A 57,671-nucleotide genomic window follows, 5' to 3' on the forward strand; every position below is an offset into this window, starting at 1 on the left:
TGGAAATAGCTTAATCATTTTACTGAGTTACTGGCAGGTGTATTTTGCTAGACGCTTACACCAATTCTCATAATAAATCCTTTTGTAAAATATTCGGATAAGACGGGACACATAACACCCCAAATAAGGGGCTGATAATAGCTTGCTAAAATGTGTAGCGAAGCGGAACCGAGCAAGCTGTTAGCAGTCCCGTCTTAATTGGCTTGTTATATGCCGATTACTCCATACCTATATATTTAGGATCGGATTGAATCCGGTCTATCCATTGTTGAATCGATGGATATTCTGACAAATCAAATCCACCCTCATGTGCAACATGTGTATACCCATACAATGATATATCAGCAATACTTATTTCAGAGCCAACAAGATAAGGCGTTAATTTCAGCTGCTCTTCCATAACTTTTAAAGCTTTATGACCACCTAATTGTTTAGCCTCATACTCAGATATACGATCTTCGGGTAACCCGAGGTATTTAGAAATAAACCGTGCAACAGCAATATAGGGTTCATGGCTATATTGTTCAAAGAATTGCCACTCTAGTATTTTAGAAGTAGTAAAACGTGTTTTACCAGCTAACGGTGTTTCAAAGGCAAGGTAATTTAGAATAGCATTAGATTCTGAAATATAAGTCCCATCATCTAACTCAAGTAATGGAATTTTTCCATTTGGATTCATTTTTAAAAAGGAATCAGTTTGTGTTTCTTTTGCTAAAATATCAACATCAACCCACTCATGTTTGATGTCTAAAAGCGATGTTAAAAGTTTTACCTTATAACAATTACCTGATTGAATATCTCCATAGATCTTCACTGAACTCTCCTTCGGCATATAGACATAATGACTCCCACACGGTGTTAGCCTCCGCTTTTCGTGGGTTAGCTTAATTCAAAGCCAGAGCCATAATTAGTTTGTCAAATAACTAAATAGCAGAGGCTAACATGAACAAACATAGCATACTTTTTATCGGACTTGATACACATAAAGAATTCAATGAAGTCGCCTATATTGAAGAACATAGAGGCGCGCAACCCGTTCATCTTGGCCGAATTTCTTCTTCCAAAGTGGCCGTTCAAAAGCTTGTTCGTCAGTTTGAATCCAAATACCCTGGCGCAACGCTACACTTTGTCTATGAAGCAGGCCCTTGTGGTTATTGGATTTACCGATTAATTACCAGCCTTGGCCATTGCTGTTATGTGGTTGCACCCTCTCTTATTCCTAAAAAGCCAGGTGAGAAGATTAAAACCGATAAACGTGATGCCCTTAAGCTTGCTAAATTACTCAAATCTGAAGATTTAACACCTATTTATGTTCCTGAGCCTGAAGATGAGAGTAAAAAAGGACAGACACATATTTTTTCAGAACATTTTGCGCTTCTCCCATCGTGGGTAACCGTATCATTATTTTTTGCGCACTGTTAGTGTTAGTTACAGCACTTAGAATTCAGTTGCTTGGCAGGAATTTTAGGTATAAAAGGCAAATCGAAGTCGACACTTTGTTTAATAACGTGTTTTTTAAACAAACCAATGAAGATGCAACTGTTCAACCTGCGCCTTTGTACCATTTTACATCGTTGCTGGCGGCTTGCTGCTTTAACCGTTGTTTGCTGCCTGCAAAATTTGAGTACTGCTGCCTGAAACGTTGAATTGATTCAAGCCATTGCGCTTCTTCTATATTCAACCTCAGGAGTACTTTTGGTATGCTTTTGTTGATATGCCCTTTTTTCTTTGGATCTATGTGGCGGCCACTCCAGTCGACTAATTCAATATAATCCAGTAAGGCAAAGGGGATCGTGCCTTTAATATGATTACCACCAAATGGCTTTAGCTGTGCTGGTTGACTTTCATGCTGAACAGTATCTTTTTGTTTGAAGGGTTTATTCGCTTTAACCGTGTCTGTGGTAAAGGCTTTGAAATGCGCTATACGTTCTTGAATTGAGGTGAAATCACTGTCTTCAAGCGTATCGGCTATATTTGCTCTGATGGGGTTCAAATCAACGTAGGCCATGCAACTGAGTACTGCGGTTTCATCTAATAATGCTTGTGATTTATAGCGCCCTTCCCAGTACTTTCCGGTGCAGTTATCTTCTTTATTGGCCTCGCGGGCTATATATTCATTGAGATTTTTCATGTACCAGCTAATGTCATACAACCTTTCTCGCCATTTAGCGATAATCTCATTGAAGAAAAGTAAACTATGTTTATCTAACTGCTCACCATTTAAGTAGCGATCAACCAACATGTGACCATTATAGAGTTGATACCAGCGTTCAATTACTTCATCATCAGACCAATCTAGTGCTTGACGTCTATTGACGTTCACAACAAGGTGGTAGTGATTGCTCATTATCGCGTAAGCAGCAATTTCTATGGCGAACACGCTACTTAATAACTTAATTCGCTCTACTAACCACGCCCTACGGTGATCAAAGTTTTTACCTGTGTATTTATCATCACCACACAAGAATGCGCGTCTCACGCATCGTGAGATTAAGTGATAATAAGATGTGGACGCTAAATCAATCAGCTTTTTTCTTGCGCGAGTCATAAAATAACAACCTTAGCTATACTGTATGTAATAACAGTAGTTGATACTATGATTTTTGCAAAAAGAATTATGCCTGTCCTTTTTTATTTGCCGTCCTTTTTTATTATTGATTCGGTCGAGAAAGTCATTAGCCTGCTGTTTAAAGCCCTCAATCTTTCCTCGTTTTTTTATTAAATCAGAGGTGATCTGTTGCATTAAAGCTGTTTGAGCGTCTTCAAGCCCTTGAAATAACCAACTGTTAAACCGTATACATACTGTAGTTTCATCATCTTGGTAGGAATTTTCAAGCATGGCTAATATGCTAGATTTTCCAGCTCCCCAATCCCCATGAACACCTACAGAAACAGGTAAACGACTTGTGTCTGACAATAACTTTATGATCGCAGAACTAATCGCTTGGTAATTGAGTAGATCAATCTTTGATTCATTATCTGGCCAAAGCATCCTTTGCTCCTTTAATTATTATATTTATTTATAGTTGGTGCGTTTGTACAAAAGTTAAACTCCACAACAGTGCCAATCCCCTGTTGCCAACTTGACACGGCTGATTAATGGATGACCCTTTTCCCCACGCTGGGCAAACTGATCACCTCGGGCAAAGAATAGACCGGCGCTTGGCCGGTCTATTCATCATGACTAATAATTATGTTTACTTTTTACGAGCCACTTTTAAACAAAGCATCTTAAAATCAGCTCTATATTTACTAATTTTTGCTTCCTTAGTCTTTAGGGAACAGCCATACATCATGTTGTTTAATTTAAATAAATATTGATGTAATAGAACCTTTTCTTTGCTTTGATAAGCATCCCCCTCAAACACAACTTCAGTAATAGCTTCATATTCTAGAATAGCTCCGTCGTGAGAAAGTAAAGGAGCAATAGTCGCCTCCTTCCCCAGCTTTTCTAACAACATCTCCCGGACTTGTACCAAAGAGCTGCTATCTAAGGTAACTAGCCTTTGAATTAGTATTTCAGAGTCAGCATCATTTTCATCTGGAGAGAATATCACCAGGTTAACATCTGAACTGATAGGCTTCTTTATCCAGCCAGGTAAAGTTAGTTTTTCTATATCTAGACTATCCATACCATTTCCTTCATTGCTTGGTGGGCAAGCTAAAGAAAAAAGTGAGACTGTTAAAAGAAATGCCCAAGTACAACATCTAATCATATTTACCGCCCCCTATTAAAAGCTTTGACAATAGCCCGCCGATTGACAGTTCTGCAACCCAAGCATATTTGATCGCCTATGGGCCACCGAGTTATTACCATTCTCTATACCTCGAGAATGAGAAATCTCATGACCTAAGTTAATAAGGCCCCTCTCAATTGGGGAAAAGGTTCCAGAGATTTTGCCACCGTTGTAATCTTTTGGCACATAAAATGTGCCTTTAAAGCCAAGCAAGCTACTTCGATATAACGTGATTGTATCGAACAAGAAGTAATTCGTGCGTTCCGCATTCAATGATGTTCTCCTTATATCAGACCCGACATCAGCTCTCAGCCATTTTTGATAAACTTCGGCATCTGTAAATTCATACCTTTGGCTTTTCCCACCTTTGACTTCAGTCCCAATATATACATCCTCAAAGCTCAAGTTTTTATATTCCTTCCCTAAAGGAGAGTCTTTGAGTGCTTGAAAACGCCTTTGACGCTCTTCCGCTGTTCCTTCAGTGGAGTAATCTGTGACACCAGTCCCTGAAGACCTCGGTTCGACCTCTTCATCTACACCAGTCTGAGAATAATTTGAATTCGATGGCTCTTGCTGTTTGGCTATATTCTGCTGCCCTCCCAAATCAGATATAGCTTGCCCGATTTGTCCGGCACCTTTAGCCATAGCACCACTAACTTCTGCACCATTTCTGAAATTAACATCTTTCACAACGGTACTACCTACAGTCTTACCATCTACCTTAACTTCAACCTTCATATCACCACAGGACTTGATCCTAGTGCCTGTTGCTGCTGCGCAGTAACCTGTTGGATCAGTTCCAGCAAGTGGATTGTTCATGATGTAGGAGTATGGATTGATACTCTGGCTATCACCGGGGCTTTGGATCACAGGGTCTACAGACATAAACCGACCAAGGTTATAATCGTACACCCGACCGTTCATATGAATGAGCTCTACATTATCTAAATGTTCGTGGTCAGTAAAGCCTCTTCGTGTTTTGGCATCCGCCATATCACCGAGTTTTGAATCTCCAAATGCTTTTAAGCCGCCACTGGCTAGCCGTGGTTTACCAAATGGGTCAAAATTTCGCTCTGCTTCTACTTGTCCGTTATGGTCGGTAAATACCCGTGCACTGCCTAAGCGGTCTCGATGGGTATAACGAATACTTGCACTGGCCCCTGTCGTTTGGCTTATAACGGCTATGTCGTCTATGTAAGCTCGCCATGTGGTTTTAGTGCCGTCGATTTCTTCTTCATACAACTTATCGCTATAAAAAGTGGTTACGCTGCCATTCACTTGCTTAAAGCGCATGTGTTGTGGGCCATAGGTAAAGGTGAGGGTTTTACCGTTTTTTATAATTTGTGTGGGTTTATCCATCGCATTGTACGTTGCACTTGTAAGCCCATCACCTCGCGTCATATTTCCACGTGCATCATAACTAAATACTTTCCAACTGCCGCTGCGTAGCACACGCTTTACTGCATTCGGGCCACCTGTTGCACCGTTAGTGTAATCGTATTGTGAGGCGTAATCCGATTTAGATAACAGATTGCCCACCGCATCATAGCTGTAGTCAATCGTGGTAATGCCATTAACAGCGTTACTTTCTAAACGGTGCAGTGCATCGTAGCTGTAACTTTCACTAAAATTGTGCTGGTTGCCAATACTCCCCGAGGTGATATCAACAGCTTTTAAATTACCAAACCCATCATACGCTGAGTAATTAATACTCATGATATTGCTGTTATTTTTTGCAATGGTTTTAAGGGTCATCTGACCATTCTTAAGGCTGTAAGCGGTATTTTCACTTAACCCATTACCTAATGTCCCCTGTGATATATTACCAAACACATCATGTTCAGTGATAGTTTTAAACACATAGCCACTGGCGGCATTTTTTACCTGCGTTTGATAGCCTGCATCGTTATAAATGTACTCTAAGGTAAGGTTATTCGGGTAACGTAGCCCTTTTACACGGCCATAGTTACTGTCGTAAAATGTGGTTGTTGTGTAGCTTTTACCACTACCAATAATAGTTTGGCTACTAGGACGGCCTCGACTATCGTATGCGTAATTTTTTGTTACGCCATTACCTGCCGCTTGATTTAACTGCCCTAGGCCATAGGTAGCGCCATCATAGCTATACGCTAACGTATTTTCACCTGTCGCGGTGCGTCGTGTAACGCGCCCAAGTACATCGGTTACATAACTGATGGTTTTATTATCCGCTCGGGATTCATGTTGTAATTCACCAAAACCATTATATTGAAAATTAGTGATACCTTGATTTGGATCGTTTACCTGCACTTTTTGACCAAGTGCATTGTACATTGCCACAATGTTATTGCCGTTAGCATCTTGAATAACGATTGGTAACCCTTGCCCATTATAGCTATAACGTGTAATTCCATTGTTTGCATCAGTTGTTTGCATTAGCTGCTTAAGGCTATTGTAAGTACGCGACATATCTAGCGTGATGCCATAACAACTATCATAAACTGTTATGCCTGTGGCAAGTTCGCTGTATTCGTAGTTTGTAGTCATATCACCGCAATGTTGATTGGTTACTTTTTCAGTTACGCGACCGAGTGTATCGTGTGCGGTATAAAATGTACCAAATACTGAGGCATGCTCTTTATGTGGTACAGATTCAAATGTTTTATAACCTACACTGTTATAAACAACATCACTGAATATCCAATCGCTATCAAAACCTTGTACGGCAGTGCGTAGTGTACGACCTAACTTATCTATATAGATTTTTTGGGCTGGTTGCCCGGCTGCCACCTTTAAGACTTGTAAAGCTGCGTGTTCGGGAGCTTGTGTATCCGGTGTTTGTACTGCACTGTACTGAATGGGCATACCCGCAGTTTGAACGCTGTACGGACGGTTGTAATCATCATAGCCATAGTTGGTTACTTGATAATTACTGCCACTGAGTTGTTGGCGCGTTTGTGTTACTTGCCCCGTAGCGGGGTTCACATTGGTATAACTTATATGCCCTTTAGCATTGATTTGCTTGTGGGGGAAATAGCCGTCGCTTGCCTCGCTGATGCCATTTTTACTGTACGTAGTTGATGTCGTCCGCGTTTGGTCAACCCAACTGCCGCTACTGTTGCGTACTTTAGTTGTTTGACTTACAAGGTGCGGTAAGCCGTAATCATTAAAAGCAGTCGTAACTGTACTGCCATTACCCGAAATAGCTGAGCCTATTTTACCACTAATTTCGACTACACCAGCCTGACGACTGCTATGATATTGAGAATAAACAGTTGTATTAGATGTTTTTTGATCGAGTGTTACATTCGTTATTGGGTCATTACTATTACGCTCTTTAATTGCGTTTTTTATCACTGTTTTATTAGTGAGTTTATTTAACCACCAACTGCTTTTATCGTTCTGATAAGTACTAGTTTGGGATGTTGTATATACTCCCCAGTCGTCATTAATCTCTACCGAGTTGGCTGTTACATTTGCATATTCATCAATTCCAATTATGGTTTTATTGGTAGATGTAACAACACTTTTAGAATCAAGATCTCGCGTTAGCTGCGTTGTAGAACGAGGATATACATTATAAACACCTGATATAGTATGGTTCAGGTTATCCTGCCAGTCAGTACTTGAATAACTTAATGCATTAGCTTCCAGGCTTGCTGATTGTAATAAATTATAACTTCGCACGTTATAGTCATTTACCGCAAAAGTAGCTTGGCGTTCTAACTTACCCTGATACGGAAAGACTTGTTTAAAGTCTGATTGTGTCACGAGCCCTCGACTTACATCTTTTTCTATAATGCTTTTAAAGCCCATAAAACCACGGCCGAACTGGTTATACACAGCGCCTGCATAGCTATACGCTGTTTCTGTCGTGTCGTTCAAACCATTACTTTGCAGGAATGAATTCACAACGTACATGCTAGATGCAAAATTAATATACCCTGGCTCTGATATAATGCTGTTTCTCAGTAAATCATATTCAACTTTGCTACTCGATAATGGTCGTTGCTGCCATTTGGCTTCTTTACCTAGGCCATCTTTAGCTGCTAACATAAGATCTACAGGGGCATAATCACGACCGCTCACTCCTGAACCAGTACCGTAATTACGATTTATAAACACACCGTATTGTTCAGTATATGCAGAAAAAGTCCCCTCAGCATTTCCTTGATTAGAAAAGCCAGGCTCTGATGTATGATTAAATACTAAGCTTCTTAAGCCTGTTCCGTATGCATCAACAAATGCTGAATCATATGGGTTCCCCACCAGATTTGTTTCGCTTTTTGTTACACTCAACTCCCCGGCACTATTTTGACTAAAATGTAATGCATCAAATTGATAAATACTTTTATCGAGTGAACTACTATCAATTGGGGTTAAAGAGCTTCGATCTCCTGGTCGTGTTTCCCATTCACCATATAACTGATCACCACAAAAACGATTTCTACCTAAAGAAGTGCAGCGGGTCAGTAACCGCTTACCTGGCATCAATAGTTCAGATATTCCGTCATAGTTAATATCTTCAATAAGAAAGCCTCTTCCATATTTAGGTACTCTGCGCGTTACCCACTCCCCAGCGTTATAAAGTACCTTCTGCTCTACCGTTTCGATAAGATTGTTACTAAGGGTATGTTTTGGCGTAAATACTAATTCCCCTTTATTTAACCTATAAGTAAGAGAAATAATATTTTCGTTATATTCCCACCCAAGCCAATCAGTTAATCCATCACCATTTAAGTCAATAAACATACTCAACTGGGGCTTTAGCGTTCCTAAGGTAACACTAAATGGCAAGGCATGATCGTTTTGATAATTATCATCACCTAAAAGTAGTGTTTTTGGGCGGGCCTGTAATGGCGGAATAATATCTTTAGCCCCCGTACTAACATGCATTATATCTATTGTGCCATCGCCGCTAATATCACCTAATACTGTATAGTCATCTAAAAGAACAGTGGTATACAAATCGCTAGCTGTACCTTTTGTAAGACTAAAGCTAAATTCAGGACGAACGTAAGGTCTGCTTACATTTTTTTGATGCAAGTAAAGTTCAATTTTAGGTATATCACTTGCAATATAAAGTAATATGTCTGGCCAACCATCATTATTAAAATCTGCAATTTGCCGTATATGGCTTTCTCTTAATTCAGGTTTTAAAGAAGGAGGCATTTCGATATTTGTCGAAATTAATCCTTCACTAGACAAATCGAACATTAACTCTTGATTTTTAATTGACCATTCATCAGTTATTCCATCTAAGTCAATATCCCCTTGGCTGCATTCATGTCTAAGTGTAAATCGGTTAAACTGGCATGAATCTAACGCTATATTGTTGTGGCTAAAGTCCCCCTCAGCATTAACAAAATAACCTGACCAATCTCTTACGCCATCACCATTTACATCGCCTCTTGGTAAAACCTTGCTTATTGATTTTTCGTTAGGATAAAGTATGTTACTTTCCCCGCCTAAAGGCTCCAGTATTAATACTTCTTGAGTATTATTCCAAGTAAATAAAGTTGAAGGTAAGCAATAATTATTGCTAAAACATTGAGAAACCTCATCTAATAGTTCTTTACCCGATGCAGTACTCTTTTGGTAATTTAGCTCATAACTCCAAACATTTTGATTAACGTTAAAAATATCAACCTTGTGGAGTCGTTGTGTAACAACTGAGCGACCTCCAAACGAAAAGCGTTCGTGTATTTTATTTCTCGGCTCATAAATAAATTGTACTTTTTGCTCTCCTTTATTATTAACCGAGCTACCGGTATAAGAAATCTGATCTAGCAACAACTCTGCAGTTCCATATAAGGCATAGTCATAATGAATATAATTATTCTCGGTTGCATCATGTTGATATTCAACCAACCACGAATAAGTAGCGGTCCTACCTTCATGTATTACTTTTGAGTCAATTGTTTTACCAAAATATGACACTCGACCGTTTTTATACTCAGCTTTAAACCACGTAGATGTGCCATTTAGTGAGCCACTTTGCGTTACACGCACAAAACTATCAATTTCAGTGCGGTATTGTGTGCCTGAATTACCATAACTACCCGATGTAGCAATTAAACGCTGGCCGTCTAAACAAAGCCGATCGTTACTATTATATTGTGGACTTTGTGTAAACCCATCTTGTGCATAAGTTGCAGCGCAGCGTGTAATACTAGAACCAACTGAAAGAGCCCACCCAACACCCGCAATACCATTACCACTACGAGATGAATAATTTAATGATATTTCTGGCTGCATTCCAGAACGCCCAGGGGTAAGCTGAATCGGAAGTTGATATGTAGCCGCACCACCACTTACACTAGCCTGCCCCTTAATTGCACCAATTGCTGAAAAGTCTGGTGCTACAATATCAGTAGACTCTTTATCTAAAGGAATAATAACCGAGGTCTCTGTTGCTAATTCTATTGGTGATTGAATTAATACACTTATAGACTCAGTGGTAACGAGTTCATTCTCATCTGTTACCCTTAGAACTATATTAGTACTTCCACTTTGGCTTGAGGCTTCAACTACAAGGTGGGCTTTTCCATTTATAAAAGTAACTTTTAGCTCTTTAAATAATGATGGATTCATAGCATCAACATCCAATCTTAAAGAACCCAAAGGTGTTTCTTCATCACTAACACTAAAATCAATACCGATACTTTCATTAGTCAACAGCTTAATCGAATTAGTTCCAGTAATACGTGGCCGATCATTCACACTATTTACAGTGAGCCTAAATGTATCGTCTCTCGTCGCACCGTGACTGTCTTTAACACGGATACGAATGTCTGAATACCCATACCTATTCGCCACCGGAGACATACTCATTGTCCGCGAAGCGCCACTCCCTCCAAAAACAATGCGATTCGTCGGCAATAGTGAAGTGTTTGAGCTGCTTACAATAGAAAGGGCAAGGCTTGAAGTGCTTGTTTCAACATCACCCACTGTAAAGCTTATCGCTTTTGTGGTGTCTTCGTTTGTTGACTGGTTCGCTATGTTTGTGATCGTTGGTGCGTCGTTCACACTATTTACAGTGAGCCTAAATGTATCGTCTCTCGTCGCACCGTTACTGTCTTTAACACGAATACGAATGTCTGAATACCCATACCTATTCGCCACCGGAGACATGCTCATTGTCCGTAAAGCGCCACTCCCTCCAAAAACAATGCGATTCGTCGGCAATAGTGAAGTGTTTGAGCTGCTTACAACAGAAAGACCAAGGCTTGAAGTGCTTGTTTCAACATCACCCACTGTAAAGCTTATCGCTTTTGTGGTGTCTTCGTTTGTTGACTGATTCGTTATGTTTGTGATCGTTGGTGAATCGTTCACACATGCAACATTAAAAGTAAGCTTAACAGGATAACGAGTCACATTTTGGCTTACAGTTTGATAATTAGCTGAATAGGTTCTATAGGATGCGTATTGTATTCGAGGCTTATCTACATTATCTTTTGTTGCAAAGGCAAAAAAGCTTTGGATAATATTTAAAATAGGACTTGTTGAGTACTCAACAAGCTCATCGGATTCTAGAGATATAGACCTAATTGGGTTATTGCCAGAATCTATCAATGAGACATTTATCGTTGTTGTATCTACACCACAAAAATTAGCCTTTGGTTTATAAACAAATGAATCTGTATTAAAACTTAAAGTCCCGTTTTTTGGTTTTATAATGGCGGCTCCAAAAAAGGCTTCCCGTGCACCTATAACACGCCAAACCTCCCAAATTCTAACTGTTTTACTTCCATCTTCAGTTAAATTAAATTTATCAGTAACAGCCGAAGACATTAAAGGAAAAACGAATAGAAAAAAGCACAACATATATTTCACAAAACAATCCTTGTTGGTTGTTATTATTATTTTATTTAATATTTACATAATTACATTTCCGTAACAATTTCATGTAATCGAACTAATGGAGCGACACCTCTGAATACTAAATTCGATTGTTAATATAAAAAAGCCCCGCTTGGTTTTAAACAAACGAGGCTCCACACTAATTTTTTAATCATGAATAAAAGCGCCGATACTGCGGGCGCTTAGCATCATTGAATTTTATTGATTAACTACACTTTTAAGTGGGTTAACTGGCTGTGCGTTGTCATCTAGTAAGTTCATATCAAAATCGAACTCATCTACACGAATCGCTTTTTCACGCTTTTTGTTGTAATCAACTAATTGCGCGTGCTCAGCCGCGGTAATTACGTTTGCCGCTAGTGCGTTATCAAGTGTAATAGCAAATCGTGTACCTGGCTTAATTGTTTTAGCGCGCAGTGCTTTTTTAACTTTAGCTAGCTCACCAAGTGATGCCATTTTAGCTTTGTAGGCTTGTTCATTAATGTAATGACCATCACCCTCTACTGGTTTAACTAAATGCGTAATTTGCGCTTTAAATGCAGTATCAAGCTGCGCTTGCTTAGCTAATTCGCGAATTAAATCATCGCTAATTTTTGGCATTTTAGTTGAGTAGTTCATAGTTACAAAACGTATAAACTTACGAGTACCACTTGCAGGGAAGTTATCTAAAAACTTATGCAATGCTTCTTCAGCGCTTTGCAGTGCAAAACGAGTTGCGTAATGGAAGTAAGGTGCTGCTTGCTCACGCTCGCTGCTCGCTACTTTTTGCTCGTAATACTTGATTGATGCCATTGCCGCATATAAAAAGCTCATTACATCGCCTAAACGTGCTGAAAGCATTTCGGCTTGTTTTAATTTACCACCAAGTACAAGTAACGAGAAGTCTGCGTACACCGCTAATTTAGCTGATAATTTATGCACGGCTTTTTCGTATTCACGTACTTCTGGTAGCGCTGAGTTTGCACTTGCAGTAAATGGTAAAACACCTAAACGGAACGCACGTAAGCTGTTTGCGGTGCTGTAACCAATTGTTTTACGTAAAATGCCGTTAAATTCTGCATCAGCGCCTTTATCTTCACTATGAATAGATTCAACCATAGATTGTAAATATGGGTGACAACGCATAACACCTTGACCAAAAATCATCAGGTTACGAGTAAGAATGTTCGCGCCTTCTACCGTTATTGCAATTGGTTGTGCAACATAACCGCTTGCAAGGGTATTTTGCGGACCATTTTGAATTGCTTTACCTGCTTGAATATCCATTGCTGAATCTAGCACGTCGCGGCCAAGCTCTGTCATGTGGTATTTAGCGATTGCTGTAACAACTGATGGTTTTAAGCCCATGCCTAAGCCTTCAGTTGTAAGTACGCGCATTGCTTCTTGAAGGTACGTTTTACCTGCAATGTCTGCTAGCTTTTCTTGAATGCCTTCAAACTGGCCAATTGCTAAACCAAACTGCTCGCGTACTGCTGCGTATTCAGATGCTGATTTAAACGCCACTTGTGATGTACTTACACCCAATGCAGGTAGTGAAATACCACGGCCAGCACCTAAACAGCTAACCAGCATTTGCCAGCCGCGGCCGATGTTTTTCTGGCCGCCAATAATAAAGTCCATTGGTACAAATACTTTGTTTCCGCGTGTAGTACCATTATAAAAACGAATACCCATAGGATCGTGACGGTTACCGAGCTCTACACCTGGGTGATCTTTAGGAATAAGCGCACAGGTAATACCTAAATTTTCTTTGCCGCCTAGTAAACCCTCAGGGTCCACTACTTTAAACGCTAAACCAAGTACCGTTGCAATGGGTGCCAATGTGATGTAGCGCTTGTCCCATGTGATTTCAAGGCCAAGTACTTCTTCGCCGTTGTACATGCCTTTGGTTACAGTACCAATATCTGGAATACCGCCTGCATCAGAACCCGCCTCTGGGCTTGTTAGTGCAAAACAGGGAATGTCTCTGCCGTTTGCCAGGCGCGGTAAGTAATGTGCTTGTTGCTCTTGCGTACCAAAGTGAAGTAGTAGTTCACCTGGGCCTAGAGAGTTAGGAACCATAACGGTTACTGCTACTGCAGAGCTTTTAGTTGCAATGGTTGCCACAATAGTTGAGTTTGCATAAGGGCTAAACTCTAAACCACCAAACGATTTAGGAATGATAAGCGAGAAAAAACGCTCTTTTTTCAAAAATTCTAATATGTCATCTGGTAAGTGAATACCATTTTGAATAACTGAATCGTCAATCATGCCAAGTAACTCTTGTACTGGGCCATCTAAGAATGCTTGCTCATCTGCGCTTAATGTGGCGGCAGGAACATCGCGCAGCGCGCTAAAATCTGGCTTACCTTGATAGATAGACCCTTCTAGCCACACATCGCCCGCGTCTAGCGCTTCTTGTTCAGTGATTGAAATACTTGGTAATACTTTTTTTAATTTTGTACGTAAACTCATGATTGAACTCATCCGACCAGATAAATAATACCTACATTACGTCATAAAAATGAGTTTAGATCAATTACTCTATTCAATTAATTAACAGTTTTTTCAATTTATTTTCTTTACGGTGACGTAAACTGTTGAATCTAAAAGGCTTACACTTGTGCGCTGAAAAACACTTTTTAGCCGCAATCATGCCTAAAACATCAAATTTTATTTAGCCATAAAAAAACGCAGCCACTTGGGCTGCGTTTTTAAATTAAAGTAGGAAGAGTTAACTGCTTATTTGCACAATGTGTTTTCCTGTAAATCCACCCGCTATTTGATTGTTTAAAGCAGCACTTACGGACTCTGCAGTAAAATCAACGGCAGTAATGACCGGTGTTTTAATATCGCCCGAAAGCGCGCCCTCAAGTAACAAATTGCCCATAAAACTTAAACGTTGTTGCGCACATAAACTGTTTGCAAGCCACGCACCACCAATTGAAACCACACTAATATTAGGTGCTCGGCGGTACATTAAATTTTGATCAAAATGAGGCAACGGGTTTAAACACGCGATACGGCCGCAAAAGCGCATTAATTCTATATTTCGCAGAGTTGATGTACCGCCCATTGTATCAATTACAGCATCAAAACCTTGTGGGCCAAGCTCACGGCGAATTTTGTCACACAACTTTTTATCGTTGTAGTCAAAAACAGTATCGGCACCTAGCTTCTTGACCAATTTGTGGTTACGTTTTGATGCAGTAGCAAATACATCAGCGCCACGCTGCTTAGCATATTGAATGGCAAACTGACCTACCGCACCAGAGCCACCTTCAATTAAAACTGTATCACCTTCGGCAATTGCAATTTTATCTAAGCTGATAAGTGCTGCCATACCCGCGCAAGGTAATGTTGCCGCTTGCGCAGGACTGAGCTCATCGGGCACAACGGATACAGCAAAATTAGGTACTTTAGTGTACTCACTCAATACCCCTTGCTCGCCAATATTGGCGTGCCACATTACTCGCTCACCCACATTAGGGAACACACCTTTATTAGCTTTAACCACCACACCTACAGCATCAAGGCCTAGTATGTGTGGGTATTGCCATTTACAAAAACCTGTTTTAGCAAAATGCGCATCCGCAGGGTTGAGGCCCACGTACTCCACTTTTACCAACAGTTCGTTGTTGGCGCACTCGGGCACATCCACTTCAACATCGTGTAGGCAAATTTGCTCATCGGGTTGTGGAAGTACAATTGCCCGCATTGTTTGCGGAATATCGTATCTATCTGACAGTTCAGTATTGCTCATTCAATTAACTCTACTTATTTTGCGCTGTTAAGTGCATAGCTCCATTGACCATTAAACGCTTGATAAGCGTTAACTTTTGCAAGCAATGAGGCAATCGTTGTGTCAACAGCATTTTCTTGGGCTATTAAAACATCCTGACGCGCATCTAACAACTCTAAGTACGGTATTTGTCCTTCTTCGTACATTGCTTGTGCTTGTAAAAACGCTTTATTAGCAAAACCAAAACGCTCATCTGCAAACGTTTTTTGTTGCTGTTGGTTGACCAACATTTGCAGTGAAAGTTCACTTTCAGTCACCGCACTTAATACTATTTGCTGATAGTCGCTGTAAGCAGCTTCACTTAAAAACTGCTGTGCGTCGCGCTGAGCAAGCAGTGCTGGATAACTTAATATTGACCACTGCAACTGTGGCGCAACTTGCCATTGTTGGTCAGTATTTTTTAATCCTGTGCTGTCTATGCTCACCACACCGGCAAATGCCGACAGGCTAATATCTGGCAGTAGCGCTTTGCTTGCAGCTACGCTCAAGCTATTAGCTTGACTAAAATCATAAAGTGCACGGCTAATATCAGGGCGCAGTGCAATGGCTTCATTGGCATTTTTAAGCGCTACGCTAAAGTCGTGTTCAAGTATGTTTTGCTCATCGTTTATAGCTATGTCTTTGGTTAATTTACCACTAAGCACGGCCAGTGCCGATAAATCACTGTATTTAGCATACTCTATAGCTGGCATTAGAGCTTCTTGCTGCCTAAGCTGTGCCATAGTGCGGTTTAAATCAAGTTCGTTAGCAACGCCTTCGTCTACACGTGCTTGCAATACTTCAATACTTTGCTCAAGTGCTTCAATTTGCATTGCAATAATCTGCTGTTTTTCAACATTGCCTTGGTAGCTTACAAAGCCTTTCACCACCGACGATACAACTTCAATTTGCAGTAAACGCACCTGCTCGGCTTGGCTCATGGCCGATGCATTTGCTGCATCAACCAAGGCTGTAATTCGACCAAACAAGTCAAGTTGCCAATCAAGCGCGGCATTTGCACTTGATTGGCGCTCAAACACACTGGGGGCATCGCTTCGAGCTGCACCTACTTCAACACCACCTTGTGGTAAGTATTGCGCTTTTTGCTCGCCTAATCTTGCTAGTGCACTTTTCAGCGTTAATTGACTCGTTTGTAAGTCGTAGTTATTTGCAAGCGCGCTATTTACAAGAGCATTTAGCTGCTCTGACTCTAGCTTTTGCCACCAGTTAGTTTCATCAGCTGTAGCCACATTGCTTGCAATATTTGCCTGTGCTACAAAATCGTTAATGGCATTTTGCTCACTGTGTGTATCTATTTTGCTTGCGCAACCAGATAAAACAGCAGCCACTAACACAGCACTTAGCGTTAAGCGCGTTTTTACACGTTTAGTCATTAACTTAGTCATGTGATAACTCCTGCTCTTTTTGCTGCTTTTTAACAACTAACATGTAAAACACTGGGGTAAATAGTAAACCAAATACGGTTACCCCTATCATGCCTGCAAACACGGCGTTACCCATAGCGTGGCGCATTTCGGCGCCGGCACCCGTTGCAAGTACTAGTGGTACAACCCCTGCTGTAAAGGCAATTGATGTCATTAATATAGGGCGCAAACGCATACGACATGCTTCAAGTATTGCCTCTAGGTGCGTTAATCCTGAGTCGTGTCTGTCTTTTGCAAACTCAACCATTAATATCGCGTTTTTAGAAGCTAAGGCCACCAGTACTATTAACGCTATTTGGGTGAATATGTTGTTATCTGAGCCTACAAGCCATACACCTAATAGCGCAGAGAAAATAGTCATAGGTACAATTAATATTATTGCCAGTGGTAAACGTAAGCTTTCGTACTGCGCTGCAAGTACCATAAATACAAGCAATACAACTAACGGGAATACATAAACCATAGTATTACCGGCAAGTACTTGCTGGTAGGTTACTTCTGTCCACTCGTATTCAATACCCGCCGGTAGATTATCTGCCAGTATTGCTTCGATTGCTGTTTGTGCTTGATCAGAGCTGTAACCTGGTGCTGGGCTGCCGTTCAATTCTGCACTAGGGTAACCGTTATAGTGCATTACGCGATCTGGACCTATGGTCGGTGTCACAGTTAGTACAGAACCAAGTGGCACCATGTTCCCTACGCTATTACGTACTTTTAGGTTAAGAATTTGCTCAGGATCAAGGCGGTAATCAGCATCAGCTTGCGCATTTACTTGGTAAGTACGACCAAACATATTAAAGTCGTTTACATATACTGAGCCTAAGTAAACTTGCAGTGCGTCAAATACTTCATCAAGTGGAATACCTTGAATAAGTGCTTGTTCACGGTCAATGTCTATGTCCATTTGTGGAACTTGAATTCTAAAGCTTGAGTAAAGGCCCATTAATGCAGGGTCTTGTTGCGCCTTACCAATAACCGTTTGTAGGCTATTAAATAATGCTTCAAACCCTTTATTTGCTCTGTCTTCAAGTTGCAGTTTAAAGCCACCGGTTGTACCTAAGCCTTGAATTGGCGGTGGCGGAAATACTGCAACAAATGCTTCATCAATGGCTGCAAAACGTTGATTTAGCTGCGCAGCGATGGCCATTGCCGATTGGCTAGGGTCTGTGCGTTTATCAAAGCTTTCAAGTGGTGTAAATACAATGCCGCTGTTCGGGCTATTAGTAAACCCATTAACCGATAAACCAGGAAACGCAACAGTGTGAGCAACGCCAGGTACTTCTAACGCAATTTTTTGCATTTGCGAAATTACATCTGCAGTGCGGTCTAAACTTGCTGCATCGGGTAATTGTGCAATAGCCACTAAATATTGCTTATCTTGCTGTGGAATAAAGCCACCTGGTACGGTATCAAATAATTTAATTGTGCTGCCAACCAGTGCAACATAGGCAACCATCACAATAACAGTCATACGAATAAGTTTTTGTACTAGTTTTTCGTACCCTTTAGCACCACGATTAAATACACGGTTAAATGGTTCAAACAACCAACGGCCAAATAATTTATTCAGTAAACGCGTAAACGCATCAGGTTTTGCATCGTGCGATTTAAGTAATAATGCCGATAACGCTGGTGACAGTGTTAGTGAATTAAATGCAGAGATAACAGTAGAAATAGTAATAGTTAGTGCAAATTGCTTGTAAAACTGACCCGATAAACCGGTAATAAATGCAGTTGGAATAAATACCGCACACAACACTAAAGCAATCGCAATAATCGGGCCTGTAACTTCAGTCATAGCAACACGTGTTGCTTCTAATGGCGATAGCCCTTGCTCAATATTACGCTCTACGTTTTCAACAACAACGATAGCATCATCTACAACAATACCAATTGCTAGCACCAAGCCAAACAACGACAGCGTATTAATAGATACGCCTAGCCATTGCATAACCGCAAAAGTACCAATTAGAGATACAGGCACCGCAATTAAAGGAATAATAGATGCGCGCCATGTTTGTAAAAATACAATTACAACAATAACAACTAATGCGATGGCTTCAAGTAAAGTAGCAATTACCGCATCAATTGAACCACGTACAAATACCGTAGGGTCATATACAATGTCGTACTCTACACCCGCAGGGAAATCTTTTGATAAGCGCGCCATGGTTTCGCGTACTTGATCAGAAAGCTCAATTGCATTTGAACCAGGGCGTTGAAAAATAGGCATTGCAAGTGCAGGCTGGTTATCCATCTCAGCACGAAGTGCGTACGTATCAAGGCCTAAGTCTACACGTGCTACATCAGACAAACGTGTTAATTGCCCCTGTTCACCTACTTTTATGATAACGTTTTCAAATTCTTCAACACTACTTAAACGCCCTTTAACGTTTAAGAGTATTTGAAATTGGCTATCGTTTGAAATTGGCTGCGCACCTAAGCTACCCGCTGCCACTTGTTGGTTTTGCGAGCGAAGCGCTGCAACTACATCTGTTGCTGTGAGTTCACGTGCAGCAAGCGCATCAGGGTTTAGCCATACGCGCATTGAGTATTTGCCACCACCAAATAAACGAATATCACCTACGCCTGGTAAGCGTGCAATTTCATCTTTAATGTTCAAATCGGCATAGTTAGATAAATACGCTGTATCGTGAGTTTTTTCAGGCGAATATAAGTGCACCACCATGGTTAAATCGGGTGATGATTTTTCGGCTACTACGCCTAAACGCTGTACTTCTTCTGGCAAACGTGGCAATGCACTGTTTACACGGTTTTGTACTTGAACCTGCGCACGATCTAAATCGGTACCTAAAGCAAAAGTTACCGTTAAAGTCATGCGTCCATCACTAGTACCTTGTGAAAACATATAAAGCATGTTCTCAGTACCGTTAATTTCTTGCTCCAGCGGTGTTGCCACTGTTTGCGCGATAACGGTTGGGTTTGCACCCGGGTAGCTTGCAGTTACAACCACTGTAGGTGGTACTACTTCTGGGTATTCACTCACTGGTAGTTGAAATAGTGAAATACCACCAGCAATTAAAATAACCAACGACAGCATGGCCGCAAATATTGGGCGCTGTATAAAGAAATGCGAGAATTTCATCAATAAACCTTATTGCTTAGCCACAAGTTGTGCGTTGTCGTTTGACAATGTAAATGCAACACCGCTTGTATCAATTGTTACTGTTTGTGGAGAGATTGGCATACCTGGGCCTACACGTGCTGGGCCGTTTACCGCAATGATGTCACCTTCGCTAAGTCCAGAGTTCACCGCACGTAATGCACCGTATCGTTCACCGACAGTAATGAGTTTGTATTCAAGTACGTTGTTTTCGCCAACCGTTAATACAAAACGATTTTTTAAATCGGTACCAATAGCACGCTCAGGTATAATTACTTTTTCGCTTACTTTGTTTGCTGCCAATTTAATACGGGCAAAAGAGCCTGCACGAAGTTGATTATTATCTTCGTTAAATACAGCACGTACACGTAAAGTACCTGTAGCTGAGTTAATTTGGTTATCAATAAAGTTAATGTAACCTTGATAAGCAAACTCTGTTTGACCTACTTTTTGCATTACAACTGTTTGGCGGCTTTGTGCTGTTACATCATTAAATGCACTATTCCAGGTACGTTCATCAACGTCAAAATACGCATACATTGCTTTGTTAGATACAATTGATGTTAATACGCTTTGTCCCGCTAACACGTTATTACCTTTAGTAATGTTTGCACGAGAAATAATGCCATCAATTGGCGATATCACCGAGGTAAATTCTAAATCGAGCTTTGCAGAGGTAAGTTGTGCTTGCAGTGCTGCAAGTTGCGCTTCGCGTTGACGCAACGTTGAGGTACGTGCTTGTGCTTGCTCTGTAGAAATAGCTTTACGCTCTAATAATCGCACTGCACGTTTATCTTCACTAACAGCTTGTTCAAGGGCTGCTTCAGCGCTGTGAATTTGCGCTTCTAAACTTGCTACTACGGCAGCAAAAGGACGTTTATCAAGCTGAAAAAGCACATCGCCCTGCTTAACCACATCGCCTTCTTTAAACTCAATGCTATCGATAATACCTGACACACGTGGCATTAACGCAACTTCTTCAGGCGACTCTAAGCGCGTAGTGTAGGTGTGCCAGCTTTGTACCGGCTTTACCAGTACAGGTGCAACATCGATAGGCTGCAATTGTTGTTGCTGAGCTTGAGGCGCGCTCTCATCAGCACAGCCCGCAAGTGATAATGATGCCGCAGCGAGTGCAGCAGCAATTAAATGTTTGTTCATGTAGACGCTCCTTTATTGATTAGCGTGCATATTACGGACTATACCTGCGGACAAAAACCATAGATTTATAAATTCATTAATGCCAAAATGGCATCAATAAAAATTAATGAGTGATCATGATGGATACAACAAGCCGACTTTTAATGCTACTAGAGGTGGTAGAGCAAGGCTCTTTTGCCAAAGCTGCAGAAATAAGAAACATAGACCGCTCTGTTATATCAAAGCAAATTAGTCGGTTAGAGGACGAGCTAGGCGTTAGGCTATTAAACCGTACCACCCGTTCGTTTTCGTTAACGGCCGCCGGCGCCGAAATGATAAAAAAAGCAAGTGAACTAAGAGAACTACTTGGTGAAACCGTACGCATGGCAGAAAACTATCATTTAGAGCCGCGTGGGGTGCTAAAAATTACATCGTCAACGCTTATTGGTAGACGTTATTTACAGCCTGTGCTTAACGACTTTCAAAAACGTTTTCCTCAAGTAGAAGTTGAGCTGCGCCTTGATGACAGGCTTGTTGATATTGTATCTGAAGGGTTTGATTTAGCTTTTAGAATTGGAGAACCTAAAGACTCTTCATTAATTGCGCGTAGAATTGCCCGAAATAGGGTACTTATAGTAGCGGCCCCTGAATTTATACAAACCTATGGCATGCCAAAAACCATAGAAGAACTGGCGCAGTTACCTGCAGCAAGTTATGCAAGCAACTCAATACGGGTAGAGAGCCTTGATTATTACGATAGTAAGGGGGAGTTGTGTGAGCTAAAAATTAACAGTGTGTATAGAGCTAACGATGCCGAAGTGCTGCTAATGAAAGCTATTTCAGGGACTACCTACTTCGTGGCTCCGGCATTTATTATCGATAAGGAAATAACGCAAGGCCAATTAGTGCCTATTTTAACTGACGTTAAATTAAAAGAGTTTAGCCATATGTATGCCTTGTACCCGCACAGAGACTTACCAGTAAGAACACGCTTATTTTTTGATGCAGTAAAGGAGTATTTAGGGAAAGACAAACCAATTTGGGAAAACAACATCCCTAACTTTGAACAAATGTACTAGGGCGTATTAAGCTACCTGAGGCTTTTCATTTAACCGGGCGCTTGACTGAAAGTATACTTTATTTCGGCCATATTCTTTTGCTTTATAAAGTTGTTCATCTGCTTTAGTGACACACTTTTCAAGTGTGTCACCTTGGCGATACTTTACAACCCCAATGCTCGCGGTGACATTTATTTTTAGCCCATCAATCTCAAACGCAGATTCGTTTAGTGTTGCTCTGATGGTTTCAGCCATTGCCAACGCCTCATTGTGTGAAGCAAAAGAGTGCAGTAAAGCAAACTCCTCCCCGCCCACTCTAAATACATACCCTTTTGCTGATATAACGCGAAGTAAAGTGGCGACTTCAATGAGCACTTTATCACCCACTGCGTGGCCATGGGTATCGTTAACTTGTTTAAAAAAGTCTAGATCGAGTAAAAACAAATACAGTTGCGATTTATCTTTAAGCTCTACTTCAAAATAGTGATTCATTGATAAACGGTTTGCAGCCCCAGTAAGAGGGTCTAACAAAGCAAGATTTTTTAATCGCTTAGATGATAAAGCACGGCTACCTTCAAAAACATGAGAAATAGCCCAAATACTGATATAAACAAAGGCAAGGTTTAAACTGAAGTTAAGCGTTGTTAGAGGAAGTTGCGATGATTTGTTTAACAATATGGCAGCTTGTAGTACAAAGAGCAAAGCCGATAATACAATGCCATAGCGTTTACCTAGCAACAGGTAGTACAATATAGGTAACGCAAAAGACCACACATACACGCCATTTATTGGTTTAGCTAAATAGTTACCTAATACAATTACAAAGGTGACAAATATGCACATAACTACAGATTGCCATACTTCTAGCGCATGCGTGTTTAAGCGATAGTAGGTGTAAGCACAAAATACACTGAGCGCTATTTCTAAATACCCTAATAAAGCAAAGTTATTTACAATAATATTAAATGCAGCAAAAAACAGTGAGACAAAACCAAAGCACAAGCACATCCATTTCAGGACGTTCCTTCTTAATGATTTAGTACTACTAAGCGCTGCTATATCCATTCAAAAAACTTAAAATAATAAAAAATTCAGTGTAACGCTAAAATTAAATATAACAAGTAGATATAAGAAAACATTAACTTTACCCAATACCATAGCAAGAGCACTCAGCCAAACAGCTTACTATAAGGTTTAACCACCCAACATAGATAAGTTTGTTGTGACCCCTGTGTTACCTTGATGCAATAAGTGTGTTGGTTTTTTAGTTTTTATATAACGCGCTAACTGATCAATTAATGCCTGATTGGTGTTATCACTCATGTATTCTCTAAGTGATATGCCCTGCTCAGAAAACAAACATAAATGCAATTTCCCTAGTGACGAAATTCTTAACCTATTGCAGGTGTTACAAAAGTCATTACTGTAAGGCATTATTAACCCTATTTTACCCAAATAATCAGGGTGGAAAAACTCTTGTGCAGGTCCTGCCGTTACATCGCGTATAATGGGCTGCCAACCTGCGCGGAGCAACTGCTCTTTTATGGCTTGCCCCGATATATGGTTAGCATCAAAAAACGATTTATTATCATTAGTTTGCATTAGCTCAATAAAACGCATCGTCACGGGTCTGTGCTTTAAATAGGCTAAAAAGGTATCAAGCTCACGGCCATTGTACTGTTTCATGAGTACGCTGTTTATTTTTACCGACTCTATACCGCTTTCAAGCGCGCTTTCTATACCCTGCATTACAGTCGAGAACTTATCGTGACCGGTAATCGTATTAAACATACGTGGATCTAAAGTATCAATACTAACATTGATAGCGTTTAAACCTGCTTCTACCCAATTATTTATCTGCTTATGCATAGAGTAGCCATTAGTAGTAGCGGCTATTTTTGTAATGCCTGGCGTGTCTTTTGCTGCTCGAATTACATCTATAAAATCTTTTCTGAGGGTTGGCTCGCCGCCAGTAATACGTAACTTTGATATACCATGATGAGCAAAGGCGTTTATAGTATTACTAATTTCGTTAAGAGAAAGGAAGTCTCGGTCGTGATCACATTGATAGCCATCAGGTAAACAATACACACACTTAAAATTGCACACATCAGTGATCGATAAACGTAAATAACTAAATTTTCGCCCGGCTGGGTCGACTAGCATAAATAAGCCTTTAACATTTTTAAAATTTATCGCTAAGTTCAAAGCGCCTAAAAAAATCTACTTTACGCGCTTTGTTAGCACTTAATACCCGTCCGCTTAATTAAGTGATCTATTTTGAGGATTGGTATAACTAGGTCGAAAGACCGGCTTTAAGCTCACTCGGTTTCATGGGTAAATGACGTAAACGCACGCCGACTGCATTAAATACCGCGTTGCCAATAGCTGGCGCAACACCAATAACGCCCGGCTCACCTAAGCCCATAGGAAACTCATCACTTTGCACAAACTCTATATCCATATCGGGCACATCTTGCATTCTAAGCGGCAAGTAAGTGTTAAAGTTAGTGGCCGCCACTTGCCCGTTTTGATAATTATTTGATTCATGTAACGCAAGGCTTGTGCCCCACAATAACGAACCTTCAAGCTGAGCTAATGCACCATCGGGATGAACAATTAAACCCGCATCTACCACGGCATACAGTTTTTTAAGCGTAATTTTGCCATCGTTTTTATTTACTTGCACATGCGCCGCTGTGGCAATCCACGCTGGCATATGACGCTCTTGACCAGAACTAACTGAAAAGCCAATGCCTTCGTTTTCACCTAGCTTAACATTTGCGACCTTCGCTGACACTTTTTTAAGTACCGCATTTAATCGCAGTGCGCCGCCTACGCTTTCAGGGGCTTTACCTGCTTGTTTGCCTTTGCCATCGAGCATTGATAAACGAAATTTCACCGGATCAAGCCCTTGTTTGTGGGCAATTTCGTCAATAAAAGATTCCAAACTCCATACAATCCAACCCGGACCTACCGAGCGAAGCCAGCCTGGGGTAAATGTGCTTTGCGCCAATTCGTTATTAATTGCGCGAGCACGGTGATTATCCATGCTGTACCAGTGATCCGCTCCAGAGGCCGAAAACGAGTCAAACTTACCTTTGCCATCAACCCCTGGTGATAAAAAGCCAGGCGCCATTGCCTTTGTTGGCCAACCAGCTGCAAACGCATGTTCCATAGCACTGAGTTCGCCATTTTCATTAAACGAAGCCGTTAATTTAGCTGTGGAGGCTGAACGTGACTGATCAAACAAGCTATCGTCTGCGCGCGTAAATACGAGTTTTACTGGTTTACCAATCGCTTTCGCTGTTAACGCTGCAGGCACGGTCCAATCGCCAAATAAGCGACGCCCAAATCCACCGCCTAAATAATAAGGGCGAATAATTACGTTATTTTGTTCAACCTCTAATGCGCTGGCCAATGCAGGTAGCGTTAAAGATTGCCACTGATTACCGGTATGGATAATCCACTTGCCTTGTTTAAACTCTGCCACCGCGTTAAGCGGCTCTAATTGATAATGGCTTGCTGTTGCCGTGGTATACAATGACGCTAGCGACTGCTTTGCCTCAGCCTGCATTTTAGCGGTGTCGCCTTCATTAACAAATAAGGTGCCAGCGTTGCTATCGTTACATAATTTTTCGCCGAGGGATTGAATATCTGCCTCTGTAACATTGGCTGTTTGCCCTTTTTTATAGGTTACTTTTAGCGCATCTCCCGCTTTAATAGCACTGGGGTAATTGTCAGCTAAAACCACCACCCAGCCTTGTACTGTATTGCTCGGGTCATTTAAAATCTCGAACCCTTTGTAGCCTTTTATTGCTTTTGCTGCGCTATCATCCACCTGCGTGACTTCACTGCCATATCGAGTAGGTGGAATTACAGGGCGCGCATACACCATACCTTCAAGCTCTACATCTATACCATACACGGCAGTACCGTTTGTTTTTGCAGGTATATCAAGCGCTTTAAAGTCTTGATTTAAACCCGTTAAGTGGCGTTTGTTGGCAGGCTTTAACGGCAGTTTTGCGATTTCTTCGCTGCTAAAGGTACGGTTAAACTCACCATTTTTTACAATATCGGCATAACTGAGCGACTTATCGCCTGCAATTATACGCCCTTTACTAGCGTGGCACTGCTCAGGTTTAACTCCAAGCATATTAGCCCCTGCATCAATAAGTGCCAAACGCCCTGCTGCGCCAGCTTGTGAAAGCGGCTTAAAGCTTTGAAATACAGACCATGAACCACCAGTAACCATGTAGCCCCACTTTTCGTGAGTATCTACATACGTAATTGATACCTTATCCCAGTCGCACTCAAGCTCATCTGCCACAATACGCGCTAAGGCGGTGCCTACGTGTTGCCCCATTTCAGCTTTAGCAATACTAACAACTACTTCACCTTGTGGGTTCATAGTCCACCAAATTGTGGGTGAAAACGATTGCTGTGCAATTGACTCTTTCGCGCTTAATTCACCTGAAAATATAGCCGGTGCAAATGCCATAACTAGGCCAGCCGTTGCTGTACTAATCATAAAAGAGCGACGGTTTAAGTCTACGGTTTCGGTATTTTTTTGAAATAGTTTTTTCATTGTCGGCTCCAGTTACACGTCTAGCTCTTTAGGGTTAAACATTTGTACTGCACTTTGCGATTCATCAGCGGCACGGTGTATCGCCGATTTAATGCGCTTGTACGCCATGCAGCGGCAGTAGTTGCCGTTCATATGATTTACTATTTCTTGATCGGTTGGATTTGGATTGCTAGCTAATAATGTAGCCGCTTGCATAATTTGCCCAGATTGGCAGTAACCACATTGAGGTACTTGCTCATCTACCCATGCTTTTTGCAGCGGATGCGCGTTGTTAAGCCCTTCTATGGTGGTAATGTTTTTTCCTGCCACTGCGCCCACGGGTAATACACACGAGCGCGTTGCTTGTCCATCTAGGTGCACTGTACATGCGCCGCACATAGCAATACCACAACCAAATTTTGTGCCCTTTAACCCAATTTCGTCGCGAATAACCCACAGCAAAGGTGTATCTGAACTTGCTTGCGATTTAACCTCTTTGCCATTAACTGTAAACGTCACCATAGCTTGCCCCTTGATTAAGCCTAAATAAAATTAAAGTAACACCTGACCCATACACGTTACTTTTTTATACCACCGTACGCTGAAACTATAACGCTTTGCATTGCAGCGCCGGTTTAAAATACGCGGCAATGACTCTTAAAATTTAATTTCGTTTAAAACGTTTTAACCTAAAGTTTAGGCTATATTTTTTAGTTTATTCTAATGAGGCTAACCTATTGTTATTATTAATAAACTTCTTTAATTGCTGTTGAGTGTCAATATCTGTGCTGGCCTGTTTAATTAAAATGGTATTAACCTCGACTTTTGTATCGCGCAGTAAATGTTGAGCGCCTTTATCACAATTTAGCGCTGCTAGTGTTTTAAAATCACAGGTAGGAAATACAGCAGGTACGCCAAGGCGCTCGCCATAATCAGCGCACCAGCGCGAGGGTTTATTTTTAAAATGATCAATTAATGTATTTATATCTGTAGTACGAAGCTCAACCTGATCTGCCAGCATGAATAAAATACCATCCAATGCGTGCGCAGCACTTATAACTTGCGTTGCCCGCGCAATGGATTTTCCTAAACCTACTTGCCAGTGTGGGTTATGCAGTATTTCAACATTTTTGTAGCTATGTAACGCATCTTCAATTTGCGCATGCCAAGCACCGCTAATAACGTATATGGGTAATGTGTCATCCCCTTGTACGGTATCTACGGCGTGGCAAATCATTGGTTTATTACCTACATCGGCTATAAGCTTACACCCGTTAAACCGCGACGATTGCCCAGCGGCTAAAATAACCTTTGCTAGGCGCACCTTAATTGCCCCAATTGCTTAACGATGCGGCATCTTTATTAGCGAATACCGCATGAATCTCGCTAATAAGCGACAACGCTATACTCTCTGGCGAGTCGCCGCCCAAATTTAGCCCTACAGGGCCAAACACAGGGGCAGCTACCTTATTTACCGTTGTATTTGCATGCTCAAACACTTGCGCTCGTCGATGTGCAGGTCCTAGTAGCCCTAAGTACTTTAGCTGGCTTTGCTCAAGTGCGGCTAACGCCTGTGAGTCTAGCTCTACACTGTGGGCCATTAAAACAGCTGCATCAACTTTGTGCTGTTCGCAAAATTGTTTAAGCTGCGCAGCTGGGCTGCGCAAAATATGATCGGCATGCTTAAAATAGTCTCTTTTAGCGTTTGCAGCACGGCTATCCCACACACTCACCATCCAGCCTAATTGCTTTGCAAGCGCATATACCGGTATTGCATCAGCACCACCACCGACAATTAATAAATGTGGGCTGGGGTAAATGGCCACCTGTAAACTTTGAATATTGTTTTGCTCTAAAAGCGTTGCTTTACGGTTTAAAGATAAGTTATGTTGCTTAGCCACTGTTTTAAAAACACCTGACCCTTTTGTCACTAACGGTTTAATTTGCTGCGTGTAGTGCCCCGATTGCTTATTTTTTAGTGCATTAAACATGCTTTCTAATTGTAAGTATTCGTTTTCACGATTAACGCTTTGCAAAATAATATGCACCACACCGCCACAGCCAATACCTAGCTGGAATGTTAAATCGTCTTCATCGGTTGCATCGTAGGTAATAGTTTTAGAATGTAGTGAGGTCATAACTTGTTTAGCGTGACGCTGAATATCAGCCTCTAAACAGCCCCCCGAAAGCATGCCTAAGCGCTGACCAAGGCTCGAAATAAGCATCATCGCGCCCAATTTTCGATAGCTCGATCCTTCAATTTGGTACAAGGTTGCGAGCACCCATTGTTGCTCATCACGAAGCGGATACCACGTATTAAGCATTCCTTTTAAATCAGTAACCATAAACTGCAGCCATTACAATCCTTAATGTGTGCGCGTTTTAATTATCACCAAAATGTCGCTTTGCTTTATTTATAGATATAACTAGGATAATCAAGCAACAAATAAGTGAGAAGCGTACGTGATATATTTTAAAATCGATCAGATAGGACGTTATTAAATATTGAATATTATCTTAGCATTTATCGAGGCCTAGGTGACCTGTGTGAATTAAAGTTTTTCACTCTAGGTGTAATTAAATCGCCTTCAAAGGCTATGCCCTGACTAAAAACCAAACTCCCTGCTGTAAATTCATCCACCGCAGTACAACATGCGCTAACTTCCTTAATAAGCGTAAAATTTATAAAAAGTGAACCTTGGCTAAAATAAGCATTAATCTTCAATTAAATCGCTGAGTGTATCAATCAGCTCATCAAACTCATCATTTACACTCTCTCGTTGCTGCTCACTTAAGGTGGTATTTAGCTCAATAAGCAAGTTTACATAGAGCGCTAAATTCGCATCATTACTGGCTAACAATTCGTCGCTCATGTATGCCTCTCGCTTTGTAATTACATGGCTTAACTGATTAATAAAGTCGTTCTCACTGAGCGATTTATTTAAAAGTACTTGCTGCGCTGCATTTAACCGCGCTTGCTTATACTGATGCCAAAGCAATGAAGAGTCGTAATGATCATTGTTAGCTTGAGTAATAAGCTGCGTTTGCATAGGCGTTAACTTTCCTAGCCATTGTTTGTAGTAATCGAGCTGCCTTTCAAGGCGCTCGCTTTTGCGCTCCTGCGCTGTTAATTCATTAAACTCTTCGTATTCTTCGTTAATTTGCGTTTGAATATTAGCAATTAGCTCTGTGCGCTGCGCATCAGAAAGCGTAAGCCCTAACTGCGCGAGCGGTATATGTGCATGCTCAAGAATGTTTTGAAAGTGAGCTCTGGCTAATACCACTTGCGATTTTAATTGCTGATAATCTAACTGCTGATTAAATAACACTTTTAAATTTAGGATATCCTGCTTGTAGGCGGGTAATTGCGTGGTGCGGTGCCACTGCTGGGTTGTGTTAATAATACTTTTAAGTTGCTTGTTTTGCTGCTTATTTAGATCAATGTAGTCATCTACCCAAAACGACGACAACCACGTTAGGTTATTATAAGTAAACGAAGCCGAACAACTACACAAAAACAGCAGACTAAGCGCGATAGCGATGCGCGAAACTTTTATATTTTTTATTTTAAACATGGAACCCTCAACTAACGCTTTCTCTCAAACTCTTACATAAATACGCAAGGGTGTTAATTCATTTTAATTGATAATAATTATTATTTACTGTTGACACACCACCAAATCTAAATAATAATTAATCGCATAAACAAAGTGTAACGACCTCAGTGCCCAAGGACGATATACAGCATGGATGCTGGCATTTTGTTTTAAGCCCGTGACTGCTTAATGGCTATTATTTACTCGACCCAAGTAATAGCACAAAAGTTCATCTCTACTTGCTACATTGCTCATATTAGTGACGGTTAATATGACATTAAAAGCGCAGGCTATTGGCTTGCGCTTTTTTACTGCTTTAAATTTTCTGTAATATCTGTATCTTACGCCTATAAGCTCAGCATTATTAGCAATATAATTGCTTATTTAAGCTATAATTACCACTACAGCTTGGCTAAGTGTTAAACGCCATATAATCACCAAAGCGTTAGTAATTCACTTCCCCATGCATTTGCATCACTTTATACGTAGCAATTAAATAGTAAGTACAAAGTGTTGCAATAAAACAGGTTTTTATACATACACATTGCAACTATTACCTATTGGAGACATGGCTATGTCACAGTTTAATTTAAAAGCATTAATACTCACTGGCGTTTTGCTTTCAAGCCCATTTGCACATGCAACTCTTGAAGACGGTATAAGAGCTGCCAACGAAGGCGAATTTGCAACGGCACTAAAAGAATTTGAATATTTAGCTGATAAAGGCTTTGCCCCTGGTATTTACGAATTAGGTAAACTTTACGAGGGCGGCTATGGTGTTACACGCGACTACTTTAAAGCGGCAGAGCTTTATAAAGAAGGCGTTAAAAAAAATCACGCTGACTCAATGTTTGCGCTAGCAGTTTTATACGATGAAGGTAAAGGCGTTAAGCTTGATAAGCAAATGGCGGTTACGTTATTTGAAAAAGCGGCGAAAAAAAACCTCCCCGCCGCACAATTTAATTTAGGTGTTATGTATTCAAATGGCGAGGGCGTTACGCGCGATTACAAGCAAGCGAGAACGTGGTACGAAAAAGCCGCTGCTAATAACTACTCACTGGCGCAATTTAATCTGGCGCTCATGTATTTTGAAGGCCTGGGCATGCCAAAAGACTTAGAAAAGTCGTATGTGTGGAACACCATTGCAGAATACAACGGCAATATGCAGGCAAGCCATAGCCGTAAGCTAGATGAGCGTAAAATGCTACCTAAAGAAATAGAAGAAGCAAAAGAAAAAGCCGACAAAATCTACGAAAAAATACTCGCAGGCACGTATGCCGGTGAAGGTCGCTTATTTTAATTTTCGCTCTGCTAAACAAAGCATTACACAAGGGCAAATGCGTCTCGCATTAGCCCTTTTTTATACCTATTACTTAATATATAAAAGTTTAAGTAGCTTAATAATGAGCTTACTTTGTTTGAGTAAAAGCGTGGTACGTGGGTTAAACGAGCCAGACACCAAGGTATTTTTTGCATGACTAAAGGTTAAAAACCCCTCTTTAGCATGATAATGCCCCATACCAGAATGCCCTACACCACCAAATGGCACATCATCTGCTGTTACCTGCACTAAGGCATCGTTTACAGCAACTGTACCGCTTAATGTTTGCTCCATTATGTAATCTTGAGCATGCTTATCTTGGCCTAAAATATATAACGCTAGAGGGTGATTATGCTCTTTTATATAGCCAATTACCTCATCGAGCTTTTCGTAGGTTTTAATCGGCAAAATGGGGCCAAATAATTCATCTTGCATTAGCGCCATATCATCGCTAGGCGCGGTAACAATATGCAAACCCATTCTATGCTTTTGTTTGTCTTGTTGGTTTTGTTCTAGCGGCTTAATAACGTGCGCACCTAACTGCTGTGCTTGTGTTAAATATCCTTCTAAGCGAGTGTAATGCGCATCGCTAATAATTGACGTTAAATTTTTACCTTCAACCCCGTCTTTAAAATGCTTTTTATAAAGCTCACACAATTGCTGTACCAACTGATGTTCCAACGCCTTAGGCACAAATACATAATCTGGGGCTACACATATTTGCCCTGCATTAGCCATTTTACCAAACAGTAAGGTTTGCGCTGCTTTTTTAATATTAGCTTGCTCAGTAATGATCACCGGCGACTTACCACCAAGCTCTAAGGTAACAGGGGTTAAATTTTCACTGGCCGCTTTCATAACCAGCTTGCCCACTGACGTTGAGCCAGTAAACAGTAAATGTGCAAATGGCAGTGCAGAAAATTCACTCGCTACATCGCTTTCCCCTAACACCACTTTACAATGCGCTTGTAGTTCATCTGCAAATATTTTTTCGATGACTGCATTCGTATGCGGGGTAAACTCGCTGAGCTTAAGCATAACTCTATTGCCCGCTGCAATGGCGGTAATAACAGGCACTAATGCCAATTGTATGGGGTAATTCCATGGAGCAATCACGCCAACTACACCAAGTGGCTGGTATGTCACACTCACTTTTGATGGCCACAAACTTAAGCTTGCTGAGCGCTTACTGGGCTTTGCCCATTTTGGTAATTTTTTAATTATGTGCGCTAAGCCCTGAACCGTTGGCAGAATATCACCAAGTAAAGTGTCAAACGCGGTCCTGTAGCCAAAATCTTTTGATGCTGCATCAATAAGTGCTTGTTCGTGACTAACAATGCGTTTGTGCAGCGTTTTTAATAAAACAATACGCTTATCTATTGGGAGGTACGACTGGGCTAAAAAGCTATTTTGCAGCTCATTAAACGTATCGCTGAGTGAGGGTGTGCGTGTGCTATCAGTATCCAAAGGTGCTACTCGAGTATCATTTTGCTACGACTATAACGCCGTTCTGATTTTCGAGCAATAACACTAACTATCTAAAAATCACCGTTTTTATAGGAACAAATAGCCACAATTAACCGCTGCTGGCTCAATAATTTCGCCCTTAAATTGCTTTTATTTAGTTCGTTAGCGGCTCACAAGGTAGCGTAATAATAAATTTAGCGCCGCCTTGTTCGCGGTTCTGTGCGCTTAGCGTGCCATTAAGCGCGCTAATAATTTGCTTAGAAATACACAAGCCAAGCCCTAGCCCATCAACCGATTTAGTACTGTAAAAAGGCTCAAAAATAGTGTCTAAATCGTGCACTTCAATACCTGGTCCGGTATCTTCAATACACAGTTGCACACTATTATTTAGATAATTGGCACTTATACTCAGCTCGCGCATAATACATCCTTGCATTGCTTGGCTGGCATTCGATATTAAGTTAACTAACACTTCTTCAAGGGCCGCTTTATCTGCTAAAACCTTTAGTTGGCTGTCAATTTTAGGCGGTAAAACACTTATGTTGTCCTGCTTTAGCTGATTTTTATTAATATCTAGTGCCTTGGCTACTGATTCATTTAATGGCACTTCGCTAATAATCGTTTTTGCAGAATCAGAAAAATAATTTAGCTGTGCAACTATTTTATGCACTCTTGCTACTAAGGCTTCAATAAACTGTAAATTTTCGTTTAGGGATTCAAACTTACCTTTAGCAAGCAAACGTTTAGCGCTAGCTAGATAGGTATTAATAGTATTAAGCGGATGATTTATTTCGTGGTTAAAGCCCATGCTAAGCTGGCCAATTGTTGCAAGTTTAGTTGATTGTACTAATGCATCTTGCTGTGCTTTAAATGCATCAGTGCGCGCGCTCATTTCTTGGGTGACACTATGGTGTGAATAAACCAGTTTTTTAACGCCATAAACGCGCCTTAAAACAACATACCCTAGGGCAATAATAAGCGCATAAATTACCACAAAGCCAAATAACACAGGTAATTGAGCAATATTTACATTAGATACATTAACTAGTACGGTAACAGATGCGTTCAAAAAACGTAATTTTTGCTCTACGGATAAATAGTTATGCTCATCAATTGTGTTAAACAGTAACCTTTGTGATGTGTAATTTGAATGGGCAATGAGCTTTGGTTGATAGTCTAAATATGCACGACGCTGGGCGATGTCTCTGCGATGTGTAATATCAAGTGCAGAAAACGTATTAAGGCGCCAATTTTCCATATCTGAAATAGCAATAACACTATCTTCTAGCTGAACATAAAAGTGACTGCCTTTGGCGGTATTTAGCAGTTCTCGGTCGCTTTCAAACTTGTTTACATTTACTTTTAGAACAACAACCCCTATCGCTAAATTATTGTTATAAATGGCTTGTGAAAAATAAATACCTCGCTCTTTTGTACGCATGCCTACAGCAAAGTACGCGACTTTTTCACCTGCAAATGCGCGCTTAAAATACGGTCTAAACGACAGATCGCTACCTAAAAAGTTATGATCGGCCTGCCAGTTACTGCTGGCAACCACTGCACCTTGTTCATTAAGAATATAAATATCTGAAGCACCACTGGCTTGTTGTATATCAGCTAAGTAGTTATTAATCTTTTTTTCGTTATTTTGCGCCGCACCTAAAAAATCGATAACTTCGTTGTTATAAGTAAGAAGCTGAGGAATTTTTGAAAAACGAGCAAGCTCAGTATCAATATAGTGCTTTAATTGAGTTGCCTGTTGGGCTGCCTTTTGCTCGGCCTGATTATAATAATGAGTTCGGCCATAGCAAAACACCACGGACAATAGCACTATCAGTACAACAAAAGATAAAAGAAGTTTTTTAGAAAAGGAGAACATGCCCTAGCTCACAACAAAATAGCTATAAAATTTAAGGGCGCTAGTTTAACGGGTTATGGGCGCTAACAACAGAAACTTTATGTTAACAAATACAATAAATCTTAATTTATTTATAAACTGCTGCAAGTCTGTACTGACTCGCAACAGTAAACATCATTAGCGGTACTAAAATTACGAGTTAGTGGCTAATTGAGGCTTATTTTTAGCGTACTTGTATAAGCCGATCAGTGAAGCTGCAATCCAGAAAATCTCAATTACAAAGCTTGCAAGGTTAAAGTTGTAACACAAACTAATTAACAGCAAAATTGCCCCTGTTAAATTCATTATGTTGTACAATAACCCCGTTGGAGATGCTTTATTAAGTTGTAACAAAAAGAATGCACCAACAACTAAGAAAGTACCCGCCATACCTACAATATCAAATAACAGTGCTATCACACGTTTATCCTTTGCTTAAAAAACCCAACTAACTGGCCCTATCCTTGGGGAGGGTGTTTTTCAATCATTGAAACAGCAAAACCGGGCGAGTATATCAGGCTTGTTTATTGGTACAAGGCCAATTGTCCGCCTTATCAGTAGCAAACCTACCCTTTGTAGTTGTTGTATTTTTAAAACGTATTAGGTTATTTAAAGGTAACTTTACCGCCAATTATTTTATAAGCTGGCGTGCCACGTATAATTGCTGGGCGCGCAAATGGGCGCTCGCATTGGGGGCAAATACACGGTGTAGTTGTGTAGTCTTGGGTTATTCGCTCTATAAAACACTTTACTAGAGCGCCTTTGCCGCCTTTTCTGTATTTAAACAGCGCCGCTTTGCAAGCAGAGCAAAAAATATCGACTGTTTTAGTCGGCCCCTTTTTATTTGGCTTAGCCATACACTCCTTAACATACGTAGATGCAAAGCAGGCATTTTAGCAGTTAATAAATAAAAACGTTATAAAAGCGAGGCTAACTGCCTAATGAGCGGTGGAGAAAACACTGGGGATTAAATAATAGATGCGGTATAAAACGCCATAAAAGTTTTTCGCTGTTCTCTAAAAAATAGACGGCTTAATTGCGCTGATAACACATTTATATTAAACGGTTTAATAATAAACCTCGACACTTTTGCTTTAATAACTTGTTTTACTGTAGCAGCGCTATCTTTACACGTAACCATAATAACGGGTAAATCGACTAAAGCTTGGTCGTGACGTATGTTATCGAGCAAGTTTACACCGTCTACTTTAGGCATGTGTAGGTCGGTTATTACTAAATCAATTTTTGCTGACGCAGTATTTTTAACGCCTGTTGGCCGTCAGTTGCCTCCACAACATTTTTGTAATCAAGCTGCCTTAACATATTAATTAATACGTGGCGCATAAGTGGCATATCATCAACGACTAACATTTTCATATTATCTTTATTGTATTTAAGCACTTAAAGGCGGCGCCTAATTGAGCGTGCTTAAGGCCATACACCTATAATAAAACCCATTAATGTAAATTGTATTGTGTAATACCCTGCATTAATTATAAACAACTTGATTGGCCGCTGCTCATAAATGTAACTGAGACCCAGCGAGCTACCCACCCAAAACAAACCGATGGCAAAACCTGTAAAGGCGCCCTCTCCCATTCCGGCCTCTTTACCTAAAAATAATGAAAGCACCACCGCCGACAAAAGTGCAAGTACCAAACTACCACCAAAAATTAACGTCGGTTTTGCTGTTTGTAAATCAAGCTCCGTAAGGCCTGTACACTCTAACCAGGCATTTTTAAAAAAAGCGTTTGAATACCAAATACCGCCAAGCATAAAAGAGGAAAGCGCCGCCACAAGCACGGCAAAAAAATTAACATCAGTAAAATTCATACATACTGCCATAATGCATAGTGTACAAGGGTATTTTGACTGTAGTTAAAAATACCCTAAGCAGCAAATTATCCCCTTTAAAATTTGCGGTTTAGGGCGTATTGGTTTTTGTGGAGGTTTTTAAAAATCGCCATAGGTGGCACGTGTTTGTGACTTTAAATCGGTTGGCGAAAGCGCTACCTCAAGCCCTCGCTTACCTGCACTTACATACACTGTATTAAATACCATCGCGCTTGAATGAATAAAAGTGGTTAGGCGTTTTTTTTGACCAAGCGGACTAACCCCTCCCAAAATATACCCCGTGGCGGCTTGTACCGTTGGCGCGCTTGCCATTGCGACTTTTTTGGAGTTACACAGTTTGGCCAATTGCTTTAAATTTACTTGCTGGGATACCGGTGTGATGGCAACAATTAACTGCCCTTCATTGGTTTCAAGCACGAGCGTTTTAAAAACCTGTTCACTGTTAAGGTTTAACTTTTCAACGGCTTCTTGGCCATAACGTGTTGTACTCGCATCATGTTGATAACTAAGTACATCGTGAGGCACTTTTTGTTTTTTCAGTAATTCGATTGCAGGTGTCATACTATTTAGCCCCGTTATTTTAAGTGCATTATTAATCTACAATAAGGATTAATCATTTTGAAGGGTTACTTAATAGCAGATACGCTAAAAAACTCTTATTGACGAGGATATAGGTGTAAAGGATAAAGCCGTGCAGGGTCAATTACATAAGGCAACACAATAGCTTAGTGAATTAATCGATTGAGTGTATACACTCTACAATACTGTTAGGTAGTGCCCAACAATATGAATAAATCACATGAATTTGAGCAAAAAAAAACGGTGCATCAAGCACCGTTTTTTTAGTTTTTACGATAACTAATTACTTAGTTAAATCATCAAAAAACTTTTTAACGCCGTCAAAAAAGCCTTGCTCTTTAGGACGGTTTTTTGAGCTATCTTTGCCCATGCTCTCGTCTAACTCTTTAAGTAGCTCACGTTGACGCTCGTTTAAGTTAACTGGCGTTTCAATCACTACTTTACAAATTAAGTCACCTTGAGCACCACTACGTACCGATTTAACACCTTTGCCACGCATACGGAACATTTTGCCCGTTTGAGTTTCAGACGGTATTTTAAGTTTGGCACGACCATCAAGCGTAGGCACTTCAATTTCGCCACCTAAACCTGCGGTAGTAAAGCTAATTGGCACTTCGCAGTACAAGTTGTTCGCATCGCGCACAAAAATTGGGTGTTCGCGTACCGATACTTGCACGTATAAGTCGCCAGCTGGTGCTCCGTGCATACCGGCTTCACCTTCACCGCTCAAACGAATACGATCGCCTGTGTCTACGCCTGCTGGAATTTTAACTGACAACGTTTTCGTTTTCTCAACACGCCCTTGTCCGTGACACTTATCACATGGGTCTGAAATAATCTGACCTTGTCCCTGACAGGTTGGACATGTTTGTTGAACAGCAAAGAAACCTTGGCGCATTTGTACTTGCCCAGCACCATGACACGTAGTACATGTTTTAGGCTTAGAGCCCGCTTTTGCACCACTGCCATCACACGGCTTACAGCTCACCCATGTAGGTACTTTTATTTCTACTTCTTTACCACGAACCGCTTCTTCTAAGCTTAGGTCCATGTTGTAACGTAAATCTGATCCACGTTGCTGACGCGATTGACGACGGCCACCACCACCACCAAAAATGTCACCGAACACATCACCAAAAATATCACCAAAATCGCCTTGACCACCACCGCCAAAGCCGCCGTGACCGCCGCCACCGCCTTGTTCAAAGGCAGCATGGCCGTATTGGTCATACATTTGACGTTTTTGATCGTCGGTTAAAATCTCGTAAGCTTCTTTTACTTCTTTAAATTTAGTTTCGAGATCTTTATCACCGGCGGTACGATCTGGGTGATATTTCATCGCTAAGCGTTTATACGCTTTTTTTATGTCTCTCTCGCTTGCATCTTTGCTTACGCCGAGAACTTCGTAATAATCGCGTTTTGACATATCTATCACACTACTCTTTTCTATTTGCAGCTAAACTGCGGGATAAACCGATAAATCACATCGATTTATCATGAAAATTTTAAACCTTAAATACATACAAAAGGCGCGACAAGCTGTAGCCTGCGCGCCTCAAAAGTTCATCCTACCCTAAAAACGTGAGCAATTCATGTTGTTTAGGCTAGTTAGAAGCTTAGCTGACAATTACTTGTCGTCTTTTACTTCTTCAAACTCAGCATCAACTACATCGTCGTCTTGCTTAGCAGACTGTTGTGGTTGCTCGCCTGCATCTGCGCCACCTTGTTGCGCTTTAGCTTGAGCAATTTCCATTAGCTTTTGAGACTTTTCAGCAAGTGCTTGCGTTTTAGCTTCAATTTCTGCTTTGTCATCGCTCTTAATAGCTGCTTCAAGGTCAACAACAGCGGCTTCAATAGCCTCTTTGTCTTCGCTTGGTAGTGCGTCACCCGCTTCTTCAATTTGCTTACGTGTGCCGTGTACCATTGCATCAGCTTGGTTACGAGTTGCTACTAGCTCTTCAAACTTTTTATCTTCTTCAGCGTTAGCTTCTGCATCACGAACCATTTTTTCTACTTCTTCATCGCTTAAGCCTGAAGACGCTTGAATCGTGATTTTTTGCTCTTTACCTGTATCTTTATCTTTGGCTGATACATGTAAGATACCATCCGCATCTACATCGAATGTTACTTCGATTTGTGGTGTACCACGTTGTGCCGGGCGAATACCTTCTAGGTTAAATTGACCTAGAGATTTGTTGTCGCTTGCACGTTTACGCTCACCTTGTAGTACATGAATCGTAACGGCAGATTGGTTGTCTTCTGCTGTAGAGAACGTTTGCGATTTCTTAGTAGGAATCGTTGTGTTTTTCTCAATTAGCGCTGTCATTACAGAGCCCATTGTCTCAATACCTAGCGATAATGGAGACACGTCTAGTAATAGTACGTCTTTAACGTCGCCTGCTAATACACCACCTTGAATTGCCGCGCCTACTGCTACAGCTTCATCAGGGTTAACATCTTTACGTGGCTCTTTACCAAAGAACTCAGCAACTGTTTTTTGTACTAGTGGCATACGTGTTTGACCACCTACTAAAATGATATCGTTAATATCATTTACAGATAAATCAGCATCCGCTAGTGCGCGTTTAAGTGGCTCAATTGACTTAGTTACTAAATCTTCTACTAATGACTCAAGCTTAGCACGCGTTAGTTTAACGTTCATGTGCTTAGGACCTGTAGCATCGGCAGTTACATACGGAAGATTTACTTCTGTCGATTGTGCAGATGATAGTTCAATTTTTGCTTTTTCAGCCGCTTCTTTAACACGTTGCATTGCAAGTGGATCATTTTGTAAATCGATACCTTGATCTTTCTTGAACTCAGCTACTAAGTAGTTGATTACACGGTTATCGAAATCTTCACCACCTAAGTGCGTATCACCATTTGTAGCAAGTACTTCAAACGTGTGCTCGCCTTCAACTTCATCAATTTCAATGATTGATAAATCGAAAGTACCACCACCTAAGTCATATACTGCAACAACGTTTTCACCTTTGTTTTTGTCCATGCCGTAAGCAAGAGCAGCAGCTGTTGGCTCATTGATGATACGTTTAACTTCAAGACCCGCAATACGACCAGCATCTTTTGTTGCTTGACGTTGTGAATCGTTAAAGTATGCAGGTACTGTGATTACAGCTTCAGTTACTTTTTCACCTAAAAAGTCTTCTGCCGTTTTCTTCATTTTTTTAAGTACTTCTGCAGAAATTTGTGGTGCAGCGCGTTTTTCACCACCCGCTTCAACCCATGCATCGCCGTTATCAGCTTTGATGATTTTGAACGGCATAATACCGATATCACGTTGTACTTCTTCGTCTTCAAAACGACGACCAATTAAACGCTTAATTGCAAATAACGTGTTAGTTGGGTTAGTAACCGCTTGACGCTTAGCAGGTTGACCTACTAGAGTCTCGCCGTCTTGCGTGTAAGCAATAATAGACGGGGTTGTGCGATCGCCTTCCGCATTTTCAATAACACGTGCTTTATCACCATCAAGTACTGCAACACAAGAGTTTGTAGTACCTAAATCGATTCCAATAATTTTACCCATGAATCTTCTCCAACTTCAAATTCGTTAATACGTTCGATGACTAGTAAATAGGGATGCCACAAAGTTAATTCAACTGTAAAAATGAAAAAAAATTCATTTTTTGTAATTTATTTAACAAAAAACCTTAATAAAAGTAGGGTTTGATGTTTTTTACGCCAAATACACCTATCTAACACAACTAGTCTGACCAGTTGTTATGTGCTATATATGTCTGATAATGATAATTTCAAGGATATTAACGATGCATTTTGATGACTTATTAAAACAAGCTTCTGCTATTTCAAGCTCTTCTTCGGCTTCGCTTGCCAATAACAGCAATACAATGGAGTTTCCTGCTAATTGGTGCCAAGGGAGAACCGCATTTGGTGGCCTTTCTGCTGCACTACTTTATCAAGCAATCAGAAAACATATTGACCCAAGTAGACGATTACTTTCTCTGAGCACTAATTTTGTTGGGCCACTGCTTGCCGACACGCCTTTTTCATTGTCAGTTGAAATTTTACGCCAAGGTAAAAGCAGTACTCAGGTATTAGCTAAAGTTATTCAAAGTGAGCAGGTGTGTGTAATTGTCCAAGCGTGCTTCGCTATTGATAGGCAATCAGGTGTTAACGTACCAGTAAGTAAAGAAATGGGATTAAAGCCTGTAGATGCACGACATACATTGCCATTTATTCAAGGGCAAATGCCTGAGTTTTTCCAGCATGTTGATTTATGCCCTCAACAAGGCGCTATGCCATTTAGTGCTGCTGAGACTTCGCATTTAGGTGGTTGGATGCGTTTTAAACACACTCCCGAAACCATTACAGAAGCGCATATCATTGCACTAACAGATGCTTGGCCGCCCACATTACTGCAAATGTTTAAACAGCCTGCGCCTGCAAGTAGCATGTCGTGGTATTTAGAGTTTGTGCAAGAGCCAGCGCTTACACCCGGTGAATGGTTAGGCTTTGAAGCGATTACTCACCATGCTAAAGGTGGCTACGGATTAGAAGATGGCTGTATTTGGTCGCAATCAGGCGAACTTATTGCCCTTACCCGCCAAACAGTTGCCTTATTTGACTAATACCAATCAGCAATAATACTTAATCATTTTCAGGGGCTAAACGTGTCGCTATCTGCGTTAAAAAATTCTCATTTACGACTGCATGGATGCAGAAGGTAGAGCAATGCAGGGGCAATTGCCGATAACAACTAAATAGCGAATTTTTCTTTGCTATCAACACGTTTATCCATCCTCAAAATAGATCGCTTAATTATGCGGATTGGTATAATTACACCTACGGCCATGCTATTTAGCATGGCCGTTTACATTTAATAGCTGCTGATATTTACCACTTTGCTTTATGGCAACTAGGCCTTTATCAAATTTTTGTTGCAGTAACGGGTTATTAAAATAAGCGGGCCTTGGCGCTTTTGGAAAAATAGCATGAATATTAACGGGTAATGAGTGCGAATAGTTAATGTTATAATAATGAAAAATACGCTCATCGAGAACAATTACATCCACCCACTCTTTCATTAGCCTATCAATTTGTGCACGTTGATTGACTACTTCTTCATAACTTGCAAACTGAGCAACTCCTTTTGCAAATGAAGGCGGTAAATAAGCCGTTGCATGTTGAAACCCTAATACACTTTTGTTATTTAAATCATTTACACTCTCAATAGCAAAGTCACGTTTTTTAAGTGATACCGCCACATTTTTATAACTCAATACTGGCTGACTTGGGTAAGTATCTGCATCGCGCTTTCCTGCGTAATTAAGCAAGATATCCACCTTACCGCTATGCAGCTGCTGCTCGGCGCGCTTGTTAGACATATAAATAACAACAATATCGTTAACGCCCTGTTCAAATAGTGCAGCTTTAATAATATCAAGTTGCATACCTGAGTCTGTTTTTTCTATTACATAGGGAGGAATAGTCGCACTAGCAGCAATCACAACTGGCTGTTTTTGCTGAGCGGCAGGCACTGGCGGGCTTATAAAAAAATAGCTAATAAAGTAAAATAATAACAGCCTCACATTAATCCTTACGAATTGTTATTGCGCTTAATGATTAATCGCGTTGTATTAATAGTTTAAATATAGCAAAATTGCGTAAACATTCTTCTTTGATGGTTATAACTTGCAAACAATTTGCCCGTGTTGCGATTTAATAATAGATATACCCGCAATAGCCGATAAGCAAATGGCCGTGTGCCCGCATTGTCACCATAAGCTGTGCGAAGGCGATGTAAACAACGATAGTAAAGTAGTCGCGCTGAGTATTGGCTCATTGCTGATGCTCTTAAGCAGCATGTTTTACCCGTTTATTTCATTTAGTAGCAGCGGTATAACGCAAACAATTACCTTGCCCGATGCGGCCCGAATTTTATTTAATTACGACAGTGAGTTACTTGGCTTATTTATTGATTTAAGCATTATTGCGCTGCCAATGAGCTTACTGATCATTCTGATCCCTTTACATCTTGGTCTTTTGCAAACATTGCCAGAGGGTATAGCAAGGCGATTGCTCAAGTTTACCTTGGCTCTTGAGCCTTGGATCATGTCGGAAATATTTTTAATTGGCGTATTAGTAAGCATGGTTAAAATTATGTCGCTTGCCGACATTAATTTTGGCGCCAGTTTTTGGGCCTATATTGGCTTTGTTATTATGTATATTGCAGCACTTGCTCATGTAAATAAGCCGCGTTTATGGGCACATATTAAACCAGCAACACCTATCGAAGATGCAGCAAACGCTAAACGGGCAATTGATCAAAATATAAAAGCCTGCCATGTATGCCACCAACTTTGTAAAGAGGACTACTGCCCTCGCTGTCACAGCAAAACACATATTAGAAACCCTAATAGCGTCCAAAAAGCGACAGCTTGGTTAGTCACCTCAGTGCTATGCTATATACCTGCAAACCTATTACCAATAATGCACACTACAAGCCTGGGTGATGTAACACCATCAACCTTAATTGACGGCGTACTAACACTTTGGAAAAGTGGTTCTTACCCAATTGCCGCCATCATATTTTTGGCCAGCGTGGTGGTGCCTTTGGCTAAAGCATTTGTGCTTAGCTTTTTATGTATTATGGTGGCAAAACCTGCTAACAAGCACACAAAAGGCTATACTAAAATTTATCAACTTACTGAATTTATTGGAAAATGGTCAATGATTGATGTATTTGTTGTTGCTATACTCGTTGCCTTAGTGCAACTAGGCAACTTAATGTCAATTACCCCAGGGCTTGGCATCGTATTTTTTACTGTTATGGTAATATGCCAAATGATGGCTGCACATGCGTTTGATCCGCGCTTGTTGTGGGACAAACCAAAAAACAAACATTCAGAGAACAAAGCATGACCGAAACGGCTAATGTAACAACAAAACCAAAAATTTCTGCTATTTGGATTATCCCGCTAATAGCCTTATTAGTTGGTATATGGATGTTGTATCAATACCAGGCAAATGTAGGCCCTACTATATATATAAAAATGCCCCATGCGGAGGGTATTATTGCAGGTAAAACAGAAATAAAAGTGCGCAGTGTTAAAATTGGCCAAATTGATGCTATACGCCTTTCTGACTCGCAAGATAGCGTTATTGCACGTGCGCAAATAGACAAAAACTACAATGAACTGCTCACCGAAGATGCCAAAATTTGGGTGGTTAAACCCCGTATAGACGAAACGGGCATTAGTGGTATGAGTACGCTTTTGTCAGGTGTTTATTTAGAGTTTGCCCCTGGGGAGAGTAAAAAGCTAAAAGAACGTTTTGTATTACAAGACGAGCCAGCCCTTATTGGTAAAGATGTAAAAGGTGGGCGTTTTCAGTTACTCAGCTACAACGCTGAAGTACTCGAGGTAAGCACTGGAATATTTTTTAAAAACTACAAAATAGGCCAAATAGAAACCGCTACTTTTGACTGGAAAAATCAAGCAATGAAGTATGGTATTTTTATTAACGAACCTTATCAAAACCTCATAACATTAAACTCTATTTTTTGGGTTAACGCCGGCATTGAAATAGACCTATCGGCCGATGGAATTAATATAAGTACAGGCTCATTAAGTAAACTACTCAAAGGCGGTATTTCTGTTGGCTTACCAGAGCAGCAAGCACCAGGAGATTTAGCACAAGATGGTCATAATTTCTCATTGAGTCAAAGCTATAAAGAAGCCCTGGAAGAGCGTTTTTACGATTTTGATTACTACATTATTGATTTTGAACAATCAATACGTGGCCTAAGACCTGGTGCCCCGGTGGAATATCGTGGCACTCGAATTGGTACCGTGGTAGAGGCGCCCGCTAACGTTATTATCAATGGTAAACCCGCGCATTTTAAAAACCATAACACAGCGGTGCCTGTACTGATTAAAATAGAATATGGCCGTTTATATCACGATAGCGCAGCGGCCAAAGAGTTTTGGCAAAGCAGCCTAACCGGTTGGATAAAAAATGGTATGCGCGCCTCTTTAAAACCAGGCAACCTTTTAACAGGCGCAGTGTATGTAGATTTTGATATATACCCCGATGCACCAAAAGCGCATTTAGCAAAACTTGCGCAGTATGATGTTTTTCCAAGTATTTCAAGCGGCATTACGGTACTTGCCGATCAGGTCTCGGATGTGCTTAACAAGGTAAATGATTTAAAAATTGAAGACAGTCTGGCGCAAATGCAGGCTACGTTTAGCGACTACCAAGCCCTTGCTAACGAAATGCGTGCGTTATTAAGTCAAAAAGATACACAAAACTTACCCGGCGACTTCAACCGTAACTTTGATAAAATGACCAAAAGTATGGAACAGTTTGAAGTGACCATGCGTCAATTTGATAAAACCATGGCAAGTTATCAGGCAGGCTCTGAGTTTCATCATCAATTACAGCAAACCTTACTCGAATTTAAACGCTTAAGTGAAGAAATTCAACCGCTTACGCGGGGTTTAAACGAGCAGCCAAATATGTTTATTTTTGATAAAGCACTCCCTGCTGATCCACAACCAAGGAAGCAATAATGAAACACTTATTTTTAGCCATAAGCGTGTTAATTACCCTTAGTGGGTGCAGTGCGTCAATTCAAAACGCAACGCAGTATTATCAATTTGAACAACCCATTACTTCATCATCACGCCATGTAAAAGAAACTGATGCGCAACTTAGAGTACAAACTGTGGCCCTTAGAGGCGCACTGAATAACTTAGGTATAGCGATGAAAATTGATAATAATCAAATTCATGCCGCAAACTACAACCTATGGGGTGAATCACCCGATGTTATGCTCACCGCTACAGCGCAACAAACCCTTTTTAATGCAATGCCCAATTGGATGGTCATTAAAGGTTTACCAGTTATTACAGAGCTTGATCAGCAAACGTTTTACGAGCTAGAGTATGAAGTGCACCACTTTAACGGTGATATGCAAGGCAATGCTGATATTTCAGGGTTATGGCGCTTATATTACACCCATCCAGAAACTGGCCGCCGACTGCTCAGCGTACATAATTTCTCAAACATTGTCCCCATAGAAGACGACGGCTATGATGGCTTAGTGACCACCCTAGAACAAGCGTGGTTAAACATAAACTTAGATGTGGCAAAAACTATAGAGCAAGCCCGACTTTAATAACCATATATATTTACGGCGGTTTTATCATCATTAATAACCGCCTTGCCTATCATGTTAAAACCTAACTTTAATAATACACACTGAGAAGCGGTGTTATTAGCTGCGCAAATAGCACTGACCTGTTTTATCCCTAGAGTGTGCCTACTTTGTAAAAGCGCTTTGGCCGCTTCAAAAATATAACCGTTTTTCTCATAATGGGTTAACAAGGCAAAACCTAAATCTGGCAGTTGCAACGCTTTACGTTTATAAAAACCCACTATTCCTACGACTTCACCACTGTGTAAAGTAATAATATAAGGACCAAACCCTTGGTGTTTATGGGAAGCTATAAAAGATTGCTCAATATAGTTTTTGGCATCACTAAGCGTATAAATGCCTTTATCGCCAATATACTTGATAAAATTAGGCTGATTAACCAAATTAAGTAACATGGCTGCATCGTGCTCATTTGCATAGCGAAGCAATAAACGTTTTGTTTTAATTACGGCGTTCATTTAAAGCCTTCGTAAAAAAGTTATTCATGTAAATAAATTTTTATTGACTGGAATGCAAAACCAGATTATTTTTGCGCCGATGTTTTTACAGGCACAACAATAGCGGTATGCATTTCTTGCTCCGTCTGGCGCCAAAGCCAACGCGTTTTATTTAAACCCTTAATTTAACATAACAGTTTAAATACTCCTCTCGCGTACAAAAGCAGTGACTTGGAAAATGATTTAACAACAAAATATCATTTTCTTTGTTTTTGTATAAGCAATTTAAATTCTTAAATATGCTTTTAATTTTGTGAACACTTAAATGCTTGAACCCTCTGCGTTAAGTTTACTGCCACCAGCGGTGGTTGTTGTTTTGGCTGTTGTTTTACGCCGCCCTATTTTATCTTTACTTATTGGTGCTTTGGTTGGCTTAGCAATAGCCGACCCTGCTCAGGTGCTTACAAATTTTGCCAGCACATCGCTTAAAGTAATGACCGACGAAACCATAGGTTGGTTAATACTTGTGTGCGGCGGCTTTGGCGCTTTAATCGCATTATTAGTGCGCACTGGCGGTGCGTCGGCGTTTGGCAAATTAGCGCTAAAATACACTAAAGGAAAACGCTCCTCTTTATTTATGACCTTTTGTTTAGGGGTCGTTATTTTTATTGATGACTACTTAAATGCGCTTACCGTTGGCGAAACCATGAAGCGCATTACTGATAAGTTTAAAGTTAGCCGAGAAATGCTTGCCTACGTTGTAGACTCAACAGCAGCACCTATATGCGTACTTGTCCCTTTATCGACTTGGGCGGTATTTTTTGGCGGCTTGTTAGTCGATAACGGTATAGCTGAAGAAGGCAAAGGCATTGCGGTGTATATTCAAGCCATTCCTTATATGTTTTACGCTTGGTTTGCAGTACTAGCTGTATTGCTTGTTGTGCTCGGTGTTATTCCTGCTATTGGTCCTATGAAAAAAGCAGAAAAATTAGCGCAAGTTGAGCAAGCCAGTGTTGATCCTGCGCAATTTAGTGATGTTCAAACAGCCGACGAATACGCAGTAAAAGCGGTTGAAGAAAGCTTTGAAGACGCAGATCCTAAAGGAAAGTTACATAACTTTTTACTGCCAATAATTTTATTGGTAGCCTTTACAGTTTATTTCGAAATAGATGTATATAAAGGCTTACTGGCAACGATGGCGGTAACACTGCCTTTTTATGCACTACAAAAATTAATGAGCGTTAGCGAAATGATTGAGCGCATGCTTGATGGCTTTAAAAGCATGATACCAGCTATTGGCACTGTTATAGCAGCATTCATATTTAAGGATGTGTGCGATTTAATTGGTTTACCGCAGTTTGTTATAGGCAGTTTAAGCCCCTACATGACCGCGCAGTTTTTACCTGCGGTAGTATTTATTGCGATGGCGATTTTGGCCTTTGCAACTGGATCTAGTTGGGGGATTTTTGCGGTGTCTATTCCTATTGTTATGCCACTAGCAAATGCCGTTGATGCTAATGTTCCACTGGTTATTGGCGCGTTATTATCAGCATCATCATTTGGTAGCCAAGCATGCTTTTATTCAGACTCTACCGTACTTGCAGCCCAAGGCTCTGGTTGTAACTTAATGAGCCATGCAGTAACACAGTTGCCGTATACATTAATAGCGGCTTTATTGGCGGTTATTGGCTTTATTGTTATGGCATAAATAAAAAACCCCAATGTAGCAATACATTGGGGTTTATTTTTACTTTATGTATAACGTTTATTTTTGCAACTTAATGCCATTGTAATAAGCATCAAGCGTAGTGATTTTTGTTTGATTAGGTAAATCAGCAAAGTCACTTTCAATAAACTTAGTACCACGCAGCTGCACATTTAAACGGGCGGCTTGTGGGTTTAACATAGTTTGTTTGTAGTACTGTTTAATATCTTCAAGCGTTACTTTTTCAACTTCATCAACTAGCTTTTGCTTAGAGTCAAAGTTAAAGTTTTCACGATACCAATCAGTAATAAGAGGCCCCATTTCATCGCTTAAGTTTTTAGGCTGCTCTTTTAATGATACAAGCGTCGCATTTTTAAGCTGCTCAAATGTATCTGTGCTCATGTTATCAAGCTCTACCGCATACTCTTTTTTAAATTGTTCAAAGCGTGCTTGTATCTCTTTAGGGCCTTTAACCGGTGTTTGAATAAACAAGCCAATAGCTGAGTATTCTTCTATTGGGCGAGCCAAGGCACCTACAGCGTATGCGAGCTGCTCTTCGGTACGCATTTTATCAAATGCAACGGTTCTAAAGTGACTTTGTAGCACTGCTGCTTGTGCTTTTTGCTTATATCCGGCTATTGGGTGTACGGTCATATCTACAACAGCTACATCGGCTACATCAATATCTTTTTGAAGTACCAATGTTTCGCCTGGCTGTGGCAACCATGCTTTACTGCGAGCAAACTCACTCGATGTATGATTGCTCGGTAAAGTGGCACTTAACTCATTGGCTATCGATTCTATATCTTGTTGGTTGTAATTACCGTAGCTAAATACACGTAAATCGTTGGTGGCAAATGTAGCCACTTTTAGCTTATTTAAATCGGCAACACTTAGCGATTCTGCCGCTTTAATTAGTGCTTGTGTATCAAAACTGCCTGTGCGGGTAAGTTTAGAATAGGCAGCAAATGCTTGTGCATACGGAAATTGCTTTTGCTGATTTAATAAGCCACGTTTGTAGCGATCAATTGCTTGGTTAAATGCTTGTGCAGTTACGTCGGCTTTTAACCCGCTTAGAGCCTGTTTTAACAGTACATCTTGCTTATCAGTAAAGCCGCTCATCGATAAAACTAAACCATTACTTGGCGCAAGGTTTACGCTCATGCCGGCTATGGCGGCTTCAGTACTTAGTTGGCTTTGTTGAATGTTATATAAATCGGCCCAAACTGAATAAAGTACTTCAGCATTTAAGTCGTTTAAGCCAGGTTGGGTATTAATATATACCTCAACCAACCCCTTTGGCTGGTCTGCAAACTTTTGACTTGCTTGGCGCCATACTTTTACGCCGTTTTTATCGTAAGCCAGTTTAGGGTGTTTCTGCTCTTTAAACTTAGCTGTTTTAATGGCAAAGCTTTCAGGTAATAAGTTATTTACACTTGGTAAAGCAAGCTTAAACTCGCTTGGTGTTTTCCAGCTGGCAATCTCGGCATCGCTAATATCTTCTATGCGGTACTTACCATCATAAAAATGCAGTTGCGAGTCGGTTTCTTCTTGTTGCGAAATATACCAAACGCGCAGCGTATCGGCATTTAATTGTTTAAGTACCGCGTTTATCGCCTCTGCGTCAAATTTAGCATAATAGTAAGGTGCATCAATAGCATGATTTATTGGGTAATCTTGCATGCTGCCAGTAAGCGCGCTGACATAGCTAAACTCATCACCTTTTTCTAAAAACTTAAATTGGTTGCTAAGTGATGTACGAATCTCGTTAAAGTACTTAGCATCTACACCTTCTTTTTTAATCAGTTCAATGTATTGCATAATAGTTGCGACAATTGTTTCGCGGTTTTTCATGCCTTCATCGGTTAATTCTAACGAAATAGTCAGTGCGCCGTAATTACCATACTGGCTAGGAGAAGGTGACGCAGTTAATTGTGATACCCAGCCTTTGTCGCGTAGTATTTGTGCTGGACTGCCCGGCATTTCATTACTTAATAAATAACTTACATAACGATTAGGTTTTACTGCAAAGTCGCGGCTATTGTTATTAATAGTAAACTCAAGTTGCAGTTGTTTTACGTCTTCATTCGGTGAGTAATATACTTTTTTCCCACCGGCGTTATCAAAATCAAGCTCAGCAGTAACGGTTGGCTTTTCAATGTGTTTATTTTCGATATCGGCAAAATAAGTTTTTGCTTTTTGCTCCATTTGATCAATTGGCAAGTTTGAAATAAGCGCCACTTTCATGATGTTAGATGAATAATATTTATTGTAAAAGTCGACCGTTTCTTTATGTAATTGGCTACCTTCTTTGTCACCTAACGTTTCTAGGTTACCAATTAAAAAACGATTTGCAGGGTGATCACCCATCATTTTACGGGCAAGTTTAAACTGACCAAAAAAGTCCATTTCGCGGCGCATTGACCACTCGGCATTGACAGCGTTTTTTTCTTTATCTGCATATTCAGGATACAGTTTAGGAGCTTTAAAAAAATCAGCAAAACGGTCTAGCGCTTCATCAAAGGCATCGTTATTAATTTTAAACATGTAGTTGGTAATATCGAGCCAGGTATACGCGTTATTTACCCCGCCATTTTTGGTCATAAAATCAGAGTAGCCTTTTGTGTCGGGGTAGCGCTCTGTGCCTAAAAAAAGCATATGCTCTAAGTAATGTGCCATACCTTGCTGCATCATAGGGTCGTGTAGTAAACCTACACCTACACTTAGCGATGCTGCTGATTTTTCAGCACTTGGATCAGAGACTAAAATTACTTCTATTTCGTTTTCAAGCTTTAGGGTTTTATATTCACGTGTGTCATTTGGGCTTACAACTAATGTGTCGGAAAGTAAGGTGCTTTGTGAAGAACTAGAAACCGATGATGTATTTGTACAGCCACTTAAAACTGCTAAAGCGATGGCGCTAAAACCAAGAATTTTTTTCATTTTGTTTTTCCATTAAAATTGCGCTTAGGATGCGCTAAAAACAACGTAACAGGACTAAATTAACACTAACAATTAAGGGTTTACCACAAAATAATACTAATTTATGTAACACATTGTGAAAAACACCTGCATACTTAAAGTCAGTAAAATAATAACGAAGGAAATAGGATGGAAAAAATAATAATACTCGCCATGTTTGCACAAGTAACGTTATCACTCATTGTAATGTTAATTATGGGCAAACGACGCTTTGCTGCTGCAAAAAACAAACAATTACAGTTAAGCGATTTTAAAACCATGCACCTTGATAACGCAGGAGATACCGTACGCGTTGCCGATAGAAACTTTACTAATCAGTTTGAAATACCTGTGCTTTTTTATATCGGTTGTATTGTTGCACTGCAACTTAACAGCGCCAGCTATTTAATAACTGCGCTTGCGTGCTTATTTGTTATTTCGCGTGTTGTGCATACGGTTATTCATATTGGCAGTAATAATGTAAGAATGCGCTTTAATGTTTTTTTACTCGGCTGCGCCAGCGTGTTTGCTTTATGGCTTGCGATTGTTTGGCGAATTTTAGCATTTTAGTATAAGCGGCTTATTAGCCGCTTTTTTATTTACTGTTTAGCACATAGTTAGTATTTAGCGCGTTTTAACCGTTTTCCTATGCCAAGCAGTGCAATTAAGCAAAAACCAGCCCCCATACTCCCACCCGAGCTGCTTGACGAACCGGCCTCAGAGGATGAATCCTCTTGGCTTATTAATGTATTGGTTGTTGGGTTTAAGCTGGCAGATGAAAGCGGGTCGTCATCTAATACCACCACACTATTAATAGTTACAAAGTTAGCGCTGCTCAGAGCTACGTCACTGCTTGAGCATTGTTCACTGGTTATATCAACCAATGGGATATCGCCGCAATGTACTAATCCGGCAATATTATCGAGCGTAGCTTGGCTTTGCGCTGTAATTTGTCCAAATACTGTAAAACCGCCGTTTTGAGTATCAAGCGCTGCGCTATTATCAACCATATTAAAAAACCATTGGCTCGTTGCGCTGTTTTCATCGTTGGCTAGTTTAGCCATCGCGATTGTGCCCTTGACATTAGATAAAACAGGCTCATTAACAACAGCTGGCTGAGTGGTTATTGGCACTAATTCGTCGGTAAATGTAAAGCCACCGCCCTGTATTACAAAGTCGCTCACTGAGCGGTGTATAACAGTTTGGTTGTATGCGTCATCTTCAATATAACTTAAAAAGTTAGCTACCGTGTTGGGTGTTTGTTGATCAAACAAGTTAATTTCTATTACACCGTGCGAGGTTTGCATTTCAACAATGGTGGCTTGGCTAGTAAAGCACGAAAACGCAAGTAGTGAGCCAATCAGGCACTTTTTCATCATGAGTCCTTTTTGTTATTGTTATTTAAATTAAGTGTTAATACTAATCTACACGACATGCCAAGGAAAAGCACAAATAAGGCTCAGCTACAATTCACACCTCTTCAGTTACACTTCATTACATTTACTCTTAAATACTGTTCACTGAACTCGCTTAGAGAAAACGCATTTATTAATTTAATACAGCATTTAAAATGCCAGTATAAAAAAGGTTAAAATAAGTACGTTATTTATTGCAAAATTAGTTTAAACTAAGCGCCTAATAAATTAAGCACACCATAATAAATGGGTATTTCATGCGTATAATTATTTTATTTTCAGTTATTTTATCTGTTATAGGTTGTACAAGCTCACCTTTTAACACTTCCAATGCTCCACAGTATATTACTGTATTACATACTAATGATAATCATGGGCGCTTTTGGCATAACGAAAAAGGTGAATATGGTATGGCTGCGCGTAAAACGTTAATTGACGCTTTGCGAAGTGAGGCACAACAGCAAGGCCATGCAGTACTGCTGCTTTCTGGCGGTGATATTAATACCGGTATACCAGAGTCAGACCTACAACACGCAGAGCCTGATTTTAAGGGGATGTCGTTACTCGGTTACGATGCTATGGCAATTGGTAACCATGAATTTGATAACCCGCTTAGCGTTTTAGCTAAGCAGCAGCAATGGGCTAACTTCCCCTTACTGTCTGCAAATATTTTTGATAAAGCCACCGGAGAAAGTGCATTTCAAGGCTATCAAGTTTTTGAAAAAAATGGCTTAAAAATTGCGGTTATCGGGCTTACCACTACAGACACTGCTAAAATAGCTAACCCTCAATATATTGGCCATTTAGAATTTAAAGACCCTGTTGATGTAACAGCTAAACTTGTTAAAGAAATTAAACAGCAATACAACCCCGATATCACCATTGCACTGACGCATATGGGCCATTATGTAGATGCAAACTTTGGAATTAATGCGCCAGGCGATGTTACTCTAGCTCGCTCTTTACCCGCAAATACCTTAGATATGATTATTGGTGGCCACTCGCAAGAGCCGGTTTGTATGGCTGCTAAAAATAAAAATGACGATAACTTCAAACCAGGTCTTGCTTGTAAACCTGATCAGCAAAATGGCACATGGATTATGCAAGCACACGAATGGGGCAAGTATGTAGGTAAAGCAGAGTTTAAGCTAGAAAACGGCACACTGACCTTATTAGATTACAAATTAATGCCTGTTAATTTATATGTTGATGAAATTCAAGACGATGGGTCAAGTAAACAAGTATTAGCCAATGAATACATTGAGCCCGATCCTACTTTAAAATCATTTTTAGCCACTTACCAAGCCAAGGGTGCAAAACAAATTGCAGGTAAAATTGGCAGTGTTGATGCGCGCCTTGAGGGCGATAGAAACAAAGTACGGTACCAGCAAACTAATTTAGCCCGTGTAATTATACAGGCACAAATGAATGTAGTTGCCGCCGACTTTGGCCTTATTAGTGGGGGCGGAATAAGAAGCTCTATTGAAGCGGGCGATATTAGCTATAAAGATATTTTAAAAGTACACCCGTTTAAAAATCGCATTACTTACATGGACTGGCAAGGGCGTGATTTGTGGAACTACTTAGAAACAGTGACTAGCTTCCCAGTGGATGCAGGTGCATATTTACAATATCACAAATTAGCGTTTACCCGTAAAAATGGCAAATTAGTCAGTGTACTCATTGACGGTAAACCACTTGAAGAGAATAAAACTTACCGTATGAGTTTAAATAGCTATAACGCATCGGGTGGCGACGGTTACCCTGCGATTAATAAACTTAAAGGCTTTGTGAGCACAGATGAAACCGATGCCCAGGCACTTAAAACCTTTGTCTCGCAAAATAGTCCACTTAAAGCTGCGCAGTTTGCACCTAAATAACTGCGCCTGCCTCCTTCACTCAAGAATAGGAAGGTAGCATGCTACTTTCCTATTATCTCTATATTTCCTTTTGCAACATTGATTAAAGCGTAACTGTGTAACCTAGATCTAGACCCTTCTCCATACGCCTTAGGCGGATAATAAATATCCTTCATATCAGGATACTCATTTAAAACTTCATCTAGGGCTGCGCGGATCTCACTGAGTGTTTTTTCTAAGCTACTATTAAAATTTGGACGCTTGCGTATGGTATGCCCAAGCTCTATTAGCCTGTAAAAATACTTATTTGCCAAATCTATCAGCTCATCTGGCACGTATTTATTTTGATTTAGCACAACATCGTTATTATCACGACAAAACTCTATTAATGCTAAGTAAAAGCATAACGGTTTATTTGCTAAGCACACAGTAACATCAGGCACATAGTTATTACTGAGTGTTTTGGTATTTAAATCAATAATTAAAGCCAGCTCTTTTGGTTTAGCTAAGTCAGTATCTGTACTCAATGGTGGCGTTTTCGCCTCAATAGGCATATCTATAATAGATTTCAACCATTTGCTAAACAAAATACTCGAGATGAGAAACAACAAGCAAATTAAAAACCTGTTTTCTGACCAAAACTGTGCGTTTTCTTCGAACACTAAAGAGACATGTGTGGTGCTTGACTTAAGCGTTCTTACAAACTGATTTGGTTTTAAAGTTATAGGCTTAGCAGATTTTGGTTCAATTTTGACTAAGCGCAGACTGTTGTCTAAATAGCCATTGAGCTTTAATAAATAGTCTTGCACTGCATGCTGGTTACCTGAGTGCTTTAACAACTCATTTGAAAGCGCAATTAATGGTAAGTCCAATGCAACTTGTTTTTCAGTTTCTATAACTTGGCGTTTAATAGCGTCACTCTGCTCATTAATTACAGACACATAAAACACTAAACAGTTAATAATAAAAACAGCGCAGCCAAAAAAAACATATTTATACTTATCCATTTTTAACGCTCTCACCTTTAGCTGTTACTTGCTCTGAACTGCAATCCCAGTAAGATTGCGCCTCTTTGTAATAACTCAGCGTCTGCTCCTTTGTCATATCAAGAATATGACGCTGTACAGCGCATAAAAGGTCTGTATTGTTTTGCTGCATTTTTAGATACCAGCGCGAACCTGAAATTTTATTACTTAAGGGAGTTATGTAATTTTTTGAAAAACGTGCTGCGTCACTTTCTTTCCAAAAAGACGCAATAATATCGACCTGCCCATTAGCTAATAAGTCACGCAGCTCGCTGTGAGAGCTGGCGTAAATAATATCTAGATTGGCTAAGTTGATATTTAAATCTTTAAACATTTTCTTAGGCAGTATATGCCCAGAGCGGCTTGTGGGGTAATCCAATAAGCCTATACGCTTATCTAAAAAGTATTGCTTTGTTAAGCGTGGCTTTTCTTTTGAGGAGATAAAAAATGCGGTGTAATCCGAAAAGCCCACCACAGATTGATAGTTATAGGTTAGCTCTGCATTAAAGGCATCCATTATATTGTTTTTTGCAAGTACTAGGTCTGCAATTCCTTTTCCAACAAAATCGAAGCTCTCCGTTGTACTGTCACCCCAGTAGCCTTTAACAGAACCGTATTGTTTAGTTACCACGGCATCAAGGCATAGAGACTCTGTAAGCTTCTCTGCCACGCTTTGCGATGGCGTAAATACAATAAGCTGATTTTTGTTTTCACTGGCTGTTGTATAACATTGTGTTGACGTTTTTATTAGTTCTGGAAAATTTATTTCATTACTTTTAACGCTCACCTTTCCAACAGACCATGCGGCAACCATAACCAGAAACAAAAGTGTAACAAACAACAGTTTATGTAACATGACCTTTCTAAACCCCATCAATAAGATGTACCTAACAACGCTAAGGTCATATTTGAACAATATTATTTACTTATTACAACAGGTAATTTTACCCATCACATATAAGCCACTGATTTTAAACGGTTATGAATAAGAAATAATGAATACTCTTGACTCCTTCCTATATTTAGCAAAAACAATCACAATGTTTACACCAGCTAATAGGTGAATAAAAATAAATGCAAGAAACAGTGATGCGCATTAAAATTGCTACTCTCGTAGCCACAACGTTAATAATTGGTGCTATTTTTACAACTTCTAAAGTGTATGCATGGGGTCAAAATGGTCATCGAATTGTTGGGCATATTGCTGAGCAGCATTTGAGTGACGAAACGATGCATAACTTGTTGCCGCTATTAGACGGGCAATCTCTGGCTCAAGTTGCTACTTGGGCTGATGAAATGCGATCTAGCCCTGAGCTATTTTGGCGTAAAAAATCTTCACGCTGGCACTACATAAATCTTCCCAAAAATAAAACGCTTTCCATAAATCACGCACACACACACAGCAAAGACGATGTTACAAACATTCTAGAAGGTATTTACTTCTCTATTAGTACACTCCAGTCACCTACTTCTTCATTTAATGAAAAACAGTTTGCCCTAAAGTTTTTAGTTCATTTGGTAGGCGACAGCCACCAACCATTTCATGCTGGGCGAAGTGAAGATAGAGGCGGCAATTTAATTAAAGTTGATTTTTTTGACAACGAAACCAATTTGCATAGCCTTTGGGACACTGGATTAATAGAAAATGAAAATTTAGCTTACACTGAATATGCTAAGTTTATA

Annotated in this window: 41 protein-coding genes and 2 pseudogenes (1 of these 43 running past the window's edge); 11 read left to right on the forward strand and 32 right to left on the reverse strand. The window is 40.3% G+C overall.

Features of this window, described 5'->3' with window-relative positions:
- Positions 1 to 217 precede the first annotated feature (217 nt).
- Complete coding sequence (locus WDB87_RS00165; RefSeq protein WP_286244630.1) at positions 218 to 814, reverse strand: glutathione S-transferase family protein; 597 nt, start codon at positions 812 to 814, stop codon at positions 218 to 220.
- Between the two features lie 128 nt (positions 815 to 942).
- On the opposite strand from WDB87_RS00165, the pseudogene WDB87_RS00170 reads away from it, so the two are divergent.
- A pseudogene (locus WDB87_RS00170) lies at positions 943 to 1,335 on the forward strand (IS110 family transposase); the annotation flags it as partial.
- 208 nt (positions 1,336 to 1,543) lie between these two features.
- Here the strand turns inward: WDB87_RS00170 and WDB87_RS00175 are convergent.
- From WDB87_RS00175 to WDB87_RS00215, 9 genes are all read right to left on the reverse strand, one after another.
- Positions 1,544 to 2,548 (reverse strand): transposase, encoded by a 1,005-nt coding sequence (locus WDB87_RS00175; RefSeq protein ID WP_286247854.1) that lies wholly within the window; start codon positions 2,546 to 2,548, stop codon positions 1,544 to 1,546.
- Between the two features lie 12 nt (positions 2,549 to 2,560).
- Positions 2,561 to 2,992 (reverse strand): KAP family P-loop NTPase fold protein, encoded by a 432-nt coding sequence (locus WDB87_RS00180; RefSeq protein ID WP_337848655.1) that lies wholly within the window; start codon positions 2,990 to 2,992, stop codon positions 2,561 to 2,563.
- 205 nt (positions 2,993 to 3,197) lie between these two features.
- Positions 3,198 to 3,632, reverse strand: coding sequence for a hypothetical protein (locus WDB87_RS00185; protein WP_286247851.1), 435 nt, complete (start codon positions 3,630 to 3,632; stop codon positions 3,198 to 3,200).
- Between the two features lie 99 nt (positions 3,633 to 3,731).
- On the reverse strand, positions 3,732 to 11,543 hold the full coding sequence (locus WDB87_RS00190) for a SpvB/TcaC N-terminal domain-containing protein (RefSeq protein WP_337848678.1): 7,812 nt from the start codon (positions 11,541 to 11,543) through the stop codon (positions 3,732 to 3,734).
- Between the two features lie 234 nt (positions 11,544 to 11,777).
- Complete coding sequence (locus WDB87_RS00195; protein ID WP_286249251.1) at positions 11,778 to 14,033, reverse strand: acyl-CoA dehydrogenase; 2,256 nt, start codon at positions 14,031 to 14,033, stop codon at positions 11,778 to 11,780.
- A 259-nt stretch (positions 14,034 to 14,292) separates the two neighbouring features.
- A complete protein-coding gene (locus WDB87_RS00200) occupies positions 14,293 to 15,321 on the reverse strand; it encodes a zinc-binding dehydrogenase (RefSeq protein ID WP_286249250.1) in 1,029 nt (342 codons plus the stop codon).
- Between the two features lie 14 nt (positions 15,322 to 15,335).
- Positions 15,336 to 16,745 (reverse strand): TolC family protein, encoded by a 1,410-nt coding sequence (locus tag WDB87_RS00205; RefSeq protein WP_337848656.1) that lies wholly within the window; start codon positions 16,743 to 16,745, stop codon positions 15,336 to 15,338.
- Positions 16,738 to 19,890: an efflux RND transporter permease subunit gene (locus WDB87_RS00210; RefSeq protein WP_337848657.1), complete on the reverse strand. Its 3,153-nt coding sequence runs from the start codon at positions 19,888 to 19,890 to the stop codon at positions 16,738 to 16,740. The genes WDB87_RS00205 and WDB87_RS00210 overlap by 8 nt, the downstream gene beginning before the upstream one ends.
- A 9-nt stretch (positions 19,891 to 19,899) precedes the next feature.
- A complete protein-coding gene (locus WDB87_RS00215) occupies positions 19,900 to 21,066 on the reverse strand; it encodes an efflux RND transporter periplasmic adaptor subunit (protein ID WP_337848658.1) in 1,167 nt (388 codons plus the stop codon).
- Between the two features lie 119 nt (positions 21,067 to 21,185).
- Between WDB87_RS00215 and WDB87_RS00220 the strand changes: the two genes are divergently transcribed.
- Positions 21,186 to 22,124 (forward strand): LysR family transcriptional regulator, encoded by a 939-nt coding sequence (locus tag WDB87_RS00220; protein WP_286249262.1) that lies wholly within the window; start codon positions 21,186 to 21,188, stop codon positions 22,122 to 22,124.
- Between the two features lie 6 nt (positions 22,125 to 22,130).
- Here WDB87_RS00220 and WDB87_RS00225 read toward each other — a convergent pair whose 3' ends face one another.
- The 7 genes from WDB87_RS00225 to WDB87_RS00255 form a co-directional block, all read right to left on the reverse strand.
- The gene (locus tag WDB87_RS00225; RefSeq protein ID WP_337848659.1) at positions 22,131 to 23,168 is read right to left on the reverse strand and encodes a GGDEF domain-containing protein; all 1,038 of its coding nucleotides are present in this window, start codon (positions 23,166 to 23,168) and stop codon (positions 22,131 to 22,133) included.
- Positions 23,169 to 23,297: 129 nt separating this feature from the next.
- Positions 23,298 to 24,269 carry a GTP 3',8-cyclase MoaA gene (moaA, locus tag WDB87_RS00230; RefSeq protein WP_337848660.1) on the reverse strand — a complete coding sequence of 324 codons (972 nt, stop codon included), beginning with the start codon at positions 24,267 to 24,269 and terminating at the stop codon, positions 23,298 to 23,300.
- Between the two features lie 130 nt (positions 24,270 to 24,399).
- The gene (locus tag WDB87_RS00235) at positions 24,400 to 26,691 is read right to left on the reverse strand and encodes a xanthine dehydrogenase family protein molybdopterin-binding subunit (RefSeq protein ID WP_337848661.1); all 2,292 of its coding nucleotides are present in this window, start codon (positions 26,689 to 26,691) and stop codon (positions 24,400 to 24,402) included.
- Between the two features lie 12 nt (positions 26,692 to 26,703).
- The gene (locus tag WDB87_RS00240; RefSeq protein WP_286249239.1) at positions 26,704 to 27,192 is read right to left on the reverse strand and encodes a (2Fe-2S)-binding protein; all 489 of its coding nucleotides are present in this window, start codon (positions 27,190 to 27,192) and stop codon (positions 26,704 to 26,706) included.
- A 193-nt stretch (positions 27,193 to 27,385) separates the two neighbouring features.
- Positions 27,386 to 27,994 carry a nucleotidyltransferase family protein gene (locus WDB87_RS00245; protein ID WP_337848662.1) on the reverse strand — a complete coding sequence of 203 codons (609 nt, stop codon included), beginning with the start codon at positions 27,992 to 27,994 and terminating at the stop codon, positions 27,386 to 27,388.
- Position 27,995: 1 nt separating this feature from the next.
- On the reverse strand, positions 27,996 to 29,015 hold the full coding sequence (locus WDB87_RS00250; protein ID WP_286249235.1) for an XdhC family protein: 1,020 nt from the start codon (positions 29,013 to 29,015) through the stop codon (positions 27,996 to 27,998).
- A 369-nt stretch (positions 29,016 to 29,384) separates the two neighbouring features.
- Positions 29,385 to 30,245, reverse strand: a complete 861-nt coding sequence (locus tag WDB87_RS00255) for a DUF6279 family lipoprotein (RefSeq protein ID WP_337848663.1) — start codon at positions 30,243 to 30,245, stop codon at positions 29,385 to 29,387.
- A 595-nt stretch (positions 30,246 to 30,840) separates the two neighbouring features.
- Between WDB87_RS00255 and WDB87_RS00260 the strand changes: the two genes are divergently transcribed.
- Positions 30,841 to 31,566: a tetratricopeptide repeat protein gene (locus tag WDB87_RS00260; protein ID WP_337848664.1), complete on the forward strand. Its 726-nt coding sequence runs from the start codon at positions 30,841 to 30,843 to the stop codon at positions 31,564 to 31,566.
- A gap of 69 nt (positions 31,567 to 31,635) precedes the next feature.
- On the opposite strand, the gene WDB87_RS00265 is transcribed toward WDB87_RS00260, so the two are convergent.
- From WDB87_RS00265 to dnaK, 9 genes and pseudogenes are all read right to left on the reverse strand, one after another.
- Positions 31,636 to 33,054: a coniferyl aldehyde dehydrogenase gene (locus WDB87_RS00265; protein WP_337848665.1), complete on the reverse strand. Its 1,419-nt coding sequence runs from the start codon at positions 33,052 to 33,054 to the stop codon at positions 31,636 to 31,638.
- 154 nt (positions 33,055 to 33,208) lie between these two features.
- Positions 33,209 to 34,933: an ATP-binding protein gene (locus WDB87_RS00270; RefSeq protein ID WP_337848666.1), complete on the reverse strand. Its 1,725-nt coding sequence runs from the start codon at positions 34,931 to 34,933 to the stop codon at positions 33,209 to 33,211.
- Between the two features lie 171 nt (positions 34,934 to 35,104).
- Positions 35,105 to 35,371, reverse strand: a complete 267-nt coding sequence (locus WDB87_RS00275; protein WP_004588716.1) for a CBU_0592 family membrane protein — start codon at positions 35,369 to 35,371, stop codon at positions 35,105 to 35,107.
- Positions 35,372 to 35,556: 185 nt separating this feature from the next.
- Complete coding sequence (locus WDB87_RS00280) at positions 35,557 to 35,808, reverse strand: hypothetical protein (RefSeq protein WP_004588717.1); 252 nt, start codon at positions 35,806 to 35,808, stop codon at positions 35,557 to 35,559.
- A gap of 110 nt (positions 35,809 to 35,918) precedes the next feature.
- A pseudogene (locus tag WDB87_RS00285) lies at positions 35,919 to 36,328 on the reverse strand (response regulator).
- A 51-nt stretch (positions 36,329 to 36,379) separates the two neighbouring features.
- Positions 36,380 to 36,784 (reverse strand): DUF1761 domain-containing protein, encoded by a 405-nt coding sequence (locus WDB87_RS00290; protein ID WP_337848667.1) that lies wholly within the window; start codon positions 36,782 to 36,784, stop codon positions 36,380 to 36,382.
- 120 nt (positions 36,785 to 36,904) lie between these two features.
- Entirely contained in the window at positions 36,905 to 37,366 is a 462-nt protein-coding gene (ybaK, locus tag WDB87_RS00295) for a Cys-tRNA(Pro) deacylase (protein WP_337848668.1), read from the reverse strand.
- Positions 37,367 to 37,667: 301 nt separating this feature from the next.
- The gene (dnaJ, locus tag WDB87_RS00300) at positions 37,668 to 38,810 is read right to left on the reverse strand and encodes a molecular chaperone DnaJ (RefSeq protein ID WP_286249261.1); all 1,143 of its coding nucleotides are present in this window, start codon (positions 38,808 to 38,810) and stop codon (positions 37,668 to 37,670) included.
- 201 nt (positions 38,811 to 39,011) lie between these two features.
- A complete protein-coding gene (dnaK, locus tag WDB87_RS00305) occupies positions 39,012 to 40,931 on the reverse strand; it encodes a molecular chaperone DnaK (protein ID WP_286249217.1) in 1,920 nt (639 codons plus the stop codon).
- A gap of 241 nt (positions 40,932 to 41,172) precedes the next feature.
- On the opposite strand from dnaK, the gene WDB87_RS00310 reads away from it, so the two are divergent.
- Positions 41,173 to 41,994, forward strand: a complete 822-nt coding sequence (locus WDB87_RS00310; RefSeq protein ID WP_286249216.1) for a thioesterase family protein — start codon at positions 41,173 to 41,175, stop codon at positions 41,992 to 41,994.
- Between the two features lie 225 nt (positions 41,995 to 42,219).
- On the opposite strand, the gene WDB87_RS00315 is transcribed toward WDB87_RS00310, so the two are convergent.
- Positions 42,220 to 42,954: a substrate-binding periplasmic protein gene (locus tag WDB87_RS00315; RefSeq protein ID WP_337848669.1), complete on the reverse strand. Its 735-nt coding sequence runs from the start codon at positions 42,952 to 42,954 to the stop codon at positions 42,220 to 42,222.
- Between the two features lie 166 nt (positions 42,955 to 43,120).
- On the opposite strand from WDB87_RS00315, the gene WDB87_RS00320 reads away from it, so the two are divergent.
- From WDB87_RS00320 to WDB87_RS00330, 3 genes are read left to right on the forward strand one after another with little or no spacing between them, the layout of a single operon-like run.
- Positions 43,121 to 44,287, forward strand: a complete 1,167-nt coding sequence (locus tag WDB87_RS00320; protein WP_443197896.1) for a PqiA/YebS family transporter subunit — start codon at positions 43,121 to 43,123, stop codon at positions 44,285 to 44,287.
- Positions 44,284 to 45,939, forward strand: coding sequence for an intermembrane transport protein PqiB (gene pqiB / locus WDB87_RS00325; RefSeq protein WP_337848671.1), 1,656 nt, complete (start codon positions 44,284 to 44,286; stop codon positions 45,937 to 45,939). Before WDB87_RS00320 ends, pqiB begins: the two co-directional genes overlap by 4 nt.
- Positions 45,939 to 46,547 (forward strand): PqiC family protein, encoded by a 609-nt coding sequence (locus tag WDB87_RS00330; RefSeq protein WP_337848672.1) that lies wholly within the window; start codon positions 45,939 to 45,941, stop codon positions 46,545 to 46,547. The genes pqiB and WDB87_RS00330 overlap by 1 nt, the downstream gene beginning before the upstream one ends.
- On the opposite strand, the gene WDB87_RS00335 is transcribed toward WDB87_RS00330, so the two are convergent.
- Positions 46,544 to 47,044 carry a GNAT family N-acetyltransferase gene (locus tag WDB87_RS00335; protein ID WP_337848673.1) on the reverse strand — a complete coding sequence of 167 codons (501 nt, stop codon included), beginning with the start codon at positions 47,042 to 47,044 and terminating at the stop codon, positions 46,544 to 46,546. The two genes, WDB87_RS00330 and WDB87_RS00335, sit on opposite strands and share 4 nt — an antisense overlap.
- 304 nt (positions 47,045 to 47,348) lie before the next feature.
- Between WDB87_RS00335 and WDB87_RS00340 the strand changes: the two genes are divergently transcribed.
- A complete protein-coding gene (locus WDB87_RS00340) occupies positions 47,349 to 48,731 on the forward strand; it encodes a Na+/H+ antiporter NhaC family protein (protein WP_337848674.1) in 1,383 nt (460 codons plus the stop codon).
- A gap of 57 nt (positions 48,732 to 48,788) precedes the next feature.
- Here the strand turns inward: WDB87_RS00340 and WDB87_RS00345 are convergent, their stop codons facing one another.
- Complete coding sequence (locus WDB87_RS00345; protein WP_337848675.1) at positions 48,789 to 51,671, reverse strand: insulinase family protein; 2,883 nt, start codon at positions 51,669 to 51,671, stop codon at positions 48,789 to 48,791.
- 168 nt (positions 51,672 to 51,839) lie between these two features.
- On the opposite strand from WDB87_RS00345, the gene WDB87_RS00350 reads away from it, so the two are divergent.
- Positions 51,840 to 52,259 (forward strand): MAPEG family protein, encoded by a 420-nt coding sequence (locus WDB87_RS00350; RefSeq protein WP_286249201.1) that lies wholly within the window; start codon positions 51,840 to 51,842, stop codon positions 52,257 to 52,259.
- Positions 52,260 to 52,306: 47 nt separating this feature from the next.
- On the opposite strand, the gene WDB87_RS00355 is transcribed toward WDB87_RS00350, so the two are convergent.
- Complete coding sequence (locus tag WDB87_RS00355) at positions 52,307 to 53,065, reverse strand: peptidylprolyl isomerase (protein WP_337848679.1); 759 nt, start codon at positions 53,063 to 53,065, stop codon at positions 52,307 to 52,309.
- A gap of 296 nt (positions 53,066 to 53,361) precedes the next feature.
- On the opposite strand from WDB87_RS00355, the gene ushA reads away from it, so the two are divergent.
- The gene (gene ushA / locus WDB87_RS00360) at positions 53,362 to 54,984 is read left to right on the forward strand and encodes a bifunctional UDP-sugar hydrolase/5'-nucleotidase UshA (RefSeq protein ID WP_337848676.1); all 1,623 of its coding nucleotides are present in this window, start codon (positions 53,362 to 53,364) and stop codon (positions 54,982 to 54,984) included.
- Positions 54,985 to 55,025: 41 nt separating this feature from the next.
- On the opposite strand, the gene WDB87_RS00365 is transcribed toward ushA, so the two are convergent.
- Positions 55,026 to 55,970 carry a hypothetical protein gene (locus WDB87_RS00365; protein WP_286249198.1) on the reverse strand — a complete coding sequence of 315 codons (945 nt, stop codon included), beginning with the start codon at positions 55,968 to 55,970 and terminating at the stop codon, positions 55,026 to 55,028.
- Positions 55,963 to 56,844, reverse strand: coding sequence for a hypothetical protein (locus tag WDB87_RS00370; RefSeq protein WP_286249196.1), 882 nt, complete (start codon positions 56,842 to 56,844; stop codon positions 55,963 to 55,965). Before WDB87_RS00370 ends, WDB87_RS00365 begins: the two co-directional genes overlap by 8 nt.
- A gap of 233 nt (positions 56,845 to 57,077) precedes the next feature.
- Here WDB87_RS00370 and WDB87_RS00375 point away from each other — a divergent pair, with 233 nt between their 5' ends.
- On the forward strand, positions 57,078 to 57,671 hold the 5' portion of the coding sequence (locus WDB87_RS00375; protein WP_337848680.1) for a S1/P1 nuclease. The gene runs 252 nt beyond the window's last position; the window shows 594 of its 846 coding nt (coding positions 1-594); it begins with the start codon at positions 57,078 to 57,080; its stop codon lies off the right edge, out of view.

Source organism: Pseudoalteromonas sp. C12FD-1 (genome assembly GCF_037414265.1).
In the GTDB taxonomy this organism is placed as follows: Bacteria; Pseudomonadota; Gammaproteobacteria; order Enterobacterales; family Alteromonadaceae; genus Pseudoalteromonas.

Bases quoted from the DNA above. Each gene is read 5' to 3' on its own strand.
- WDB87_RS00225 (WP_337848659.1), bottom strand. From the start codon at position 23,168: ATGGATATAGCAGCGCTTAGTAGTACTAAATCATTAAGAAGGAACGTC.
- WDB87_RS00235 (WP_337848661.1), bottom strand. From the start codon at position 26,691: ATGAAAAAACTATTTCAAAAAAATACCGAAACCGTAGACTTAAACCGT.
- WDB87_RS00340 (WP_337848674.1), top strand. From the start codon at position 47,349: ATGCTTGAACCCTCTGCGTTAAGTTTACTGCCACCAGCGGTGGTTGTT.
- WDB87_RS00240 (WP_286249239.1), bottom strand. From the start codon at position 27,192: ATGGTGACGTTTACAGTTAATGGCAAAGAGGTTAAATCGCAAGCAAGT.
- WDB87_RS00220 (WP_286249262.1), top strand. From the start codon at position 21,186: ATGGATACAACAAGCCGACTTTTAATGCTACTAGAGGTGGTAGAGCAA.
- WDB87_RS00200 (WP_286249250.1), bottom strand. From the start codon at position 15,321: ATGAGCAATACTGAACTGTCAGATAGATACGATATTCCGCAAACAATG.
- pqiB (WP_337848671.1), top strand. From the start codon at position 44,284: ATGACCGAAACGGCTAATGTAACAACAAAACCAAAAATTTCTGCTATT.
- WDB87_RS00260 (WP_337848664.1), top strand. From the start codon at position 30,841: ATGTCACAGTTTAATTTAAAAGCATTAATACTCACTGGCGTTTTGCTT.
- WDB87_RS00310 (WP_286249216.1), top strand. From the start codon at position 41,173: ATGCATTTTGATGACTTATTAAAACAAGCTTCTGCTATTTCAAGCTCT.
- ybaK (WP_337848668.1), bottom strand. From the start codon at position 37,366: ATGACACCTGCAATCGAATTACTGAAAAAACAAAAAGTGCCTCACGAT.
- WDB87_RS00350 (WP_286249201.1), top strand. From the start codon at position 51,840: ATGGAAAAAATAATAATACTCGCCATGTTTGCACAAGTAACGTTATCA.
- WDB87_RS00175 (WP_286247854.1), bottom strand. From the start codon at position 2,548: ATGACTCGCGCAAGAAAAAAGCTGATTGATTTAGCGTCCACATCTTAT.
- WDB87_RS00355 (WP_337848679.1), bottom strand. From the start codon at position 53,065: ATGAAAAAGTGCCTGATTGGCTCACTACTTGCGTTTTCGTGCTTTACT.
- WDB87_RS00255 (WP_337848663.1), bottom strand. From the start codon at position 30,245: ATGTTTAAAATAAAAAATATAAAAGTTTCGCGCATCGCTATCGCGCTT.
- WDB87_RS00345 (WP_337848675.1), bottom strand. From the start codon at position 51,671: ATGAAAAAAATTCTTGGTTTTAGCGCCATCGCTTTAGCAGTTTTAAGT.
- WDB87_RS00250 (WP_286249235.1), bottom strand. From the start codon at position 29,015: ATGGTTACTGATTTAAAAGGAATGCTTAATACGTGGTATCCGCTTCGT.
- WDB87_RS00365 (WP_286249198.1), bottom strand. From the start codon at position 55,970: ATGGATAAGTATAAATATGTTTTTTTTGGCTGCGCTGTTTTTATTATT.
- moaA (WP_337848660.1), bottom strand. From the start codon at position 24,269: ATGCTAGTCGACCCAGCCGGGCGAAAATTTAGTTATTTACGTTTATCG.
- WDB87_RS00195 (WP_286249251.1), bottom strand. From the start codon at position 14,033: ATGAGTTTACGTACAAAATTAAAAAAAGTATTACCAAGTATTTCAATC.
- WDB87_RS00280 (WP_004588717.1), bottom strand. From the start codon at position 35,808: ATGGCTAAGCCAAATAAAAAGGGGCCGACTAAAACAGTCGATATTTTT.
- WDB87_RS00180 (WP_337848655.1), bottom strand. From the start codon at position 2,992: ATGCTTTGGCCAGATAATGAATCAAAGATTGATCTACTCAATTACCAA.
- dnaK (WP_286249217.1), bottom strand. From the start codon at position 40,931: ATGGGTAAAATTATTGGAATCGATTTAGGTACTACAAACTCTTGTGTT.
- WDB87_RS00320 (WP_443197896.1), top strand. From the start codon at position 43,121: ATGGCCGTGTGCCCGCATTGTCACCATAAGCTGTGCGAAGGCGATGTA.
- WDB87_RS00215 (WP_337848658.1), bottom strand. From the start codon at position 21,066: ATGAACAAACATTTAATTGCTGCTGCACTCGCTGCGGCATCATTATCA.
- ushA (WP_337848676.1), top strand. From the start codon at position 53,362: ATGCGTATAATTATTTTATTTTCAGTTATTTTATCTGTTATAGGTTGT.
- WDB87_RS00290 (WP_337848667.1), bottom strand. From the start codon at position 36,784: ATGAATTTTACTGATGTTAATTTTTTTGCCGTGCTTGTGGCGGCGCTT.
- WDB87_RS00270 (WP_337848666.1), bottom strand. From the start codon at position 34,933: ATGTTCTCCTTTTCTAAAAAACTTCTTTTATCTTTTGTTGTACTGATA.
- WDB87_RS00190 (WP_337848678.1), bottom strand. From the start codon at position 11,543: ATGTTGTGCTTTTTTCTATTCGTTTTTCCTTTAATGTCTTCGGCTGTT.
- WDB87_RS00185 (WP_286247851.1), bottom strand. From the start codon at position 3,632: ATGGATAGTCTAGATATAGAAAAACTAACTTTACCTGGCTGGATAAAG.
- WDB87_RS00205 (WP_337848656.1), bottom strand. From the start codon at position 16,745: ATGACTAAGTTAATGACTAAACGTGTAAAAACGCGCTTAACGCTAAGT.
- WDB87_RS00210 (WP_337848657.1), bottom strand. From the start codon at position 19,890: ATGAAATTCTCGCATTTCTTTATACAGCGCCCAATATTTGCGGCCATG.
- dnaJ (WP_286249261.1), bottom strand. From the start codon at position 38,810: ATGTCAAAACGCGATTATTACGAAGTTCTCGGCGTAAGCAAAGATGCA.
- WDB87_RS00335 (WP_337848673.1), bottom strand. From the start codon at position 47,044: ATGAACGCCGTAATTAAAACAAAACGTTTATTGCTTCGCTATGCAAAT.
- WDB87_RS00370 (WP_286249196.1), bottom strand. From the start codon at position 56,844: ATGTTACATAAACTGTTGTTTGTTACACTTTTGTTTCTGGTTATGGTT.
- WDB87_RS00330 (WP_337848672.1), top strand. From the start codon at position 45,939: ATGAAACACTTATTTTTAGCCATAAGCGTGTTAATTACCCTTAGTGGG.